This is a genomic window from Neisseria sp. HMSC061B04 (genome assembly GCF_001836705.1).
In the GTDB taxonomy this organism is placed as follows: Bacteria; Pseudomonadota; Gammaproteobacteria; order Burkholderiales; family Neisseriaceae; genus Neisseria.
The window spans coordinates 1-46054 of record NZ_KV830184.1; the positions used below are offsets into that span (position 1 = coordinate 1).

Sequence of the window (46054 nt, forward strand, 5' to 3'; positions counted from 1 at the left end):
CCTAGCATAACTGCTAATCTACGTCAGCCCCTTAATAATTGGCCGCCGATGGATTTGTTTTGTTTTAGGCCGTCTGAAGCGATGTGTTTCAGACGGCCTGTGTTTTTGTTTGCTGCTTCTGCTGAAGCATTTGTCCTAATGGCATTATAATGTGGGCAATTGTTTTTTAGATTGTCTGCTATGTTTTATCTTTATCAGTCCGACCGTTTGGAAGCGCTTGCCGAAATGTGCGCGCATATTCATCAGGCCTTGCCTTTGGATGCGGTATTGGCGCAGGAAGAAGTGGTGGTGCAGAGCCAGGGGATGCGGCGGTATCTGAATGTGTTTTTTGCGCGCAAACTCGGCGTGGCGGCGAATTTGAAGTTCAGCCTGCCGGCCGGTTTGGCGTGGCAGCTGATGCGTAAATTGGTTCCCGATGTGCCGCCGCTCAGCCCGTTTTCGCCTGAGGTCATGCGTTGGCGTTTGCTGGATTTGTTCCGCAGCGAAGCGTTTCAGACGGCCCCGGAATACGAAAACGTGCGCCTGAAGCTGGCAAGTTATTTACAAAGCTCGGCATCGGCGGATTATCAGCTTGCCGGACAAATGGCGGATATTTTCGACCAATATTTGGTGTACCGGCCGGATTGGATTGATGCGTGGCAGGCAGGGAAGCTGCTGGGCTTGGGCGATGATGAGGATTGGCAGGCGCGGCTGTGGCGTTATTTGGACGATGGCAGCCAATCGGCGCCGCACCGCGTGGCCTTGTGGGAAAAGTTGTTGGCGCAGTTGGATAAATCGGTCTTGCCGCAAAGGTTGTTTGTATTCGGCATTTCGACAATGGCGCCGATGTATCTGCAACTGCTGCACCAAATTTCCAAGCATTGCGATGTGTTTGTGTTTGCGCTCAACCCGAGCAGCCAATATTGGGGCGAGGTCATCGACGAGGCGCAGATTTTGAAAAGGGGCGATGAGGCGGATTTGTCGCAGGCAGGGCATCCGCTGTTGGCTTCTTTGGGCAAGCAGGGATGCGATTTCTTTGATTTTCTGTCGGAAGTGGAAACCGAGCAGGATATTCAGGTTTATGAAGAGGGAAAAGACGATACCTTGTTGCATTGCCTGCAAAACGATATCCAAAACTTAATCATGCCGTCTGAACGCTTATATCAACAGGAAGAAAGTGAGGCGGGCGCGCAGCAGGCTTGGGTTCAAGTCCACGATGCGGACGGCAATCCGGTGTGTGTCGAGCCGGACAAGCTGTTGAACGACGGTTCGGTCAAAATCGTTGCGGCCCACAGTCCTTTGCGCGAATTGCAGATTTTGAAAGAAGAGCTGTCGCTGGTGTTGCAAAATAATCCCGACTGGCAGCCGCACGATATTGCCGTTTTGACGCCGAACATCGAGCCCTACAGCCCGTTTATCGAAGCCGTTTTTGGACAGGAGCAGGCGGGCAGCCAGGCTTTGCCGTATTCGATTTCGGATGTAAAACTCAGCCGCCGCCAGCCCTTGCTGTATGCTTTGGCGCAAACGTTGGACTTGCTGGAAAGCCGGTTTGAAGTGGACAAGGTTTTACCTTTGCTGGAAAGCCGGTTGGTGTTGCAACGCTTCGGTTTGAGCGAGGAAGATGTGCCGTTGCTGCATGAGGCTGTTGCCGGATTGAATGTGCATTGGGGTTTGGACCAAACCATGCGCGAGGGTAAAGACAACCTCTTTACTTGGCAGCAGGCGGTAGAGCGTTTGGCCTTGGGCTGGATGCTGCCCGAAGGCGGCCACGGCATGTGGCAGGGCGTGAGCGCGTGGCATAGCAACGTCAACCAGTTGGACGTGTTCAGCGGTTTTGCCGAATTTATCCGTACTTTGGCCGATATGGCGGCGCAATGGCAAGAGCCTGCCGATGTGGAAGGCTGGGTGCAGCGTTGTCGCGATGTGCTGGAGAAACTGTTTGCTCCGGATACGGACGACCAATACGCCAAGCAGCAGTTTGAGCAGTCTTTGGCGAAATGGCAGGAAGAGGCGCAGTTGGCCGAATTTGACGGATTGTTGCCGTGTAAAACCGTTATCCGCCATATCTGTCGTTTTTTGGACAGTGAAAGCCAAGCCGGATTTTTGAGCGGCGGTATCACTTTCTGTAGTATGGTGCCGATGCGCAGCCTGCCGTTTAAAATGGTTTGCCTGCTGGGTTTGAATGACGGCGATTTTCCGCGCAATACCAAAGCGGCGGTGTTCGACCTGATTGCCAAACATCCGAAAAAAGGCGACCGCGCCCGCCGCGACGACGACCGGTATCTCTTCCTCGAAGCATTAATCAGCGCACGCGAAATGCTGTATTTATCTTATATCGGCCGCGATATACGCAATGATGCCGAATTTGCGCCGTCTTCGTTAATCAGCGAGCTGCTGGATACCATTGCCGCCATGACGGGGAAAAGCGGGCGCGAGTTGTCAGAGAAATGGGTGAAACATCATCCTTTGCAGGCTTTTTCGCGCCGTTATTTCCAAGAGGACGCGCTTTCAGACGGCCTCTTCAGTACGCGCCAAGATTACGCCGATGCGTTGAACCAACCGCAAGCGGAAGCGCAGCCGTTTTTCCTTGAGGCCTTAAGTCAGGAAGAACCGGGCAAAACCATTCACCAGGGCGAGCTTGTCAGTTTTTGGCGCAACCCTGTCAAAGTTTGGCTGAAGAAAAATTTAAGCTGGGATCAGCCGTATCTGGACGGCGCATGGGAGTCTGCCGAACCGTTTGAGCCGCAACATGAAGGCCGGATTGCCGATGCCTATTTGGATGCGCGGCGCAAAGGGGAAGATTTTGAAGATACGGCCATTCGGCTGAATGCAGAAAGCCTGATGCCGGTAGGCGAATTGGGCGGTTTATGGCAGAAGCAGTATCAAATATCTGCGAAAAACGTAGATGCCGAGCTGATACGCAGCGACAAAAGGCCGTCTGAACCTTATGAAGAATCCTTTGACGACTTGGTGTTACAAGGCACCATCGGCAATCTTTACGAATGCGGCCGCATTGTGTTCCTAAATCAAAAAGACAATGCGCCCAACCGCATTGCCCGTTTATTGGAGCATTTGATTTTTTGCGCCGTCGCCCCTCAATCCGTTGAAAATCGACAAACCCATATTGTTAGCTTGGGGCAGACCGAAACCTATGCCGCCATCGGGCAAGAGGCCGCGAGGGCACTTTTGAAAGAATGGTTGGTATATTTCCGAATCGGACAAAATACCCCCTTACCGTTTTTTGCCAAAACCAGTCTTGCCGCTGCGGAGGAGTACAACAAGAAAGAGGATTGGGATGCTGCCTTGAGAAAAGCCCATGATGTTTTTAACGGCAATAAAATGAGCAAAGGGCAGAAAGAATATACCGAAGTGAAGCTGGTGTTTGGCCATTCGGAAGAATCGCCTCTTGATGAACCGCTATTTGAAAACCTCGTCGTCAATCTGCTTGTGCCGCTTTTGACCGGCGTGGCAGGGAAAACCGATACAACAGAACAGGAGTAAAGCATGGCCACTTATGCAGAATATTTGGATTTTGATACTGAAGAAGACAAATTGAAACAGCAGCAACTCTATCAGGCAACCGAGCTGTCGGCGCAAACGGTAGCGGCGGTTAAAAAGATCAGCCGTCCGCAAAACTGGCTGCTTGCCGCTGCACCATATTGCCCTGATTGCCGCGTGTTTGTGCCGTTTATTCAAAAAATGGCGGAGTTGAACCCCAATATCCGCGTCAACTATATTGCCCGCCGTGATTTTGACGACAGCAGTCGTTTCGATAATCCGCGCCAACAGGAAATCGTCCGTACCAACCAAAAAATCCCTGCGCTGTTTTTAATGGGTCATGAAGAGGCAGGGTCTGTGTTTAGCGAGTTTCCACAAGTGGTGTTGAATCAAATTGCGGCAGATGAAACCCGTCGCACGGAATTGCGCGACGCGTACCGTGCCGGCGAGTTTAATGCCGATATTGAGGCTCAGGTTGTAGCGGCCTTGGCATGGGCAGAGCAGCGTTGTTGAGTAGATATTGTTGGTGTGTAAGACTATATTTTGAGCCACTTTGATAAAGGGGACAATTTCTAGTGTAATTTAGTTCTTACCTAGATTTTCTCATTATGTATTTACGTTCTGGAACTTCAATGGTTTGAACAATTTCAAATCCCTCTTTTTGGTAGAGGTCTCTAGCTATTTGATTTGACTCAAAAACCGTTAGGGAAATACTTTCTATTTCTTCATTTTCAAACATTTCTTGAAGAAAGTATTGAAAAGCTTTTCTACCTAATCCTTTTCCCTGCTTCTGTGGAGCTATGAGAAATCTTCCAATATGAAGATTTTTATCTTCTAGTTTGATTTTCTGGATGATGCCTACAAACTCTTCTCCAACAAAAATGGAAAAAATCCCTTCCATCTTTTGCAAGGATTGGGCAATCAAGGGATAAGAAATCTTTGGCCCCATCCATTGCTTCTGAAAACTTTCTCCCAAAGCATTAGACCACTGACAAATGAGTTGGGCATTTTCTAACTGAAGTCCTTTTTCAAAGTGAATTTTTATATTTGCTCCTAAAACTTCTCTTATATCCAACTATTATACTCTTTCTCATATTTTTTCCGAATAATTAAGTATGATTCAACTTTATTTTTTTCTTGTTGGAACGATTCTTGCTTCCTTTCTTTGCTTTGTAATAAAAAGGCCGTCTGAAAAGATTTCAGACGGCCTTTTTTTAATGCTTAACGCTTGATTAAATTTCGATTTTATTCGGCGTAAAGGTTTGCCATTTGTTGCAGGCCGGGCAGTGCCAGAAGAAGACTTGGGATTTGAAGTGGCAGTTGCGGCAGCGGTACATGACACTTTTTTGCAGCTGGCGGCCGATAATGGAACGAATCATATCGGTATCGGCTTTCCACTCCGGATTCATACTGCTGAGTTTCAAACCAAGCAGGCGGTACACGCCGTTGAGGTCGGGTTTTTGGCGGACGAGTTCGACAGCGATTTGCGCCGCTTCGGTTTCGCCTTTGAGCAGCAGAGCCTTTTCGTAGATGACGTTGATCAGGTCAAGATCGGGAAAGGTTTGCATATAGCCGATGAGGCGGTTGAGGCCTTCTTCCTGCTTGCCTTGCGCGGCATAGGCTTCATAGAGTTTCTCGCCCACCATGCTCAAATAGGCATGGTTTTGCTGCTCGATGGCGGAATACGCTTCTACTGCGGCAGGGAAATTGCCCTGACGGTATTCGATATCGCCAAGGATGATGTTGGCGCGCGTACATTTTTTGTTGGCTTCGAGTGCTTTACCGATGTTGTAGCGGGCGGCGTCGAAGTTGGATTTGAACAGCGCGGCTTGGGCAATTTCACAATAGAACTGGGCAATTTCAAACTGATAGGTCTGTTCGTCATGGCTCAAGAGCTGTGCCATCTCGATGGCTTTTTCCCAGTCGCGGTCTTGTTGGTAGATGCTCAAAAGGTGTTGGCGGGCTTCGCGTGCCATATCGCCTTCCTGCAAACCGAGGAAGATTTGTTCGGCGCGGTCCACCAAGCCTGCACTTTGGTAGTTTTGCGCCAATTCAAAAAGCACGCGCGCGCGTTTTTCGTTGACGGTGTCGGGCGAATCGAGCAGGGCGCGGTGCATATTGATGGCTTTGTCGTTTTCGCCGCGTTGGCGGTAGAGCTTGCCTAAGGTCAGATTCAAGTCGTATGACTGCGGCTGCTGGTCGATGACTTCTGCCAATTCGCGCGCGGCGCGGCCGCTGTTGCGGTCAACGAGGGCATCAAGGCTTTTGTAAAACCCTGCCGGTATGCTTTTGGCCTGTTTCAGGACGGTCTTCATATCGACGCGCGCGGCAAACCAGCCCATAGCGAAGAAAACGGGGAGGAGGACGATGGGCAGTAAGATGACCCACAATTCGTTGTCCATGGTATTCCTTTATTGATTGGTGGCGTTACGCTTTGGGAGCGGTTTCGGAAGCCGTTGCCGGTGTTTCGGTTTTGACCGGGGTCAGGTCTTTTTCGGAAAGGTGGGCGTATTTTTTCACTTCGGCGCGCAGACGGTTGTTTTCGCTGCGCAGGGACAACAGACGGCCGAAGAGGGCAAACATACCGAACACGATGCCGATAATAAATGCACCGAAAAGCACGACAATCAGCGGCAGATTGATGTTTTGGCCGGGCAGGTAGAAGAAGGATACAGTGTGGGTATTGGTGATGGCCAGCAGGAGGAAAACAAGAAGAATCAGGATTTTGATGATGGTAGAGATGAGTTTCATGGGTTGCTCCGGGTGGGCCGCGGTTGGTGCAGGCCGTCTGAAAAATGGTATTAGTTTAAACGATTTGCCGGATTTCGGATAGGACGGCATGTTTCAGACGGCATGGGAAAGGTATCTTTAATGTTGACGGGTACTTGTCAAACCCATATTGAAAGGCGTATTGTTCAGTCTTTAGTTATTATCTTACAAATCAGAATAAGAAAGGCAATCATCATGAGCAGACCAGTTCCAGCCGTATTCGGCAGCGTTTTTCACGCTGAAATGCCCGTTATCGCTTATCGTGAAGGTAAATGGCAACCGGTAGAATGGCAATCTTCCAAAGACCTGACACTCGCCCCCGGCGCACATGCTTTGCATTACGGCAGCGAATGTTTTGAAGGTTTGAAGGCATTCCGTCAGGCAAACGGCAAAATCGTGATGTTCCGCCCGACCGCCAACATCGCGCGTATGCAGCAAAGCGCAGATATTCTGCACCTGCCGCGTCCTGAAACGGAAGCTTATTTGAATGCTTTGATCGAATTGGTCAAACGCTCCGCCGAGGAAATCCCTGACGCGCCTGCCGCTTTGTACCTGCGTCCGACTTTGATCGGTACCGACCCTGTGATCGGTAAAGCCGGTTCTCCTTCCGAAACAGCCTTGCTGTACATTTTGGCTTCTCCTGTTGGCGACTATTTCAAAGCCGGTTCGCCCGTTAAAATCTTGGTGGAAACCGAACATATCCGTTGCGCGCCACATATGGGTCGTGTGAAATGCGGCGGCAACTACGCTTCCGCCATGCCTTGGGTGTTGAAAGCCAAAGCTGAATATGGCGCAAACCAAGTGTTGTTCTGCCCGAATGGCGACGTTCAGGAAACCGGCGCGTCTAACTTTATCCTGATTAATGGCGATGAAATCATTACCAAACCGTTGACCGACGAATTCCTGCACGGCGTTACCCGTGATTCCGTGCTGACTGTTGCCAAAGATTTGGGCTACACCGTTACCGAACGCAACTTTACCGTTGATGAGCTAAAAGCAGCTGTGGAAAATGGCGCAGAGGCGATTCTGACCGGTACGGCTGCGGTCATTTCTCCGGTAACTTCTTTCGTGATTGACGGCAAAGAAATCGAAGTGAAGAGCCAAGAGCGCGGTTATGCAATCCGTAAGGCAATTACGGACATTCAATACGGTTTGACAGAAGACAAACACGGCTGGTTGGTCGAAGTTTGTTAAGTAGAACGCAGTTAATATAAAAGGCCGTCTGAAATATTTTTTCAGACGGCTTTTTTATTGGTTTTTTGATGGGGAAAACGATAATAAAATGCTAAATTTTTTAAACAAACGGTAGTATTTTTAGATAATCGGTATATAATGCGCAGGCATGTTGTAAAAATACATATTGAAAATATCGAATTTTATTGATTTTTAGAAGAAGTTAAAAACAGTTGTAGATATTTATTCTGTATATTTTGTAAATTTAGTTAAATAGGGAATGCTAAAAACATATCGTGTTAAAATTTCCCTCCTTTTGGGCTTCGCGGGATTCACTCTGTCAAGCCAAAAAGGAAAACGATGCAAGATAAAACCATTTTTATTTTGCTATAAAAATCAAAAATAACTTAACTTTGGATGAACTAATCAATTAAAAAGGGACTCTGATACATTTCCGTCAAAAATAACCGGACACATGGTACGCGGACAGATTGCCTATATAAAGTCATCCAAGGGTTCTGTCTGACACCATGACCGTTTCCAATCAGAAAACCGGCAGAAGGGGAAACGCTGCCGAGTTTCTCAAAGCGGCCAACTTCAGTTTGGCCTTTATACAGGCAATTGCTGTTACGACAGAATCCGTCTTACCTCTTTAATCAATCGGCTTTTTTGTTGCACGCTTGTGCGGTGGGAAAGGCGATATTCGATACAAGGAAATACGCTGATTATGTCACATAAACTTGCTCCTCTTGGCCGTACCCACATTCGTCACGGCTCATCCACACCTGAAGCAAATTCCAAATCATCTTCTCCTCTAAAAGAATGGATACACACCCACAATTGGGAGGATATACCGTCGGTTTCTCCTGAGCTTAAGCAATTAAGCGGTAAAAATACGGTAACGAGAGAAGTAGTGCATGTGGCGGAGGCAGCAAAATTTGACAGTTCTTCATCATCTTCAGACAGCCTTGTGATCAAAATGCATGTTGCACGGGCCAGCGTTGCTTCTGTAAGCAGCGTTTCCAGTAAACATACCATTGTGCCTAAAGTGGCGAGCAAACACGTTGTTTCAAAAGAACCGGTTAATCAATCGATGGAAAAAGTCCTGGCTGAAAGGCAAAAAGTTTACGAAGAAGCCAAAGCAAAAAAAATAGCCGAGGCTGCCGCCGCTAAAGCAAAGGCTGTCGAGCGCGCAAAAGAAGCGCATAAAGCGGCAGTCGAAAAAGCGGCTGCAGAGCGTAAAGCCAAACTCGAAGCCGCACGCAAAGAAAAAGAGGCGGAAGACAGAGTTGCCGAAGAAAAAGAAACCGTTGAGATTGTCCATAAAAAGAATCTGAAGGATTCAGACGGCCATGACAAAATAGCGGGCGTTTCTTCCGGTAAAAAAGCAATCAATAGCCACGACGGCCACCTCAGTTCGGGTAAAGCAAACAAAATTGACGACCATGCCGAAGGCAGGGAAGGTCTATCCGGAAAATACCGCGTGTATGAATCCAAAGAGTATGGCAATTACGTTCGTGTGAATGATTTTGGTGCCGATGCGCAGGGTAAAAAAGACAGCCTTCAGGCATTTAAAGCAGCTTTAGAGGCGGCGCACAAAGAAAAAGCCATGGTCTTCTTGGATGGTACTTACTATATTTCCAATCAGATTGTGATGGATAAAACCGTCTCCGGCGCGCGTGGTTTGTTTGGTTCGGGCATGGGCAAAACCAAAGTAACGTTTGATAAGGCGCAAACAGGCGAATTCAATCCGGACACCAACCATGACGATATCCGAGAATTTGCCGGTATCTTGATCGATGGGCAAAACAATAAAACCATTGCCGATTTGTCAGTTCAATATACCAACCCTGATTTTTACCGCAAAGGCTTAAGCTATTTTGGCAAGGTAAACGGTATTTTGGTGAACGATGCGGACAATACTTTAATCAGCAAAGTAGAGGTTTCCGGTGCCAACCGCGCTGGTGTGATGTTTACCTCGACCGCTTCTTTGGAAACGGAAAAAGGCCATAAGCTGACCTTTAAAGAGCGCGTGCAAAGCGGCGAAATTGATGAAACATACGAAGCGCTGCCTTTGGGTGAAAACAACCGTATTGTCGATTCGTATCTGCACCACAACCGCGTTGCCGGTGCGTTGATCGGTTTCCAACAAAACTTTATCGGCGAGGGCAACCGTTTGGATTGGAACGGCCACGAAGCGGATGGCGGGACCGGCTACGGTATGGCCGTGGCTGCCGGTAGCTACAATTACGGCATCACATACCGTAAAAACACGACCGACCACAACTACCGCAAGGGTTTGGATGTGCATGATGGTACAGGCATTGTCATTGAAGACAATGTGTTAACGGGTGACCGGCTATATGGTATTGTTGCCTACAACCGCCAGTTTTCTATGGATAAAGTCAAAATCACCGGCAATACCATTATCCAAGACCCGAGCTTCCGTTTGAATGTTGATGATGACTTGGGTAAGTACTACCACATGTATTCAGGGATTCAGGTACAAACCAATACCCAATACAGAGATTTGCACTCGGCTGATAAAGGTTATTTCGATATTAGCGATAATGTCATTAAAAATCTGACGGTTTATCAAAACAATATTCAGACCTACGCGATTGAGTTCCGTAACCATGAAAGCAAAATGGATTACACACTCAATATGGCAAACAACAAGATCAGCGGCGAATCCACCAAATATCTGATTGCCGTCATCAACGATACCTACGACCGTGTTTTATCTAAAAACGGCATGGGCAGCGGTACCATTACCATCAGCGGCAATGATGCCGATATTGGCAAGATTATGAAAGGCGCAGTACCGGTTTATGTGGAAGAACACCATGGCAATGTCGCTATGCATGGTGCGGTAACGATTCACAACAACAAAATTTCCGTGCGTGAAGAATCTGCCGGCTATGTCGAATTTGCTTATTTAAAGAGCAATGCCAAAGAGTACAACATCACCAATAACACATTGAAACTTGGCGGTGATTTGAATGATGCTTTGATAGACGTACACAGTACCAACCCTAAGGGTAAGGCATCTTTAAATGTGGCCAACAACAAAATCCTGACGGACATTAAAGGCAAGTTGTATGATTCATGGCTGCGCTTTGAGAATGACATCAACACGTATTCTGAAGGCAATAGCCATAACGGCGCGGCACTGAAAAAGGTGAATACGACCGGCAGTAAAGTGGCATTGAGCGATATTTTGTCAGAAGCCAACCATATTGTCGAAACGACTAAAGAGACTGTGTATCACCATACTCAGAACGTGTATACATCAGGAGTGGAAGAACATCATGCAACGACAGGGATTTTGTAAGCTGTTGAAGTCGTAATCTTTATGTTTTAAATATCGATAAATAAAAAAAGGCCGTCTGAAAATTTTCAGACGGCCTTTTCATCTAACTCACATTATTTAGCCAGTTCGGCACGCAATTTGTGGGTTACGTTCATCATTACTTGGAGTTGTTCCAGAGTTTCTTTCCAGCCACGGGTTTTCAGGCCGCAGTCCGGGTTCACCCACAGGCGTTCAACCGGTACAACCTCGATGGCTTTGCGCAACAGGTGCTCAACTTCAGCTTCAGTCGGTACGCGTGGGCTGTGGATGTCGTAAACGCCCGGGCCGATGTCGTTCGGGTATTTGAATTCGCCGAACGCGGTCAAGAGTTCCATGTCGGAACGTGAAGTTTCGATAGTGATCACGTCAGCATCCATAGCAGCGATGGCAGGCAAGATGTCGTTGAACTCGGAGTAACACATATGAGTGTGGATTTGGGTGCTGTCTTCGCAACCGGTAGAGGACAGGCGGAAAGATTCGCCGGCCCAGTTCAGGTAAGCATCCCAATCGGCACGTTTCAAAGGCAGACCTTCGCGGATGGCAGGTTCGTCAATTTGGATGACTTTGATGCCGGCTTTTTCCAGATCCAATACTTCGTCGTTCAGAGCCAGTGCGATTTGTTTGCACACGGTAGAACGTGGAATATCGTTGCGGACGAAAGACCATTGCAGAATGGTTACAGGACCGGTCAACATACCTTTCATCGGGCGTTTGGTCAGGCTTTGTGCGTAAGTAGACCAAGCGACAGTCATGGCTTCAGGACGGCTTACGTCACCGAAGATGATAGGTGGTTTAACGCAGCGTGAGCCGTAGCTTTGTACCCAGCCGTATTGAGTGAATGCAAAACCGCTCAACAATTCGCCGAAGTATTCGACCATGTCGTTACGCTCGGCTTCGCCGTGTACCAGTACGTCCAAGTCCAGTTTTTCTTGCTCTTCAACTACCAAGGCGATTTCTTTTTTCATTGCGGCTTCGTAATCGGCGGCAGACAGTTCGCCTTTTTTGAAGGCTGCGCGTGCTTGGCGGATTTCGGTAGTTTGTGGGAAAGAACCGATGTTGGTAGTCGGCAGCAGAGGCAGGTTCAACCATGCTTGTTGCGCTTTGATACGGTCGGCAAATGGAGATTTGCGTTGGTCTGCGTTGGCAGGCAAATCGGCCAGGCGTTTGGCAACGTCTGCGCGATGGATTTCACTGCTGTTGGCACGGGAGTCGGCGGCAGCTTGGCTGGCAGCCAGTTCTTCGGCAACAGAATCACGACCTTCGTTCAATGCGGCTTTCAGAACGCGCAATTCTTGGGTTTTTTGCAGGGTGAAGGCCAACCAAGAGTACAGGTCAGGTTTGTTGGCTTTCAGTTTTTCTTCAACTGACAAGTCAAATGGAGTGTGCAGCAGAGAGCAAGAGCTGGAGATCCACAAACGGTCGCCCAGTTTGGCTTGCAGAGGCTCAACAGTTTCCAAAACTTTGTTCAGGTTGGCGCGCCAAATATTGCGGCCGTCGATAACGCCGGCAGACAGAACTTTGTCGTAGTCGGCAAATGCGTCCAGTTGCTCAGGCGCGCGTACCAAGTCGATGTGCAGGCCGTCAACAGGCAGGGATTTCAGCAAGGCAGCGTGTTCGGCAACGGAACCGAAGTAAGTGCTCAACAAGATTTTGGCGTTTACTTTGCTCAAAGTGGCGTAAACGTCTTTGTAGGCTTCTACCCATTCTTTAGGCAGGTCGACAGCCAAAGCAGGCTCATCGATTTGAATCCATTCGGCACCGGCTTCAACCAAAGCGTTCAGGATTTCAACGTAAACAGGCAACAGTTTAGGCAACAGGCTCAGACGGTCGAATTCGACAGCGCCTTTTTCTTTACCTACCCACAGGAAAGTCAATGGGCCGACGATGGTCGGTTTGGCTTTCAGGCCCAAAGCTTGGGCTTCTTGCAGTTGTTGAACGTAGTGTTTGGCGTTGGCTTTGAATTCGGTATCGGCGTGGAATTCAGGCACCAAGTAGTGGTAGTTGGTGTCGAACCATTTGGTCATTTCGATAGCGAATTGGTCTTTGTTACCGCGGGCCAGTTGGAAGAATTGTTCCAAAGACAGGTTTTGGCTGTCGAAGCCGAAGCGGGCAGGGATGGCACCGGTGGCAACTTGCAGGTCGAGGATGTGGTCGTAGAAAGTGAAATCGCCTACAGCAACGTAATCAGCGTTGGCAGCAGCTTGGTGTTTCCAGTTTTTCTCGCGCAAGTCTTTAGCAACAGCCAGCAATTCTTGCTCGCTGATTTCTTTGCGCCAGTATTTTTCTTGTGCGAATTTCAATTCGCGGAAGGCACCGACGCGCGGGAAGCCTGAAAAATGCAATGTTGTCATGTTAACTCTCCTAGTTGGAATTTTGAATCAGGCCGGTATGGCCTGAATGTTCGATATTGTAAATCAGAATGGGGAGGCCGTCTGTTTTATTAACGCGGACGCACGCCCAAAATATGGCAGATGGCGTAAGTCAGTTCGCTGCGGTTGAGGGTGTAGAAGTGGAAGTCTTTGACACCTTCGCGCGAGAGGACTTTGACCATGTCGATGGCGATGCTGGCGGCAACAAGGTTGCGCGTGCCTTGGTCGTCATCCAAACCTTCGTACATTTTAGACAGCCAGCTTGGGATTTTGACGTTGGTCACTTGGGCCATTTTGGTCAATTGTTTGAAATTGGTTACGGGCAGGATGCCGGGAACGATTTCAACGTCGATGCCCATCATCACGCAACGGTCACGAAAGCGCAGATAGCTTTCCACGTCGAAGAAGAATTGGGTAATAACGTTGTTTGCACCCGCATCGATTTTGCGTTTCAGATTGATTAAGTCGGCTTGTGCGGATTTGGCTTCCGGGTGAACCTCTGGATAGGCCGCTACGGAAATGTCAAAGTCTGCAACAGAGCGCAACAGTTTGACCAAATCTTCGGCATAGAAAGGTTTTTTCTCATAGCCGGGCGGCTCGTCGCCACGCAGGGCGACAATGCGGCGGATACCGCTGTCCCAATAATCTTTGGCGATTTGGCGCAACTCGTCAGGGCTGGCGTCGATACCGGTCAGGTGGGGGGCTGCGTCAAGGCCGGTTTCTTGTTTGATGCGTTTGACGATACTGTGTGTGCGGTCGCGTTCGCCGGAGTTTGCACCGTAGGTTACGGAAACGAATTTCGGATGCAAGGTTTGCAGGCGATGGATGGAATCCCACAGCATGGTTTCCATTTGTTCGTTTTTCGGCGGGAAAAATTCGAACGAAACATTGATGTCGCCTTTCAAATCAGAAAGGCTGTTGTTTAAAGCGGCGATTTCTCGAGCGTGATTCATGGTTATGCACCTTCTGCATATCTTTTATTTGTTGTCAGACTGCATAATAAATTTGAGGTTGGTATGAGTCAATTTCGAAATTTTCCGAAATTGTATGAATAGATTTAATAAAGACCTCAGGCCGTCTGAAAAACAGCCTGAGGTCTTGTTTGATGAAAAGGGAAAAGGTTATTCCGCTTCATCTATCCAGGCTTGTTGCACGGCTTCGAGAATGCGCTCGCCACAACGCGCCGGATCATCGTCAAATTCAGGCAGAGCCATAATCAAATCACGCAGTTGGGTAAAACGCACGGTTTTCGGGTCGATGCTGTCGCCGTGTAAATCGTAGAGTTCTTCGGCGATGCGTTGGGTATCTGTCCATTTCATGATGTGTTCCTTTATTAGGTTTCGACTATTGCCAATTATTTTAATCAAGAAGAAGTCGGACTGCCAGATTGTTTTACGGAAGATGGGCAGATAAATGATGGCGCTATTTTTTAACAAAATAGCATAGTTGCGTTAAAATACGGCAAGACACTTAAAAATTCACGGCATATTCCCTTTGAATCTGCCGTTTTATACTTTTTATTCCGTTTTGAATGATTTGGTTTCCATGTAAAATTTACATTTCGCTATGCAACCAAATTTTTTGGAACGGCTCTTAAGACAATCCATCGCTTAAAAATAAAAGGAAAAAAGATGAATAACGCACTCAACGCCAAGCTGTCCAAACTGATTTACGCGCTCGCTTCCGATGATCCGGAGTATCTGTCCAAAGCAGGTGCATTCGACCGTTTGCTGTTGTTAGTTCGCGAATTTTATCTGATGCTGGACGAAACAGAAGGTTTGAAACAGCTGGTGTTCCGTCTGTATTACGGCAAACACTATGGCTTGATTAAACTGGATGCTGCTTCACCCAATGACGATGCAGGCGCATTGAGGTTGAAACGTTGGATGGTTTATTCGCGCATCGCCGAGCGTATCGAAAATTGCGGCAAGCATTTGTCGGTCGTGCTTGAAGATGCGGTGTTGGAAAATGGCGCGGACAAATCGCATTATATAGATGAAGCCAATGCCATTATCGAGCGTTTCGGTTTGGTAAGGGATGAGGCTACACTTTCGGCGATTGAGGCAGAGGAAGCTTTGAAGGCTGAGGCTGAACTGCCGACAGTCAACAAATCTAAAAACGCGGCTCCCCGTTATAACGGCAATATGCATCAAATCAGAATGCAAGAGAAAATTGAAAATTACTCCGCTACGCAGAAAGTGGCCTCCATGCAAATTTCGCGTATGCGTTTTATTTTTCCTCATATCAAATAGTTTGCCGCATAAGCAACAGGCCGTCTGAAAACCATAAATTTGTGGTTTCAGAGGCCTTTTTCATTAAACCTTGTTTTAATGGTCTTCACGAGCGTGGTTGATCGTATATTTAGGGATTTCTATGACCAAGTCTTTGTCGGCAACGACTTGTCTGCGGCACTTGACGATATAGTGGTGGAACACGAAGAAGCGAAACAGCGTTATACAGATGCCGCAAACGAAATCATCAAACGCTTCGGCTTGGCGGGCTATGTACCTGAACCGCCGAAATCTATGGTAACAGCGCAAAACGAGCCTGCACCGAAATCCGAGCCTAAGAGCATCATAACCCGTCACGACAGCAGCCTCAGTATGTTGAACGCTAAGGGCAGAGTGGAAAGCTATCCCGTCGCACAAACCACTGCTTCGATGAAAGTTTCCTGCTTAAGGTTTATCGTCCCCCGTTCCAAATAATGGTTTGATAACGATTTGACGGAAGGTCGTCTGAAAACGGTCGGTAAGGCAGTTTTCAGACGACCTTTTGTTTGCTTTTAAAGACAGTGTTATTCTCGATCCAAGGGAATGGCATGGTCAGATAACTTTGTACCCTTAAGTCCAAACTTTTTCAGAATAAAGGAAGATGGGTATTGATATGTGGTTATGTCTTCAAGGGTGGCGGGGTACTTATACACCATAATTTTCTTTTCACAGGATTTTGTAATACAAGCTTCCTCTGAATTATTGATATCTCCCGAGCGTTCAAAAATGTTTTCAGATTCCGAATAGGCATAAAAATTATTGCTTACAAAGACCTCTTTACCATTTTGAATCTTGGTTTCGGTAATGCCCAAGGATTTCAAATTGCTACCCTGATAGTATAAAAACAAACTCAAATGACTCTTGCCTTGGATCGATTTACAAGAGGTGGAGTAATCTCCATTTTCAACTATAAGCACAAAACGTTTTATTGGGGTTGTCCTAATACGGTAGCGGACAGGGCGCTTGATTCTATCAATCATGGCATTCAGTTGCTTATTGCGGTATTTGGTGTCGCCAATAATGTTTTCCATTGCCTTATCTACTTCTGCTTGGTTGTATTGATAGCAAGTTATCTCCTGCCATTCAGCATGATCGGCATAGGCTGTGTGTAGGAAGAATAGGAGTGAAAGCAAGGTTAAACATTTCAACAATGAATTCCAAACTATTTGCTTTTGAAAGGTCGTCTGAAAATTGCTTGATCCGTTTCAGACGATCTTTTTGCATCAATGATCTTCGCGCGCGTGGTTGATGGTGTATTTGGGGATTTCAACCACCAAGTCTTCGTCGGCAACAACTGCCTGACAGCTTAAGCGTGAATCGGCTTCCAAGCCCCATGCCTGGTCAAGCAGGTCTTCTTCCAGTTCGCTCGGTTCTTCCAAGCTGTCAAAACCTTTGCGGATGATGACGTGACAGGTTGTGCAGGCGCAGGATTTTTCGCATGCGTGATCAACTTCGATGTCATGGTCGAGCAGCACGTCAAGGACGGTTTGGCCTTCCGGTGCGTCTTCGATAACCGCGCCTTCGGGGCATAATGTCGCGTGTGGGAGTACGGTAATTTTTGGCATTTTTATTGTCTCGGTTGTTTAAGAGTGGTTGTGGTTAAAGTGGTTTCAGACGGCCTTGGGTATTCAATATTCAGGCCGTCTGAAAAATGGGTTTATAACATGATGCCTTTACTTTTTAAATTTTCCAGACATTCGTCCAAGTAAGCATCATTATGTTCGGCATAAATCGGCGAAGTAGCTGTTTCAGCCGCGTGCGAATGGTATGGGGAAACGGCTTTGCCGCGATATAGCGGGTCTTTCCATAAGGCATCGGGTTTGTAACCGCGCTTTTCCATCTCTTCCATAATCAACGCGTGATACAGGTAGAGTTTGTAGGGTGAATGGGTAAAAACGTAATTAACCGTCGCATGCGGCCTGCCCCAGCCCGCCCCGCGTAAAGCAGCGCATTCGCGGTGTTGCCCCAAAAGCTGGGCACGGGGGAGTAGGGGGATAAGGGTTTGGTGCCAGAGTCGCATAGAAGTAATCAGGTTGTTTGGGATATTAGATTTTCAGACGGCCTCTTTATCCAAGGCCGTCTGAAACCATTTGCCGTCAAATATTATCAACGCTTTGCCCTGTCAACGCGCGTTGGATGTTGCGGTTCATGCGTTTGGCGGCGAAGTTGTCGGTGCTGTGGCTGAGTTTGGCGACGGCGGCGCGGATGTCTTCGGCTTTACCGTCTTTCAGATAGCTTTGCAAAGCGACGATGTCTTGTTGAATCTGTTGCAATTCTTCGGCTTCCAATAAATCGCTGTCCAACTCAAGGGCGGCATTGACGGCGTCGGTCAGGCTTTCGGCTTCGACGACGGCTTCGGCGCGTGCGCGTGCGGCCATGTCTTCGGCGGCGTTGCTCATGCTGTCTTTGAGCATTTGGGTGATGGTGTCGTCGTCCAAGCCGTAGGAAGGTTTGACTTCGATTTGCGCCTGTACGCCGGTGCTTTGTTCTTGTGCGGAAACGGACAGCAAGCCGTCGGCGTCAACTTGGAAGGTCACGCGTATACGCGCTGCGCCTGCTGTCATGGGCGGAATACCGCGCAGGGTAAATTTGGCCAGGCTGCGGCAGTCGGAAACGAGTTCGCGCTCGCCTTGTACGACGTGTATCGTCATGGCAGTCTGACCGTCTTTGAAAGTAGTGAAGTCCTGCGCGCGCGCGGTAGGAATGGTGGAATTGCGCGGGATGATTTTCTCGGCAAGACCGCCGTAGGTTTCCAAACCGAGCGACAAGGGGGTAACGTCCAGCAGCAGCCATTCGCCGTCGGTTTTGTTGCCGGCAAGGACGTTTGCCTGTATGGCGGCACCGAGTGCAACCACTTCGTCTGGGTTGAGGTTGTTCAACGGAGTTTGTCCAAAGAAGGTGGCGACCGCTTGTTGAACGTGCAGCATACGGGTCGAACCGCCGACCATAATCACGCCTTTAATGTCGGCTTTGGTCACGCCTGCGTCTTTCAGTGCTTGTTTGACCGGCTCTATGGTTTTTTGCACCAGATTTTGGGTCAGATTGTGAAACTCTTGGCGGGTAATGACGGTATGAACTTTATGGCCGTCTGAAAGTGTAGTTTCGATGACGGCTTCGGTTTGAGTGGTCAGTTTTTCTTTGGCGGTACGGACAAGGGAAAGCAGAAGCTGGCTGTCTTGTTCGTTGAGTTTGGAAAGGTCGTTTTGTTCCAGCAGGTGGCAGAACAAGCGATGGTCGAAGTCGTCGCCGCCCAATGCGCTGTTGCCGCCGGTGGCTTTGACTTCAAACAGGCCTTTAGTCAGTTGCAATACGGATACGTCGAATGTGCCGCCGCCCAAGTCATAAACGACAAACGTGCCTTCCGAGGCGTTGTCCAGTCCGTAGGCGATTGCGGCGGCGGTCGGTTCGTTAAGGAGGCGCAAGACATTCAAACCTGCCAAACGCGCGGCATCTTTGGTAGCTTGACGTTGGGCATCGTCGAAATAAGCGGGTACGGTAATGACGGCGCCGACCAAATCGCCGCCCAATGTTTCTTCTGCACGCGATTTGAGGGCTTTGAGGATTTCTGCCGATACTTCGATAGGCGTTTTCGCACCTTGACGGGTGTTTAATTCGACCACGCGCTCATTGGGTGTAAATTGATAGGGCAGGTATTGCGCGTCTTGTGTGAGGTCGGTAAGGGTGCGGCCGATCAGGCGTTTGGCGGAGCTGACGGTATTTAGCGGATCGGTTTTTTGTGCAGAAAGGGCGTTTTTGCCGACTTCGACTCCGCCATCCAAATAGCGGACAACGGAAGGCAGGGTGGTACGGCCGTCTGAATCGGGTAGGCAGACTGCACTGCCGCTGCGTACGGTGGCCACCAAGCTGTTGGTTGTGCCTAAATCAATGCCTACGGCGAGGCGGTGTTGATGGGGGGCGGCGGACATGCCGGGTTCGGAAATCTGCAAAAGAGCCATGATTGTGTGCCTTCTGATGCTGTATTTATTAGGATGGGGCAGATTTTAGCAGATTTTTGGCAGATAGTTGAGTGGTTTGCTAGGAAATAACCCTAAGGCTTAATGTTGTTTTTTAATTGAAAAGAAAGTGGATTTTGAATCCGGACTTGTATTTTTTAAGAAATGCGGATAAAATTCAGCCTCTTTGCCTTGCCTTTTACTTCGCATGGTGAAAGGCTGTTTTTAATCATCCATAAGGAGATAACATGCGTCATTACGAGATCGTGTTTATCGTTCATCCTGATCAAAGCGAGCAAGTGCCTGCTATGGTTGAGCGTTACAAAACCATGATTACTGAAGCCAACGGTAAAATCCACCGTTTGGAAGACTGGGGCCGCCGTCAATTGGCTTACCCAATCAACAAAATCCACAAAGCACACTATGTTTTGATGAATATCGAAACTACTCCTGAAGTGGTTGAAGAGTTGGAAACTGCTTTCCGCTTCAATGATGCCGTACTGCGTCACCTGACCATCAAAACAAAACACGCTGTAACTGAAGCTTCCCCAATGCTGGGCGGCGAAAAAGCAAAAAACTTGCTGAACGGTGCGGCTGAAGAAGTTGCAGCAGCCGAATAAGATTGAATAATCTGATTAAGCTTACCGCCCGTATCTTACAGGTTCAGCCTTTGAGATATACGCCGGCAGGAATTCCTGTTTTAGATGTTGTGTTGCAACATGAATCTTGGCAGGAAGAAAACGGACAGAAATGTCTGGTCAAATTTGAAATTCCCGCGCGGATTTTAGGTAAGCAGGCTGAGGAATGGCAGTATCGGCAAGATGCCGTCATCGAGTCGGAAGGTTTTTTGGCACAACGCAGCCAACGCTTCCCCAAGCCGGTACTACGCATACAGAACATTAAAGAATATAATAAAGGTTAAACGACAATGGCTCGTCAATCATTCAAACGTAGAAAATTCTGCCGCTTTACGGCTGAAAAAATCCAAGAAGTTGATTACAAACAAGTTGATTTGTTGAAAGACTTCATCTCTGAAAACGGCAAAATCATCCCTGCCCGCATTACTGGTACTAAAGCACACTACCAACGTCAGTTGGCTACTGCTGTGAAACGTGCCCGTTTCCTGGCTCTGTTGCCTTACACCGATCAACACAAATAATTTTGGAGTTTAAATCATGCAAATTATTCTGTTAGAAAAAATCGGCGGTCTGGGTAACTTGGGTGATATCGTTACCGTTAAAAACGGTTACGCACGCAACTTCCTGATCCCTGCCGGTAAAGCAAAACGTGCAACCGAAGCCAACATGAAAGAATTCGAAGCACGCCGCGCTGAATTGGAAGCCAAACAAGCTGAGATCTTGGCTGATGCTAAAGCCCGTCAAGAAAAACTGGAAGGCCAAACCATTACTGTTGCTCAAAAAGCCGGTGTTGATGGTCGTCTGTTCGGTTCTGTTACCAATGCTGACATCGCTGAAGCGATTGTTGCTGCCGGTATCCAAGCTGCTAAAGCAAACGTACGTCTGCCTAACGGCCCTTTGAAAGCTGTTGGCGAATACGAAGTTGAAGTGGCTCTGCACACCGACGCTGTTGCTAAAATTACCGTTGCTGTTGTTGCAGCCGCTGAGTAATTAATTCATTCAAGGCCGTCTGAAAATCAAGGGTTTCCTTGAATTTCAGACGGCCTTGTTTATCTGCTTGAGCTGAAGTAAGTAAATATCGATTTGTCTATATTTTTTAAGTCTGTCTAGAAATATAGCGGAAGAGATAATGTATTGGCCGAATATTCATTCGTGTTCGGGTTTGTCGTATTATTTAGTAAAGAGATTATTTATGAATAAAATCAAAATCTTTGGGATAGGTCTGACTGCTTTGGCTTTAGCTTCATGCGGCACTCCGCAAAAGCCTGCTGTTGATACGGCAAAACCTGTCGAGCCTGTTTCCTCTGCAAAACGCCCTGTATTTGATGCAGCGGCTGAATCTGTTGCCAGCAGCGGTTTTAATGAAAACGTCAATGTTCAGCAGTTTATCCAATATGAAGTGAAAAACCGCCGTTTCAGTGCAGAAGAATTGCGTAACTTCTTCAATGGCGTGGTGTATAAAGGCAATATTATTACCATTATGTACCGCCCAAGCACTTCGCGTCCTTGGTATGAATTCCGCACAGGTAACTCCGGTGCAGTCAAATTTAACGGCGGCAGACAATTCTATGCGGCAAACCGTGCCGTAATTGATGATGTGGCACGCAAATACGGCGTACCTGCCGAATTGATTGTGGCGATTCTCGGTATTGAAACCAATTATGGCAAAAATACGGGCAGCTTCCGCGTTGCCGATGCTTTGAGTACATTGGCCTTTGATTATCCACGCCGTGCCGAATTTTTCCAAAACGAATTGAGCGAACTTTTGCTAATGGCAAAAGAAGAAAAAGAAAATATTTTTGATTTCAAAGGCAGCTATGCCGGCGCGATGGGCATGCCGCAATTTATGCCTTCCAGCTACCGTAAATGGGCGGTGGACTATGATGGTGACGGGCATCGCGATATTTGGAATAACGTCGGCGATGTGGCGGCTTCTGTCGCCAATTATATGAAACAGCATGGCTGGCAGACCGGCGGTAAGATGGTGGTGCCGGTCAGTCTGACGATTACGCCGCACTTGCAGGCGATTATCGATGAGAAAACTGCTTTGACACGCACTGTCGCAGATTTCAAAGCCTTGGGTGTCGTGCCTCAAGCTGCTGTTGCCGATAATGAAAAGGCTGTATTGTATGCATTGGAAACCAGCCCGGGCGTATTTGAATACTATTTGGGCCTGAATAACTTCTACACCGTATGGCAATACAACCACAGCCGTATGTATGTAACAGCGGTGCGCGATATTGCGAATGCAATCAATAACAATGGCTTGTAAGCCATAAGAAAACCACCCTTCGGGGTGGTTTTTAAATATCGAGAATTTGTAAAGGGGGTTAAGCCATCAGTCTGATTTTCATGGCGTAACGTTTTTTACTGTGCCCTGAAACAAATTGTCCGCCTCGGGCAGGAGATAAAAATGCATTGCCTTCTGCGGTTGGCTCTGCACAAGTATATTGGCCGTTTCGATCGCTCCAGAGTGCGTACACAGGCAGATTGTGGGTACGGATATCCAGTTTCAAGCCGTCAAATGCAACGTGTGCATCTTGGTCGGAGGAAACAAATTCGGTATGGGAGATATAGTCAGCATCGTATGGCGCGCCGTTAAAATCAAATTGTGTGCCGGCGGCGGTAAAGTAGGGGTGGAATCCTGGAGACGTGCGGACAGGCGATTCGCCGTAATTGCAGACGGTCAGGATGGCGATGGCTTCATTTTCATTAGGTAGGCTGTAATCGAGCAACCATTCGACGTGTTCATAGCCTTTTTCTGTGCTGATTAATTTCAAGCCGATATCCGATTCATTTTGATGGCGGATTTCCCAGTCTGAGGTTCTACCGAAACCATGTTGGGCCAGATGATTTTTGCTGTCAGGTCCGAATTGGGGTAGGCAGACGTGCATGCCGCCGCGTAATTTTGTGTCATCGCCGACTTGAACGCTGGTTTTCGGAAATAAGACTTCCCGTCCTTTTAAAATCAGGGAATCAATATATCCGCCCATTGTATTGACTTGCATTGTGGCTGATTGGTTGCGTAGTATGATTTCGGACATGATGTTTTAAACTTCAAATTACTTATCATTTATGTAGCATTCTAACATTGCAATAACATGCTGTCGCCGTAGCCTTGATAGAAAATCCTTAATAAAAATCAAAAAAATGCTAGAATATATGCCATTTTCTGAGGTCGTCTGAAGAGCAGATCATTCTTTTCAGACGGCCTTCCGATTTATTTCCCGTAGAGAAACAACATGGCTTATCAAGTTCTTGCACGAAAATGGCGTCCGAAAACCTTTGCCGATTTGGTCGGTCAGGAACACGTCGTCAAAGCCCTGCGCAACGCGCTGGACGAAGGCCGTCTGCACCATGCCTATCTGCTGACAGGAACGCGCGGTGTGGGTAAGACCACGATTGCCAGGATTTTGGCCAAGAGCTTAAACTGCGAAAATGCCGTGCATGGCGAGCCGTGCGGTCAGTGTGAGAGCTGTACGCAAATCGACAGTGGCCGTTATGTGGATTTATTGGAAATCGACGCGGCATCGAATACCGGTATCGACAATATCCGCGAAGTGTTGGAAAACGCGCAATACGCGCCGACTGCGGGTAAATACAAAGTCTATATCATCGACGAAGTGCATATGCTTTCCAAAAGCGCGTTCAATGCCATGCTGAAGACTTTGGAAGAGCCGCCCGAACACGTTAAATTCATTTTGGCGACCACCGATCCGCACAAAGTCCCCATTACCGTATTGAGCCGCTGTTTGCAGTTTGTTTTGCGCAACATGACGACTCAACAGGTTGCCGAGCATTTGGCACATGTTTTGGATCGTGAAAACGTTCCTTATCAGCCGCAGGCCTTGCAGCTTTTAGGGCGTGCTGCCTCCGGCTCGATGCGCGATGCGTTGAGCCTTTTGGATCAGGCGATTGCCATGGGTTCGGGTAAAGTGGCCGAACAAGATGTCCGCCAAATGATCGGAGCGGTCGATAAACAATACTTGTTTGAATTGCTTGAAGGAATCATTAATCAAAACGGTGAGGCCTTGCTGGAAAAGGCTCAGGAAATGTCCGCCAGAGCGATTGGTTTTGACAGCGCATTGGCAGAGTTGGCCATGCTGTTGCAACGTTTGGCTTTGATTCAAACCATTCCTTCCGCCTTGGCAAATGACGACCCTGAACGTGAAACCTTGCTTCGTTTAAGTCAGGCCTTGAGTGGCGAGCAGATTCAGCTTTATTATCAATGTGCTATTCATGGCAAACAGGATTTGCCGCTGGCTCCGGACGAGTATGCCGGTTTTGTCATGACGCTTTTGCGCATGCTTGCATTTGCGCCATTGGCCGCTTCGGGTTGCGATACGCAAAGTCAGATTGAACACACGGATTTGCATTCCGATCATCAGAAAGCTGAGGCCGAAAAAAAGCCTTTTCAGCTGCCGAAATCTGAGCCGATAGCAGCACCGGCGGTTGAGAAAGAGGCTGTTCCGAGCAAACAGGATACCGTTGAAAGGCCGTCTGAAGAAACCGTTCAGCCTGTTCGGCAACAACAGGCGGATGTACCGCCTTGGGAAGACATACCGAGCCAAGTATCGGCTGAACCGCCTCAAATTCAAGCGGCGCAGATACAAGAAGCAGCGGAGCCATTGCCTGTTGCACAAGTTCAGACGGCCCCTGAGCCGGAAGAATATCCGCACATGGATGAGGAAATTCCGCCTCCGTATTTTGATGAAGCATATGTATATGAAGATTCGCATCGTGCTGATGTGATGGAAGTACCGCAGCCGGTTGTGTCTGCTGAATCTGAAGAAGAGGAGGGAGATGAAGAAGAGCTTCAGTTCGCTCCTTTGCCTGAGTTTAAAACAGAGAATTGGCACAGCATTATCGAACGCTTCGCCCGTAAATTAGGCGCGGCGCAGATGTTGGCGCAAAATGCGGCATGGACGAGTTATGATGCGGAAGCAGGTTTAATCATGCTGTCGTTGACGGATGAGGCCAAAGCCACGGCCAATAAAGAGCGCTTGGATAAAATCTGCCAGACGTTGAGCGAGGCCTATCATCTTGGCAATTTAAGGCTGCAAACCGAGCCTTGGCAGGATGATAAAGGCTGGGAAACGCCGGTGATGCGCCGTAAACGTATTCAAGAAGAAGGGCGGCAGCAGGCGCAAGATTTGCTGGAAGCGGATACAACGGCGCAGAAAATCTTGCAAACCTTTGAAGCACAATGGCTGCCGGATTCTTTAGAGTTGGCAGGACATTCTTAACATACTGATATACAAGGCCGTCTGAAAGGCAATAGCGTTTTCAGACAGCATGAGTAAAACCCATTTATTCAAACCCATAGGAGTAAAATATGTTTGGAAAAGCCGGATTAGGCGGCCTGATGAAACAGGCCCAACAAATGCAGGAAAACATGAAAAAGGCACAAGCCAAGCTGGCTGAAACCGAAGTTGAAGGTGAAGCAGGCAATGGTTTGGTGAAAGTCGTGATGACCTGTTCCCACGTTGTCCGCAAACTTGAAATCAGCCCTGATTTGATTCAAGAGGCTGCTGACGATAAAGAAATGCTGGAAGATTTGGTATTGGCCGCCATCAATGCCGCTTCTGAAAAAGCCGAAGAAACCACCAATAAAACCATGGGCGCATTCACCCAAGGCCTGCCTGCAGGCATGGGAGATTTCTTCCGTTGATTTAAAATCAATAAAAGGCCGTCTGAAGCCAGATTTGGGTTTCAGACGGCCTTTTTTATTATGAGGATTCAGGGCTTTCTTTGGGAAAGAACAATCGTTCTTTATTGATATAAAAAAGCCTGAACAGAAGTTCAGGCTTTTTAAATTTGGCTCCCCGACCTGGGCTCGAACCAGGGACCTGCGGATTAACAGTCCGTCGCTCTACCGACTGAGCTATCGGGGAATGGGGCGTATTATAATGGCTGGAAAAAATGTGTCAATCCATATTTTCAAGAAAATGGTACAAAATATTTCAAATGTTTGAATGTTAAAAATATTTTGTAATCAAGTTTCACAGGCTTCCAGCCGTTTCAGACGGCCTTTAGTATTTGGCGTTAACCAATTTGCCGTTTTGGAACACTTGCTGCTGCATCACGGTGCCGTTGTAGGCGTAAGTGGTCAGCGAGCCGTTGCTTGGCGTAGCGCGGAACTGCATCAGCTGGTTGCGGCTGAGGACGTAGGGGTCCGTGCGTTTTTGGCTGTTGTCGCTGTAAAAGTCTTGGACGACGTATTCGTTGTTGCGTTTGCTGATCAGTTGGCGATGGAAGCCGCCTTTGACTGCGCTGTTGCTGGGTGTGCCGTGTGCATCAAAATAGGTCACGATTTGTTCTTCTGAGATACGGATGCCGTCTGAATCCGTGCCTTTGGTGGTTTTGGTTTTGTCCAAGCCTACAGGGATGTTGATGGATGTGCCCAAGCCGACATGGCGGCCGATGCCGGTGCCGACGCCTAAGCCGATGGAAACGCCGGGCGTGCCGACTGTACATGCACTGAGTGAAGCGGCCAAAAGGGCAGGTAAGAGAACTTTTTTCATAATGTGTATCCTTGTAATAAGAAATGTTTGTAATGTTGGAAGTATAGTATTTTTGCGGGGTGGCTGGTGTTAGTATTGGTAAAAGGGCGCAAGGCCGTCTGAAAAACAAGATAGAAACGGATATATCATTCTGGTGTAGAATGTGCCGGAATAATGATTTAATAAGAATGTGAATGAATAATGAAAACTTTAAAATTTACGAAGATGCACGGCTTGGGCAATGATTTTATGGTGGTCAATGCCATCGAACAGGACTTTGATCCGTTGGCTGCGCCGCTGGCCCAATGGGCAGACCGCTATCGCGGCGTGGGGTTCGATCAGTTTTTGGTAGTGGAGAAGCCTTCTTCTGATGCGGTCGATTTTCGGTATCGTATTTTCAATGCGGATGGTCGGGAAGTAGAGCAATGTGGCAATGGTGCGCGTTGTTTTGCGCGTTTTGTCGCGGATAAGGGTTTGACGGATAAAACGGAAATTTTGGTTGAAACGGCCAAAGGGATTATTGTGCCGAAGCTGTTGGATAATGGTTTGGTTACCGTCAATATGGGTAAGCCGCGTTTCATGCCGTCTGAAATTCCGTTTGTGCCTGCGCATGGTGAAACGGAAGATGCGCTGACACATATTGTCTTGGTCGGTTTGGAATCTGTGCCGGTAAGCTGCGTGAATATGGGTAATCCTCATGCGGTGATTTTGGTTGATGATGTTGAGGCTGCGCCGGTGGAGCATTGGGGCGGTGCCATTGAATCGCACGAGCAGTTTCCTGAACGGGTCAATGTCGGTTTTATGCAGATTGAAGATGAGTTGTCCGTCCGGTTGCGTGTGTTTGAGCGCGGGGTGGGGGAAACTCAGGCTTGCGGCACTGGAGCGTGTGCGGCCGTGGTGGCCGGCGTGCGCAATGGCCTGCTGAAAGCGGGTGCGCCTGTGCGTGTTACTCTGCCTGGAGGCGAACTGTTTATCAGTTGGGAAGAAGGGGGTGATGTGCAAATGACCGGCCCTGCTGAAACCGTTTTTGAAGGCGAGTTGCAGTATTCATGATGGTTTCTTTGGATTTTTGGTTTGCCATTGCGTATGCTGCGGTATCGTTGGCATTTATTTTTCGCGCGCAGCGGTTTCAATGGCTTTGGGCTGCGGTGTTGTTGTGGCTGGGGATTTCGGCACTGGGCGCGCGCTTGTTGCCTGGAATGTGGGGCTTTACGCATACAGGCCCTTTGTTCATCCCTCATTTTTATCTGACAATCGCCAGTATTTTCTTCTTTATTGATGACTGCAGTAAAACGGAAGACAGAAAGTTTTGGTCGGCAGGCGAATATGCCGGTTTGACCTTATTTGCCGTTTCCAATGTCGTCATGACTTTGGCTTTTGTTTTCTTGGCTGTCGCGGTTTATTTCATCTTGCCGCTGGCAGGCTCGGTTTTTGCATGGGCGGCCTTGCTGAAAATTTATGCTTTGAAACCCATTTATTGGTTTGCATTGCAGGGCGTCCTGATGCTGGTGTTTTATCTGCACAGAGTGGTTGTTTGCAAGCAGTCTGCCTCTCTTTTCAGTATGCGGCAGATGTGGGCAGGCTGGACGGTTGCCGTCGTGATGCAGGCTGTGGTTGCCGTTGCATTGATTTTTGAGCGCAGTGGATATTGACCGCGCTTGAATCAAAAGTTATAAAGAAAGAAATTTTCGATATTGGTTTTTCAGACGGCCTGAGTTTAATATGCAGGCTGTATTACATCTAAATCAGGAGCAGGAAATGAAAATTGCAAATAATATTACCGAGCTGATCGGCAACACACCTCTGGTGAAACTGAACCGCCTGACCGAAGGTTTAAAAGCGCAAATCGCCGTTAAACTTGAATTCTTTAATCCGGGCAGCAGCGTGAAAGACCGTATTGCCGAATCTATGATTGAAGCGGCCGAGCAAGCCGGTAAAATCAATAAAGATACCGTTATCGTCGAGGCAACTAGTGGCAATACCGGCATCGGTTTGGCCATGGTGTGCGCGGCCCGGGGGTATAAATTGGCCATCACCATGCCTGAAAGCATGAGTAAAGAACGCAAAATGCTGCTGCGTGCGTTTGGTGCAGAATTGATTTTGACCCCAGCTGCCGAAGGCATGGCAGGCGCTATCGCCAAAGCCCAATCTTTAGTGGACGAACATCCGGGCACTTATTTCATGCCGCGCCAATTTGATAACGAGGCCAATCCTGAAGTTCACCGTAAAACCACTGCCGAAGAAATTTGGCGCGATACAGACGGTAAAGTGGATATTTTTGTGGCCGGTGTGGGTACGGGCGGTACGATTACCGGCGTGGGCGAAGTGTTGAAAAAATACAAACCCGAAGTTCAAATCGTGGCTGTCGAGCCTGAAGCTTCTCCAGTATTGAGCGGTGGTGAGAAAGGCCCGCATCCGATTCAAGGTTTGGGCGCAGGCTTTATCCCCAGCGTTTTGAATACGACTGTTTACGACAGCATTGTCAAAGTGCCTAACGATGCAGCATTTGAAACTGCGCGCGCTATGGCCGAAAAAGAAGGCATTTTGGTGGGTATTTCTTCAGGTGCCGCAGTATGGAGCGCATTGCAACTGGCCAAAAAAACTGAAAACGAAGGCAAGCTGATCGTTGTCTTGTTGCCATCATATGGCGAACGCTATCTTTCTACGCCGCTTTTTGCCGATTTGGCATAAATATAGGATTGTGGTTAAAAGGCCGTTTTCAGACGGCCTTTTTTGCGTATGGGCTTGAGATATCGTATGAAATCTGTTGTAATTCAGTTAATGAGCTTTGAATACCGTTATTCAAAAGTTGGTTTCTTCAACGAATCATGCTTATAATGCGCATTATGAAAAAATACATTCTTCCTATCCTTGCTGTGGCGGCACTTGCCGGTTGTGAATCGATTTATGTTCCGACTTTGAAAGAAGTGCCAGTTCGACCAACCAACGTCAAAAAGCCTAAGGCTGATTCACAAGTTTCAGCCAGCGGTTATCATTTGGCTCCTTCGCATTGGGCAGATGTTTCCAAGATTCATGATGAAGCACGTCGCTTGAGTACCCAAGTGAGCCAAGGCAACCTGACCAAAGTTCAGGCCGCCCAATATTTGAATCGCTTCCGTATCCAACAAGTGGGACGCAACTCCGTTGATGACAGTATGTATGAAGTCTATCTGCGTTCCGCCGTTGACAGCCAACGTGGTGAGATTACTACCGAGCAATCCAAACAGTACATCCAAGGTGCTTTGCGCGGTTGGCAACAACGCTGGAAAAACATGGATACCAAGCCAAGCAATCCTGCGTTTACCAACTTCTTGATGGAAGTTATGGGTATGCAGCCTTTGAAATAAAAAATTCTCAATTGAGAAGGCCGTCTGAATATTCAGACGGCCTTGTTCTTATATTTATATATGTGTAGTCGAACTTCATCCAATTAAGAACCAAACAGCTTGTCAGCCGCTTGACGGGCTTTTTCTTGAATATCTTCGGTCAGATAGTTTTTCATCTGAGAATAAACCAACGCAATGACAGCAATGTCATCACTAAAGCCAAATGGAATCAGAAGGTCGGGAATGCTGTCGATAGGGCTGAGGAAGTAAGCCAGTGCGCCGACAATAATCATTTTTGCCCGTTTGGGTGTATGTTCGGATTCCCAGAGATAATAAAGCGCATAAAGCTGGCGGACGACAGGTTTGCCCAAGCGGCCGGCAAAGCGTCCGAGTTTTTTCATGAAGCCGGATGTGTCTAAATTTCGACGGCGGAAGGAGGGGATGTAGTCTTCCGGATCGGGTGTGTTTTGATGAGGGGAGTGGGCCATGATTGAGCTTCCTTTTAAGGTATGGAAACATGGTTGGTGTTGTGCTGTATTTTAGTCCATCTAGAGATGGATGAAATGTCTTTGAATGTATAACTATGTAAGAGTAGTGATGATAATGCAATGGTAATAAGTTAAGAATAGCTTATGCCTTTGTAAAGATTAGGTATCAAGAGTGAGAATTTATCTCACAATAGATACAATTCTCAAACAATAATGATGTTATCGTAAGTGCTTTTATGGGGAGATGGCTTAATTGCAGGAAAGTAACAAAAAAGGCTAGCCACGCAAAAAAAAAATCTAAGAATGATTGTTTGATTTTATTAGTCTTTTGGTAAAAATCATTAGAGCATTCATAAATTGCACTGTTCAAAATGAGATAAAACAGGTAAATTATGGTTTATGTAGCTTATTGTAGTGCTGAGCTATAGGTTTTGAGCTGATAATAAATCTAGAGGAACTGACCATGTCCGCCAAATCACGCCCGGTATTTTTGGAAATTCCGAATATCCGATTGCCCATACCGGGGATTGTATCTATTCTTCACCGTATCAGCGGCGTCGGCTTGTTTGTGATGCTGCCTGTTCTCTTGTATTTCTTCTCTGGAACGCTGGATCGCGAAGCGTCGTTTGAAGCATATCGTTCTGCTATTTCCAATCCGTTTGTGAAGCTGATCCTTATCGGTCTGTTGTGGGCATATCTGCACCACTTTTTAGCCGGTATCCGCTTTCTGTTTTTGGATGTGCATAAAGGCTTGGAATTAAATACTGCCCGTGCTACTGCTAAAGTTGTATTTGCTTCTGCTTTGATTCTGACCGTCGTTTTGGGAGCTTTGTTATGGTAGAACGTAAATTGACAGGTGCGCATTACGGTTTGCGCGATTGGGCAATGCAACGTGCAACTGCGGTCATCATGCTGGTGTATACCGTGGTTCTTTTGGTTGTTTTGTTTACTTTGCCTAAAGAATATTCGGCATGGCAGGCATTTTTTGGTCAGACTTGGGTGAAAGTATTTACTCAAGTGAGCTTCTTGGCCGTATTCCTGCATGCATGGGTAGGTATCCGTGATTTGTGGATGGACTACATTAAGCCTTTCGGCGTGCGTTTGTTTTTACAAGTTGCCACCATCGTTTGGTTGGTAGGCTGCTTGGTGTATTCAGTTAAAGTAATTTGGGGGTAAATATGAGTTTTCCTGTTCGCAAGTTTGATGCCGTGATTGTTGGCGGTGGTGGTGCAGGTTTACGCGCAGCCCTACAATTGTCTAAATCCGGCCTGAATTGTGCTGTTTTGTCTAAAGTGTTCCCAACCCGTTCTCATACCGTGGCGGCTCAGGGCGGTATTTCTGCTTCATTGGGTAATGTGCAGGAAGACCGTTGGGATTGGCACATGTACGATACCGTGAAAGGTTCCGACTGGCTGGGCGACCAAGATGCGATTGAGTTTATGTGTCGCGCCGCGCCTGAGGCAGTGATTGAATTGGAACACATGGGTATGCCTTTTGACCGCGTAGAAAGCGGTAAAATTTACCAACGTCCTTTCGGTGGTCATACTGCCGAACACGGTAAACGTGCGGTAGAACGTGCATGTGCGGTTGCCGACCGTACCGGTCATGCGATGTTGCATACTTTGTACCAACAAAACGTCCGTGCCAATACACAATTCTTTGTGGAATGGACAGCGCAAGATTTGATTCGTGATGAAAATGGCGACGTAGTCGGTGTAACTGCCATGGAAATGGAAACCGGCGAAGTTTATATTTTCCACGCTAAAGCTGTGATGTTTGCTACCGGTGGTGGCGGCCGTATTTATGCGTCTTCAACCAATGCTTATATGAATACCGGTGATGGTTTGGGTATTTGTGCACGTGCAGGTATTCCGTTGGAAGACATGGAATTCTGGCAATTCCACCCGACTGGTGTAGCCGGTGCCGGTGTATTGATTACCGAGGGTGTGCGCGGTGAGGGCGGTATTCTGTTGAATGCTGATGGCGAACGCTTTATGGAACGTTACGCACCAACCGTAAAAGACTTGGCTTCCCGTGACGTGGTTTCCCGTGCGATGGCGATGGAAATCTACGAAGGCCGCGGTTGCGGTAAAAACAAAGACCACGTATTGCTGAAAATCGACCATATCGGTGCAGAAAAAATTATGGAAAAACTGCCGGGCATCCGCGAGATTTCCATTCAGTTTGCCGGTATCGACCCAATTAAAGACCCGATTCCTGTCGTGCCGACTACCCACTACATGATGGGCGGTATTCCGACCAACTACCATGGCGAAGTTGTTGTTCCGCAAGGTGAAGATTACGAAGTACCTGTAAAAGGTCTGTATGCGGCAGGTGAGTGCGCTTGTGCTTCCGTACATGGTGCGAACCGCTTGGGTACTAACTCCCTGTTGGACTTGGTGGTATTCGGTAAAGCTGCCGGCGACAGTATGATTAAATTCATCAAAGAGCAAAGCGACTGGAAACCTCTGCCTGCTAATGCCGGTGAATTGACCCGCCAACGTATCGAGCGTTTGGATAATCAAACCGGTGGTGAAAACGTTGATGCATTGCGTCGCGAACTGCAACGCTCCGTACAACTGCACGCCGGTGTGTTCCGTACTGATGAGATTCTGAGCAAAGGCGTTCGAGAAATCATGGCGATTGCCGAGCGCGTGAAACGTACTGAAATTAAAGACAAGAGCAAAGTGTGGAATACTGCGCGTATCGAAGCTTTGGAATTGGATAATCTGATTGAAGTAGCGAAAGCGACTTTGGTGTCTGCCGAAGCGCGTAAAGAATCGCGTGGTGCACACGCTTCAGACGACCATCCTGAGCGCGATGACGAAAACTGGATGAAACATACCCTGTATTATTCAGATACCAATACTTTGTCTTACAAACCGGTACATACCAAGCCTTTGAGCGTGGAATACATCAAACCGGCCAAACGCGTTTATTGATGAGTTTTCAGACGGCCTTTATCTTGGAGGCCGTCTGAAACCTAACCATACCCACATTGAACTGCCTGAATCCATAATACAAAATCATTGGGCAGTTTATGAGAAAAGGAACACTTCTCATGGAAAAAATGAGTTTTGAAATTTACCGTTACAACCCGGACGTTGATGCCAAGCCTTATATGCAACGTTACGAGTTGGAATTGGAACCAACCGACGTTAAACTTTTGGACGCTTTGGTGCGCCTGAAAGCACAAGACGATACATTGTCTTTCCGCCGTTCTTGCCGCGAAGGTATTTGCGGTTCTGACGGTATGAACATCAACGGCAAAAACGGCTTGGCATGTTTGACCGATTTGCGCAGCCTGAAACAGCCGGTCAAAATCCGTCCTCTGCCGGGCCTGCCTGTTATCCGCGACCTGATTGTGGACATGACCCAATTCTTCAAACAATACCATTCCATCAAACCTTATGTTGTCAACGACAATCCGATTGATGCAGACAAAGAGCGTTTGCAAACTCAGGAAGAGCGTAAAGAGTTGGACGGTTTGTACGAATGTATTTTGTGTGCCTGCTGCTCGACTGCCTGCCCGTCATTCTGGTGGAATCCTGATAAATTCGTCGGTCCGTCCGGTTTGCTGAATGCTTACCGCTTCATTGCGGACAGCCGCGATACCATTACTAATGAGCGTTTGGATAATTTGAACGACCCATACCGTTTGTTCCGCTGCCACACCATTATGAACTGCGTAGACGTATGTCCTAAACACTTGAATCCGACCCGAGCCATCGGTAAGATTAAAGAGATTATGTTGAAACGAGCCGTTTAAGAAATGATGGTTTTTGACGATATTGCCAAACGGAAAATCCGTTTTCAAACCCGCCGGGGATTATTGGAATTAGATTTAATCTTCGGCAGGTTCATGGAAAAAGAATTCGAGCACCTGAGTGATCAGGAATTGTCCGAATTTTCCGAAATCCTCGAATTTCAAGACCAAGAATTGCTTGCCTTGATTAACGGACATTCGGCGACGGACAAGAAGCACCTGATTCCCATGCTTGAAAAAATCAGACAGGCATGATGTGTTATAGAGCTTGTTTGCGATACCGATCCGAACAAGCTCTTTCCATACGGAGGCCGTCTGAAAAAAAGACCGTGCCGTTTAGACGGCAACGAAAGCCCCAACCTACAAAGGAGTTTAAGAATGTCTAAATCAGTCAAGCTCACCACCCCAAATCAAGAGGCTTTGGAGCTGCCAGTATTGGAAGCAAGTATCGGCCATGATGTGGTTGACATCCGTGCGTTGACAAAAAATACAGGTCTGTTTTCATTTGACCCGGGATTCGTGTCCACTGCAAGTTGCGAATCCAAAATTACTTATATTGACGGCGATAAAGGTCTGTTGTATTACCGTGGTTATCCTATCGAGCAGCTGGCCGAAAAATCCGATTACTTGGAAGTTTGCTACCTGTTGATCTACGGCGAGCTGCCTACGCCCGAACAGAAAAAAGAATTTGATGCCACAGTCAGCCACCATACTATGGTGCATGAACAGTTGACTTGGTTCTTCCGCGGTTTCCGCCGTGATGCGCATCCGATGGCGATGATGGTGGGTGTGGTTGGCGCGCTGTCTGCGTTCTATCAAGACAGCTTGGATATTACCAATCCTGAACACCGCAAAATCGCGATTTATCGCTTAATCTCCAAAATTCCGACCATTGCGGCAATGTGTTACCGTTATTCCAACGGTCTGCCGTTCAATTATCCTAAAAATAACCTTTCCTATGCTGAAAACTTCTTGCACATGATGTTTGCCACACCGTGTGAAGAATACAAACCTAATCCAGTATTGGCCCGCGCGCTCGACCGCATCTTTATTTTGCATGCCGATCACGAGCAAAATGCGTCAACTTCAACCGTACGTTTGGCCGGTTCTTCCGGCGCGAACCCGTTTGCCTGCATCGCAGCCGGTATCGCTTGCCTGTGGGGTGCTTCACACGGCGGTGCAAACGAAGCTGTGTTGAAGATGCTGGACGAAATCGGTGATGTGTCTAATGTTGCCGCATACATGGAAGGTGTGAAACAACGCAAATACCGTCTGATGGGCTTCGGTCACCGCGTATACCGCAATATGGACCCGCGCGCCAGCATCATGCGCGAAACCTGCTATGAAGTCTTGAAAGAGTTGGGCTTGGAAGACAGTCCGAAATTCAAGCTGGCGATGGAATTGGAACAAATTGCACTGAAAGACCCATTCTTTGTCGAACGCAAACTGTATCCAAACGTCGATTTCTACTCCGGCATCGTCTTGTCCGCGTTAGGTATTCCGACCGAAATGTTTACCGTTATCTTTGCGTTGTCCCGCAGTGTAGGCTGGATTTCACATTGGCATGAAATGATTAGCGATCCGACACTGAAAATCGGCCGCCCACGTCAACTGTATACCGGTGCGGAACGTCGTGATTATGTTCCGGTAGATAAGCGCTAACAGACAATATATTAATATATTGTTGAAAAGTCGTTTGAAAAAATCGAATTGTTGTTTTCAATGAGGTTGACCCGTAATTAATTAAGTTGATAACAGGTAATTTGATTTAAAATAGGGTAGAATAAAGTGTCATTTCAGACGGCCTGAATTCCGTTCGGAGAACACGGGATTCTACCCTTTGTTTATATTTTAAAGAAAAGAGCTCACGCCATGATGGACGAAAAACTCAATTTCTCTTATCTGTTTGGTTCTAATGCGCCATACATCGAGGAGTTGTATGAAAAGTTTCTGGAAAACCCGGAATCTGTCGATGAAAAATGGAAACAGTATTTTACAGATTTGAGTAAACAGCCGGGCGCAGTCGCTGTCGATGTTGCCCACACACCGATTCGTGAATCATTTGCCACTTTGGCTAAAAAGAAAATTGCATCTGCTGTTGCAGGCGGTGTGGATGAGGCAATGATGAAAAAGCAAGTCAGCGTTTTGCGACTGATTTCTGCCTATCGTATTCAAGGCGTGGGTGCGGCTCAACTTGATCCGCTCAAACGTATTCCTCCTCAAAACATCGAAGCACTCGACCCTAAATTCCACGGTCTGTCTGATGCCGACATGGCGCTTCAATTCAATATGGGCGAGGGCGACTTTTCCGGTCAAGGTAAATTGCCCCTTTCCCAAATCATCAGCAATTTAAAACAAACCTACTGCGGCCACATCGCATTGGAATATATCTATATTCCCAATACTGAAGAGCGTCGTTGGGTGCGCAATTATTTTGAAAGCGTATTGTCCACACCGCATTACAATGCCGATCAAAAACGCCGCATTTTGAAAGAAATGACTGCCGCCGAAACTTTGGAACGTTATCTGCATACCAAATATGTCGGTCAAAAACGTTTCGGTGTCGAAGGTGGTGAAAGCGCGATTGCCGGTTTGAACTACCTGATTCAAAACGCCGGTAAAGACGGCGTGGAAGAAGTCATCATCGGTATGGCACACCGTGGCCGTCTGAATGTTTTGGTTAACATCTTGGGCAAAAAACCGGCTGATCTGTTTGCCGAATTTGAAGGCCGTGCCGAAATCAAATTGCCTAGCGGCGACGTGAAATACCACATGGGCTTCAGCTCCGACATCGCTACTCCGCATGGCCCGATGCACGTTTCTTTGGCATTCAACCCGTCACACTTGGAAATTGTTAACCCGGTAGTGGAAGGTTCTGCGCGCGCCAAACAAAAACGTTTGGGCGAAAACGGCCGCGATAAAGTCTTGCCGGTATTGATTCACGGTGACTCCGCATTTATCGGTTTGGGTGTTAACCAAGCGACATTCAACCTGTCTAAAACACGCGGTTATACCACCGGCGGTACTGTTCACATCGTGATCAACAACCAAATCGGCTTTACCACTTCCGATACCCGCGATACCCGTTCAACCGTACACTGTACCGATATCGCAAAAATGGTTTCCGCTCCGGTTATCCATGTGAACGGCGATGATCCTGAACGCGTTTGCTTTGCCATCCAAGCCGCTTTGGATTACCGCAAAAAATTCCATAAAGACATCGTGGTCGACGTTGTCTGCTACCGTAAATGGGGCCACAACGAGGGCGATGATCCGACCTTGACCCAACCGATGATGTACAAAAAAGTATCGCAACACCCAGGTACGCGTGCTTTGTACACCGAGCAACTGATTGCCGAAGGCGTGGTCACCCAAGCTGAGGCTGATGGTTACATCCAAGCCTACCGTGATGCTTTGGACAAAGGCGAACATGTTGAACAAACAACGCTGAGCAACTTCCAACGCACACAAATCGACTGGAGCAAATACCAAGGCAAAGATTGGCGCGAAAAAATCGAAACCGGTTTGCCTGCCGCCGACATCGAGCGTCTTACCGAGAAATTCACCGCCGTACCGGAAGGCTTTGCCCTGCATCCGACTGCAAAACGTGTGATCGAAGCGCGTAAAGCCATGGCATCCGGCAAACAGCCTATCGACTGGGGCATGGCCGAAACCCTCGCATACGCAAGCCTGCTGACCAAAGGTCATGGCGTGCGTATCTCCGGTGAGGACTCCGGCCGCGGTACATTCTCACACCGTCATGCCGTTCTGCACGATCAAAAACGCGAAAAATGGGACGACGGTACTTATGTTCCTCTGCGCAACATGGGCGAAGGCTTGGGCGAGTTCCTGGTTATCGACTCTATCTTGAACGAAGAAGCCGTGATGGCGTTCGAGTACGGCTTTGCCTGCTCCGCTCCTGACAAGCTGACCATTTGGGAAGCGCAATTCGGTGACTTCGCCAACGGCGCACAAGTAACTATCGACCAATTCCTCTCTTCAGGCGAAACCAAATGGGGTCGTTTGTGCGGTCTGACTACCATTCTGCCGCACGGCTACGACGGTCAAGGCCCCGAGCACTCTTCTGCACGCGTAGAACGTTGGTTGCAACTGTGTTCTGAGAACAATATGCAAGTCATCATGCCGTCTGAAGCGTCGCAAATGTTCCACCTCTTGCAACGCCAAGTTTTGGGTTCATACCGCAAACCGCTGGTGATTTTCATGTCCAAACGCCTGTTGCGCTTCAAAGGTGCAATGAGCCCGCTGGAAAACTTCACCGAAGGTTCGACTTTCCGTCCGGTTATCGGCGATACTGCCGAACGCGCAAGCAACGACAGCGTGAAACGCGTAGTATTGTGTGCCGGTCAGGTTTACTATGACTTGGAAGCTGGCCGTGCCGAGCGTAAACTGGAAGATGATGTTGCTATTGTCCGCGTTGAGCAGCTGTATCCGTTCCCATACGAAGAGGTTAAAGCTGAACTGGCGAAATATCCGAACGCAAAATCTGTGGTTTGGGCGCAAGAAGAGCCGAAAAACCAAGGCGCGTTCTACCAAATCCGCCACCGTATCGAAGGTGTTATCAGCGAAGAGCAAAAACTGTCTTATGCCGGTCGTCCAAGCAGCGCATCGCCTGCAGTGGGCTACTCAAGCAAACACATTGCTCAATTGAAACAATTGGTTGAAGACGCTTTGGCGTTGTAAGCCTGGTGGCATTCCGTTTGAAATTGTTCAGGCGGAATGCCCATATGCAGAATTAAAAACACACAACAGGCCGTCTGAAAGGGCCATTGGAGACACAAAATGATTATTGATGTAAAAGTACCTATGCTGTCTGAAAGCGTATCTGAAGGCACGCTCTTGGAATGGAAGAAAAAAGTTGGCGAAGCAGTTGCCCGTGACGAAATCCTGATCGATATCGAAACTGACAAAGTGGTTTTGGAAGTACCTTCTCCACAAGCCGGCGTATTGGTTGAAATCGTAGCGCAAGACGGTGAAACCGTTGTTGCCGACCAAGTTTTGGCACGTATCGATACAGCTGCCTCTGCCGCCGCTGAAGCACCTGCCGCCGCGCCTGCCGAAGCTGCCCCAGCCGCTGCTCCAGCTGCCGCACAAAACAACGCCGCTATGCCTGCCGCTGCCAAACTGGCTGCCGAGACCGGTGTCGACGTGAACGCATTGCAAGGCTCCGGCCGTGACGGTCGCGTCTTGAAAGAAGACGTACAAAATGCCGCTGCCAAACCTGCCGCAGCCGCTGCTCCTGCCGTTGCACTTCCTGCCGGCGCACGTCCTGAAGAACGCGTACCAATGAGCCGCTTGCGTGCCCGTGTTGCAGAACGCCTCTTGGCTTCTCAACAAGAAAACGCCATTCTGACTACATTCAACGAAGTCAACATGAAACCAATCATGGACTTGCGTGCGAAGTACAAAGAAAAATTCGAGAAAGAACACGGCGTAAAACTGGGCTTCATGTCCTTCTTCGTTAAAGCCGCGGTTGCCGCCCTGAAAAAATATCCGGTTGTGAATGCTTCTGTTGACGGCAAAGACATCGTGTACCACGGCTACTTCGACATCGGTATCGCGATTGGCAGCCCACGCGGTTTGGTTGTGCCTATCTTGCGCGATGCCGACCAAATGAGCATTGCCGACATCGAACAAGCAATTGTTGATTACGCGAAAAAAGCCAAAGACGGCAAAATTGCTATCGAAGATCTGACCGGTGGTACATTCAGTATTACCAACGGCGGTACTTTCGGTTCTATGATGTCTACCCCGATCATCAACCCGCCTCAATCTGCGATTTTGGGTATGCACGCCACTAAAGAGCGCGCTGTGGTTGAAAACGGCCAAGTTGTTGTCCGTCCAATGATGTATCTGGCTCTGTCTTACGACCACCGTATCATTGACGGCCGCGAAGCTGTATTGACTTTGGTAGCCATTAAAGACGCGTTGGAAGACCCTGCACGCCTGTTGTTGGATCTGTAATCGTTTCAGACGGCCTTTTATTTATTAATGAAAAGGCCGTCTGAATTTTTATTTAGATGTAGCGTAATGTAGTATCGTGCTACAATAGGCTCAACGAACGATTGAGGCCGTCTGAAACATTTGATTCGAATGAATCGGCAGATATGGACTTTCAGACGGCCTTTTCTTAAAACCATCAAAACGCAGTCATTCAAAATAAAAAAGAAACAAAAAAGTATCGTTTTTATTTTGAGATACTGCCAAAAGCAAAGGATGACATGATGTCTCAATATGATGTAGTAGTGATTGGTGCAGGCCCGGGCGGATACGTTGCCGCCATCCGTGCCGCGCAACTGGGTTTCAAAACCGCGTGCGTCGATGCAGGCGTCAACAAAGCTGGCGATGCCCCTGCCTTAGGCGGTACTTGCTTGAACGTAGGCTGTATTCCTTCCAAAGCCCTGTTGCAATCCAGCGAACATTTCCACGCAGCGCAACACGAGTTTGCCGAACACGGTATCACTGTCGGCGACGTAAAATTCGACGCGGCCAAAATGATTGAGCGCAAAGATGCCATCGTGACCAAACTGACCGGTGGCGTGAAATTCCTGTTCCAAAAAAACAAAGTAACCAGCCTGTTTGGTACTGCTTCCTTTGCCGGTAAAAACGGCGATGCTTACCAAATCGAAGTCGATAACAAAGGCGAGAAAACCGTTATCGAAGCCAAACACGTCATCGTAGCGACCGGTTCCGTACCGCGTCCGCTGCCGCAAGTCGCCATCGACAATGTAAACGTATTGGACAACGAAGGCGCATTAAACCTGACCGAAGTGCCTGCCAAACTCGGCGTGATCGGTTCCGGCGTGATTGGTTTGGAAATGGGTTCCGTATGGAACCGCGTGGGTGCGGAAGTTACTATTCTTGAAGCCGCGCCGACCTTCCTGGCTGCCGCAGACCAACAAATCGCCAAAGAAGCCTTCAAATACTTTACCAAAGAGCAAGGTTTGAACATCGAACTGGGCGTGAAAATCGGCGACATCAAATCTGAAGGCAAAGGCGTGTCCGTTGCCTATCAAACTGCCGCAGGCGAAGCTAAAACCGAAGTCTTCGACAAACTCATCGTCGCTATCGGCCGTATTCCAAACACTAAAGGTCTGAACGCCGAAGCCGTCGGCTTGGAAAAAGACGAACGCGGCTTTATCAAAGTGGACGGCGAATGCCGTACCAACCTGCCTAACGTATGGGCAATCGGCGACGTGGTTCGCGGCCCGATGTTGGCACACAAAGCCAGCGACGAAGGCGTAGCCGTTGCAGAGCGCATTGCCGGTCAAAAACCGCATATCGACTTCAACAACGTACCGTTCGTGATTTACACCGACCCTGAAATCGCTTGGGTGGGTAAAACCGAAGAGCAACTCAAAGCCGAAGGTGTGGAGTACAAAAAAGGTACTTCAGGTTTCGGTGCAAACGGTCGCGCATTGGCCATGGGCAAAGCCAAAGGCACGGTTAAAGTATTGGCAGATGCCAAAACCGACCGCATCTTGGGCGTACACATGATTGGCCCGGTTGTCAGCGAATTGGTTACCGAAGGCGTGACTGCGCTCGAATTCTTCGCCAGCAGCGAAGACATCGCCCGCATCATCCATGCCCACCCAACCTTGTCCGAAGTGGTTCACGAAGCTGCCTTGGCGGCCGACAAACGCGCTTTGCACGGTTGATAGACATTAAGGCCGTCTGAAATTTTTCAGACGGCCTTAAGGCCTTCGACAAATTGAATGTTTCGATAGCTTCGTTTTCTGATTTATAATTCCGTCAGACAAACACACAGCATTTACATTCATTATGAACAAAGAAATAGTCGGTATTTTCTTTATACCGGCGGGCATCATCAGCATGTGTATGGCCGCATTGTGGCAGATGTATGTGATGATGACCGAAACTTATACGCTCAACCGTTTCAAAGATAAAGAATTGGTTTGGCGCGTGGCATTGTTGTTTATCAGTTTCAGCCTTGCCGTTTATCTGCTCTGCCCGAATTCGCGTAAAAAAGGCATTGTCTTTTTTATTCTCGGGGGAGGCGGCGCAACCATGTATCTGCTGGCGCGGATGTGGTTGCCCTTCAGTAAATAGTAGGGCCGTCTGAAAATATGGGATTGGCCGCAGGGCGATTCCTAAAACCCACTCACCTTAAGGAGAAATCCATGAATTTACACGAGTATCAGGCTAAAGAACTGCTGGCTAGCTACGGTTTGCCCGTACAAGGCGGTATTTTGGCACACAACGGCGAAGAAGCCGCTGCAGCTTACGACAAATTGGGCGGCAAATTCGCTGTTGTCAAAGCACAAGTACACGCCGGCGGCCGCGGTAAAGCGGGCGGCGTAAAAGTCGTTAAAAGCCGCGAAGAAGCTAAAGAAGTGGCTGAAAGCCTGATTGGCACCAACTTGGTAACTTATCAAACCGATGCCAACGGCCAACCTGTCAACAGCGTTTTGGTTTGCGAAGACATGTATCCGGTTCAAACCGAGCTGTACTTGGGCGCAGTGGTTGACCGTTCTACCCGCCGCGTTACATTCATGGCTTCTACCGAAGGCGGCGTGGAAATCGAAAAAGTTGCTGCCGAAACTCCAGAAAAAATCTTCAAAGTAACCGTTGATCCGCTGGTCGGCCTGCAACCTTGCCAAGCTCGCGAAGTTGCCTTCCAACTGGGCTTGAAAGACAAACAAATCAACGAGTTCGTCAAACTGATGACCGGCGCGTACAAAGCGTTTGTCGAAAACGACTTCGCCCTGTTTGAAGTAAATCCATTGGCAGTCCGTGAAAACGGCGACTTGGCCTGTGTGGACGGCAAAATCGGTATCGACAGCAACGCGCTCTACCGCCTGCCGAAAATTGCCGCTTTGCGCGACAAATCTCAAGAAAACGAACGTGAGCTGAAAGCTTCCGAATTCGACCTGAACTATGTTGCCCTGGAAGGCAACATCGGCTGTATGGTTAACGGTGCCGGTTTGGCGATGGCCACTATGGACATCATCAAACTCAAAGGCGGCCAACCTGCCAACTTCTTGGACGTTGGCGGCGGCGCAACCAAAGACCGCGTGGTTGAAGCGTTCAAACTGATTCTGGAAGACAAATCCGTTAAAGGCGTATTGATCAACATCTTCGGCGGTATCGTACGTTGCGACATGATTGCGGAAGCCATCGTGGCAGCCGTTAAAGAAATCAACGTCAACGTTCCTGTCGTTGTTCGTTTGGAAGGTAACAACGCCGAACTCGGCGCGAAAATCCTGAACGAATCAGGTCTGAAACTGACTTCTGCAGACGGCCTGAATGACGCAGCCGAAAAAATTGTTGCAGCCGTAAACGCCTAAGGAGAAAAGAATGAGCGTATTGATTAATAAAGACACCAAAGTATTGGTTCAAGGTTTCACCGGTAAAAACGGTACTTTCCACTCCGAACAAGCTCTGGCTTACGGCACTAAAGTTGTCGGCGGCGTTACCCCGGGTAAAGGCGGTCAAACCCACCTGGACCTGCCTGTGTTCAACACCATGAAAGAAGCCGTTAAAGAAACCGGCGCGGACGCATCTGTAATTTACGTTCCCGCTCCGTTTGTATTGGATTCTATCGTTGAAGCCGTTGATTCCGGCGTAGGCTTGGTCGTTGTGATTACCGAAGGCGTGCCTACTTTGGACATGCTCAAAGCCAAACGCTATCTGGAAACCAACGGCAACGGTACCCGCTTGGTCGGCCCTAACTGCCCGGGCGTGATTACTCCGGGCGAGTGCAAAATCGGTATTATGCCGGGCCACATCCACCAACCTGGCCGCATCGGTATCATTTCCCGTTCCGGTACATTGACTTACGAAGCCGTGGCACAAACTACCAAACTGGGCTTGGGTCAATCAACCTGTATCGGTATCGGCGGCGACCCGATTCCTGGTATGAACCAAATCGACGCACTGAAACTCTTCCAAGAAGACCCAGATACCGACGCCATCATCATGATCGGTGAAATCGGTGGTGCTGCGGAAGAAGAAGCAGCCGAATACATCCAATCCAACGTAACCAAACCTGTTGTAGGTTACATTGCTGGTGTTACCGCTCCTAAAGGCAAACGTATGGGCCACGCAGGTGCGATTATCTCCGGTGGTAAAGGTACTGCCGAAGAAAAATTCGCCGCTTTCGAAAAAGCCGGCATCGCCTACACCCGCAGCCCTGCCGAATTGGGCACTACCATGCTGGAAGTGTTGAAAGCAAAAGGTTTGGCATAAGACTTAAGTCTTTAAGCTGAATTGCAGAGGCCGTCTGAAGTTTTCAGACGGCCTTTAATTTGAGGGATAAATGGCAATAAGAATTGCTGCAAATTAAACCAATATTGGTAAGGACAATGCCGAAAGGGCATAAGGATAGAATCCCCTAATTGTTAAACTGTTTTAATTCGTCAGTTTTTGAACAATTTTCCCAGTTGTGTTGTCCATTCTGTATTGGTTAATTGTACCGTTGACAATATATTCGGCGGCTTGTTCAATGACATCCAATCTGACATCAAACCATTCGTTGGGAATGTAACTTTTCCCGTTTTTTCCCATCAGGCGGATATTCAGTTTTTGTGCAGCAAAGAAGGCATGCAATAAACGCTCGAACGTATGCGGATTGATATTGCGGCATTCAAAAGACAATACAGGGACAACTTTGCTTTCCAAGAAAGCAGTATCGTTTTCCGAATTAGCGATTCTGGTTTCTACCGTATCCGTAGTGAAGCCTATTTTATAGAGATTTTTATAGGCGGCAAGCTGCGGTTTGGGTTGAAGCAGTTTGACGATGTAAAGGTGTCCTGTTACCAAATCCGGTTGATTATCGGCAGTCAAAATATCCGGCAGGGCTTCGGTATCGGACAGCATGACTTTTTTACCGTTTTCATCTTTATAGACAGCGCGAGCGAGCGAACGGGTCAAGATGTTAGATTCCGTCCCGTTTTCATAAATAACGCGTAACCGTCTGTTTCCCCTTGTACTTTTCCTGTCTTCCGTCTCTGCAAAATCAGCGACGTAACACAAAGCCCCGTGCAATAGGAACACATCGCCCGGCTGAAGGAAGGTTTCAGTTTTGAGGCGTTCAAAATGGGCTTTACCGTGTTTGAGCATATGGTGGATTTGTTTGAACCAAGCTTCAAACCGCCAAAAGTCCGCACAGGGTTGCCGTACCGCATTGTCTTCGTCCGTATAGGGAGCACCATTTATCGTCCGCTGCTGGATGTGTTCTATCCTGAAAATATCCGTATTGCCCACGTCGAGCAGGTTCAAATCGTCATTGTTGAAGATGTCTTCCAGCGTAACCACATTTTCAGCTTTGCAGCATTCCGTTTTTTCAGACGGCCTCAGCAGATTGAGCGTATCGTATTGTCGGAGGGTTTCACTATGCTGTTTGTTGTTCAGCAAGGCTTGCCATTTCCTGTCTAAAATTTTCTCAGCCAAATTACCGTCTTTATTCGGTAAACGTCCATGCCGTCTGAAAAACGCTTCGACTTCGCCGAATGTTTGTAAAACCATTGCATCGGCATCGGCTTTGGCTGCAATCGGTTTGACATCGGCAAGCAGGCCTAAATCGTCATGATTGAAAATATCGTCCAAACTGTTGATTTTAGAATCAACGCGCATACCTTTTAGCAACATATTCAGCCCCTTGCCATGTGTTCCGCTTTTTTGTTGCGGATATAGATTAAGGCCTCGCCCATGCGTTTTTCCAAGGGGTCGTCTGAATCCTTGTCAGGCATCCGATTGTTGGTGCGGACAAATTCATTGATACGCGGCCACAGCATAGCGGCCTCATCTTCCGTCATTTGGATGCGGTCTGCCTGCACATAATCCTGAATCGCTTTCAAGAGCGGCGCGTCCACATTTTTGGACAAGACTTCATATGCGTCCCTGAAAGGATTGACTTCGCGGATTAAATCCACATTCAACCTATCTACATTGATAAATTTTGGGGCTGACGTAGATTAGCAGTTATGCTAG

General features: G+C 48.1%; 44 protein-coding genes and 1 tRNA gene. 29 read left to right on the plus strand and 16 right to left on the minus strand.

From position 1 onward, the window contains the following. Positions 1-180 precede the first annotated feature (180 nt). Both recC and HMPREF2661_RS04110 read left to right on the plus strand, forming a co-directional pair. Positions 181-3480, plus strand: a complete 3300-nt coding sequence (recC, locus tag HMPREF2661_RS04105; RefSeq protein ID WP_070822448.1) for an exodeoxyribonuclease V subunit gamma — start codon at positions 181-183, stop codon at positions 3478-3480. A gap of 3 nt (positions 3481-3483) precedes the next feature. Beyond that, positions 3484-3990, plus strand: a complete 507-nt coding sequence (locus tag HMPREF2661_RS04110; protein ID WP_070822449.1) for a thioredoxin family protein — start codon at positions 3484-3486, stop codon at positions 3988-3990. Between the two features lie 76 nt (positions 3991-4066). Here the strand turns inward: HMPREF2661_RS04110 and HMPREF2661_RS04115 are convergent, their stop codons facing one another. From HMPREF2661_RS04115 to HMPREF2661_RS04125, 3 genes are all read right to left on the minus strand, one after another. Continuing rightward, complete coding sequence (locus tag HMPREF2661_RS04115; RefSeq protein ID WP_234398660.1) at positions 4067-4552, minus strand: GNAT family N-acetyltransferase; 486 nt, start codon at positions 4550-4552, stop codon at positions 4067-4069. Between the two features lie 157 nt (positions 4553-4709). After that, positions 4710-5879, minus strand: a complete 1170-nt coding sequence (gene lapB / locus HMPREF2661_RS04120) for a lipopolysaccharide assembly protein LapB (protein WP_003684462.1) — start codon at positions 5877-5879, stop codon at positions 4710-4712. 25 nt (positions 5880-5904) lie between these two features. Further along, positions 5905-6228 carry a LapA family protein gene (locus tag HMPREF2661_RS04125; protein ID WP_070822451.1) on the minus strand — a complete coding sequence of 108 codons (324 nt, stop codon included), beginning with the start codon at positions 6226-6228 and terminating at the stop codon, positions 5905-5907. Positions 6229-6441: 213 nt separating this feature from the next. Between HMPREF2661_RS04125 and ilvE the strand changes: the two genes are divergently transcribed. Beyond that, on the plus strand, positions 6442-7440 hold the full coding sequence (ilvE, locus tag HMPREF2661_RS04130) for a branched-chain-amino-acid transaminase (RefSeq protein ID WP_049323817.1): 999 nt from the start codon (positions 6442-6444) through the stop codon (positions 7438-7440). Positions 7441-8512: 1072 nt separating this feature from the next. Next, entirely contained in the window at positions 8513-10753 is a 2241-nt protein-coding gene (locus HMPREF2661_RS04135) for a right-handed parallel beta-helix repeat-containing protein (protein WP_070822465.1), read from the plus strand. Positions 10754-10845: 92 nt separating this feature from the next. Here HMPREF2661_RS04135 and metE read toward each other — a convergent pair whose 3' ends face one another. From metE to iscX, 3 genes are all read right to left on the minus strand, one after another. Further along, positions 10846-13122 (minus strand): 5-methyltetrahydropteroyltriglutamate--homocysteine S-methyltransferase, encoded by a 2277-nt coding sequence (gene metE, locus HMPREF2661_RS04140; RefSeq protein WP_003745555.1) that lies wholly within the window; start codon positions 13120-13122, stop codon positions 10846-10848. Between the two features lie 89 nt (positions 13123-13211). Beyond that, positions 13212-14093, minus strand: a complete 882-nt coding sequence (metF, locus tag HMPREF2661_RS04145; RefSeq protein ID WP_003745556.1) for a methylenetetrahydrofolate reductase — start codon at positions 14091-14093, stop codon at positions 13212-13214. 168 nt (positions 14094-14261) lie between these two features. Beyond that, on the minus strand, positions 14262-14459 hold the full coding sequence (gene iscX / locus HMPREF2661_RS04150; protein WP_003682097.1) for a Fe-S cluster assembly protein IscX: 198 nt from the start codon (positions 14457-14459) through the stop codon (positions 14262-14264). 312 nt (positions 14460-14771) lie between these two features. On the opposite strand from iscX, the gene HMPREF2661_RS04155 reads away from it, so the two are divergent. Both HMPREF2661_RS04155 and HMPREF2661_RS04160 read left to right on the plus strand, forming a co-directional pair. Further along, positions 14772-15392 carry a hypothetical protein gene (locus HMPREF2661_RS04155; protein WP_049323819.1) on the plus strand — a complete coding sequence of 207 codons (621 nt, stop codon included), beginning with the start codon at positions 14772-14774 and terminating at the stop codon, positions 15390-15392. A gap of 93 nt (positions 15393-15485) precedes the next feature. Then, positions 15486-15845: a hypothetical protein gene (locus tag HMPREF2661_RS04160; RefSeq protein WP_234398661.1), complete on the plus strand. Its 360-nt coding sequence runs from the start codon at positions 15486-15488 to the stop codon at positions 15843-15845. An 89-nt stretch (positions 15846-15934) separates the two neighbouring features. Here the strand turns inward: HMPREF2661_RS04160 and HMPREF2661_RS04165 are convergent, their stop codons facing one another. The 4 genes from HMPREF2661_RS04165 to hscA form a co-directional block, all read right to left on the minus strand. Next, entirely contained in the window at positions 15935-16558 is a 624-nt protein-coding gene (locus HMPREF2661_RS04165) for a hypothetical protein (RefSeq protein ID WP_141759989.1), read from the minus strand. 75 nt (positions 16559-16633) lie between these two features. Then, positions 16634-16975: an ISC system 2Fe-2S type ferredoxin gene (gene fdx, locus HMPREF2661_RS04170; protein WP_003745561.1), complete on the minus strand. Its 342-nt coding sequence runs from the start codon at positions 16973-16975 to the stop codon at positions 16634-16636. Positions 16976-17067: 92 nt separating this feature from the next. Beyond that, on the minus strand, positions 17068-17430 hold the full coding sequence (locus HMPREF2661_RS04175) for a TIGR02328 family protein (protein ID WP_049323823.1): 363 nt from the start codon (positions 17428-17430) through the stop codon (positions 17068-17070). Positions 17431-17506: 76 nt separating this feature from the next. Continuing rightward, the gene (gene hscA / locus HMPREF2661_RS04180; protein ID WP_049323824.1) at positions 17507-19366 is read right to left on the minus strand and encodes a Fe-S protein assembly chaperone HscA; all 1860 of its coding nucleotides are present in this window, start codon (positions 19364-19366) and stop codon (positions 17507-17509) included. 245 nt (positions 19367-19611) lie between these two features. Between hscA and rpsF the strand changes: the two genes are divergently transcribed. The 5 genes from rpsF to mltB all read left to right on the plus strand — a co-directional run bounded on the left by rpsF (position 19612) and on the right by mltB (position 22273). Continuing rightward, a complete protein-coding gene (gene rpsF / locus HMPREF2661_RS04185; RefSeq protein ID WP_004519252.1) occupies positions 19612-19983 on the plus strand; it encodes a 30S ribosomal protein S6 in 372 nt (123 codons plus the stop codon). Further along, positions 19980-20285 carry a primosomal replication protein N gene (priB, locus tag HMPREF2661_RS04190; protein WP_199900476.1) on the plus strand — a complete coding sequence of 102 codons (306 nt, stop codon included), beginning with the start codon at positions 19980-19982 and terminating at the stop codon, positions 20283-20285. The genes rpsF and priB overlap by 4 nt, the downstream gene beginning before the upstream one ends. A 6-nt stretch (positions 20286-20291) precedes the next feature. Further along, positions 20292-20522, plus strand: coding sequence for a 30S ribosomal protein S18 (gene rpsR, locus HMPREF2661_RS04195; RefSeq protein ID WP_003678863.1), 231 nt, complete (start codon positions 20292-20294; stop codon positions 20520-20522). A gap of 16 nt (positions 20523-20538) precedes the next feature. Then, complete coding sequence (gene rplI, locus HMPREF2661_RS04200) at positions 20539-20991, plus strand: 50S ribosomal protein L9 (protein ID WP_003678862.1); 453 nt, start codon at positions 20539-20541, stop codon at positions 20989-20991. A 202-nt stretch (positions 20992-21193) separates the two neighbouring features. Beyond that, complete coding sequence (mltB, locus tag HMPREF2661_RS04205; RefSeq protein WP_049349683.1) at positions 21194-22273, plus strand: lytic murein transglycosylase B; 1080 nt, start codon at positions 21194-21196, stop codon at positions 22271-22273. Positions 22274-22331: 58 nt separating this feature from the next. On the opposite strand, the gene HMPREF2661_RS04210 is transcribed toward mltB, so the two are convergent. Beyond that, positions 22332-23045, minus strand: a complete 714-nt coding sequence (locus HMPREF2661_RS04210) for an aldose epimerase family protein (RefSeq protein WP_049323827.1) — start codon at positions 23043-23045, stop codon at positions 22332-22334. 198 nt (positions 23046-23243) lie between these two features. Between HMPREF2661_RS04210 and dnaX the strand changes: the two genes are divergently transcribed. Together dnaX and HMPREF2661_RS04220 are read left to right on the plus strand one after the other, a co-directional pair. Continuing rightward, positions 23244-25247 (plus strand): DNA polymerase III subunit gamma/tau, encoded by a 2004-nt coding sequence (dnaX, locus tag HMPREF2661_RS04215; protein ID WP_049323828.1) that lies wholly within the window; start codon positions 23244-23246, stop codon positions 25245-25247. 89 nt (positions 25248-25336) lie between these two features. Continuing rightward, positions 25337-25672 carry a YbaB/EbfC family nucleoid-associated protein gene (locus HMPREF2661_RS04220; protein WP_003678854.1) on the plus strand — a complete coding sequence of 112 codons (336 nt, stop codon included), beginning with the start codon at positions 25337-25339 and terminating at the stop codon, positions 25670-25672. Between the two features lie 147 nt (positions 25673-25819). On the opposite strand, the gene HMPREF2661_RS04225 is transcribed toward HMPREF2661_RS04220, so the two are convergent. Beyond that, positions 25820-25895: transfer RNA gene (locus HMPREF2661_RS04225), tRNA-Asn, on the minus strand. Positions 25896-26033: 138 nt separating this feature from the next. Then, positions 26034-26525: a hypothetical protein gene (locus tag HMPREF2661_RS04230; RefSeq protein ID WP_049323829.1), complete on the minus strand. Its 492-nt coding sequence runs from the start codon at positions 26523-26525 to the stop codon at positions 26034-26036. A gap of 180 nt (positions 26526-26705) precedes the next feature. Between HMPREF2661_RS04230 and dapF the strand changes: the two genes are divergently transcribed. The 4 genes from dapF to HMPREF2661_RS04250 all read left to right on the plus strand — a co-directional run bounded on the left by dapF (position 26706) and on the right by HMPREF2661_RS04250 (position 29851). Then, entirely contained in the window at positions 26706-27557 is an 852-nt protein-coding gene (dapF, locus tag HMPREF2661_RS04235) for a diaminopimelate epimerase (RefSeq protein ID WP_049323830.1), read from the plus strand. Continuing rightward, the gene (locus HMPREF2661_RS04240) at positions 27554-28156 is read left to right on the plus strand and encodes a hypothetical protein (RefSeq protein WP_049323831.1); all 603 of its coding nucleotides are present in this window, start codon (positions 27554-27556) and stop codon (positions 28154-28156) included. The genes dapF and HMPREF2661_RS04240 overlap by 4 nt, the downstream gene beginning before the upstream one ends. A gap of 106 nt (positions 28157-28262) precedes the next feature. Beyond that, entirely contained in the window at positions 28263-29195 is a 933-nt protein-coding gene (gene cysK, locus HMPREF2661_RS04245) for a cysteine synthase A (protein WP_107832096.1), read from the plus strand. A gap of 146 nt (positions 29196-29341) precedes the next feature. Continuing rightward, entirely contained in the window at positions 29342-29851 is a 510-nt protein-coding gene (locus tag HMPREF2661_RS04250; RefSeq protein WP_003745587.1) for a membrane lipoprotein lipid attachment site-containing protein, read from the plus strand. A gap of 83 nt (positions 29852-29934) precedes the next feature. Here HMPREF2661_RS04250 and HMPREF2661_RS04255 read toward each other — a convergent pair whose 3' ends face one another. After that, positions 29935-30318, minus strand: a complete 384-nt coding sequence (locus HMPREF2661_RS04255; protein ID WP_049323833.1) for a YkvA family protein — start codon at positions 30316-30318, stop codon at positions 29935-29937. Positions 30319-30781: 463 nt separating this feature from the next. On the opposite strand from HMPREF2661_RS04255, the gene sdhC reads away from it, so the two are divergent. From sdhC to sucD, 12 genes are all read left to right on the plus strand, one after another. Next, positions 30782-31159, plus strand: a complete 378-nt coding sequence (gene sdhC, locus HMPREF2661_RS04260; RefSeq protein ID WP_003678839.1) for a succinate dehydrogenase, cytochrome b556 subunit — start codon at positions 30782-30784, stop codon at positions 31157-31159. Then, positions 31153-31494, plus strand: coding sequence for a succinate dehydrogenase, hydrophobic membrane anchor protein (sdhD, locus tag HMPREF2661_RS04265; RefSeq protein WP_049323834.1), 342 nt, complete (start codon positions 31153-31155; stop codon positions 31492-31494). Before sdhC ends, sdhD begins: the two co-directional genes overlap by 7 nt. Positions 31495-31496: 2 nt before the next feature. Continuing rightward, a complete protein-coding gene (sdhA, locus tag HMPREF2661_RS04270; protein ID WP_049323835.1) occupies positions 31497-33260 on the plus strand; it encodes a succinate dehydrogenase flavoprotein subunit in 1764 nt (587 codons plus the stop codon). A gap of 119 nt (positions 33261-33379) precedes the next feature. Further along, the gene (locus HMPREF2661_RS04275; RefSeq protein ID WP_003678833.1) at positions 33380-34087 is read left to right on the plus strand and encodes a succinate dehydrogenase iron-sulfur subunit; all 708 of its coding nucleotides are present in this window, start codon (positions 33380-33382) and stop codon (positions 34085-34087) included. 3 nt (positions 34088-34090) lie between these two features. Next, positions 34091-34339 carry an FAD assembly factor SdhE gene (locus HMPREF2661_RS04280; RefSeq protein WP_003678830.1) on the plus strand — a complete coding sequence of 83 codons (249 nt, stop codon included), beginning with the start codon at positions 34091-34093 and terminating at the stop codon, positions 34337-34339. Positions 34340-34462: 123 nt separating this feature from the next. Beyond that, positions 34463-35746: a citrate synthase gene (gene gltA / locus HMPREF2661_RS04285; RefSeq protein ID WP_049360134.1), complete on the plus strand. Its 1284-nt coding sequence runs from the start codon at positions 34463-34465 to the stop codon at positions 35744-35746. A gap of 210 nt (positions 35747-35956) precedes the next feature. Beyond that, complete coding sequence (locus HMPREF2661_RS04290) at positions 35957-38785, plus strand: 2-oxoglutarate dehydrogenase E1 component (RefSeq protein WP_070822455.1); 2829 nt, start codon at positions 35957-35959, stop codon at positions 38783-38785. 99 nt (positions 38786-38884) lie between these two features. Then, on the plus strand, positions 38885-40066 hold the full coding sequence (gene odhB / locus HMPREF2661_RS04295) for a 2-oxoglutarate dehydrogenase complex dihydrolipoyllysine-residue succinyltransferase (RefSeq protein ID WP_070822457.1): 1182 nt from the start codon (positions 38885-38887) through the stop codon (positions 40064-40066). Positions 40067-40326: 260 nt separating this feature from the next. Continuing rightward, entirely contained in the window at positions 40327-41760 is a 1434-nt protein-coding gene (gene lpdA / locus HMPREF2661_RS04300; protein WP_070822459.1) for a dihydrolipoyl dehydrogenase, read from the plus strand. Between the two features lie 124 nt (positions 41761-41884). Next, on the plus strand, positions 41885-42172 hold the full coding sequence (locus HMPREF2661_RS04305; RefSeq protein WP_002242554.1) for a hypothetical protein: 288 nt from the start codon (positions 41885-41887) through the stop codon (positions 42170-42172). Positions 42173-42189: 17 nt separating this feature from the next. Further along, positions 42190-43410 (plus strand): ADP-forming succinate--CoA ligase subunit beta, encoded by a 1221-nt coding sequence (gene sucC, locus HMPREF2661_RS04310; RefSeq protein WP_307818390.1) that lies wholly within the window; start codon positions 42190-42192, stop codon positions 43408-43410. Positions 43411-43420: 10 nt separating this feature from the next. Further along, complete coding sequence (sucD, locus tag HMPREF2661_RS04315; protein WP_070822461.1) at positions 43421-44311, plus strand: succinate--CoA ligase subunit alpha; 891 nt, start codon at positions 43421-43423, stop codon at positions 44309-44311. Between the two features lie 162 nt (positions 44312-44473). On the opposite strand, the gene HMPREF2661_RS04320 is transcribed toward sucD, so the two are convergent. Together HMPREF2661_RS04320 and HMPREF2661_RS04325 are read right to left on the minus strand one after the other, a co-directional pair. Then, positions 44474-45712, minus strand: coding sequence for a GIY-YIG nuclease family protein (locus tag HMPREF2661_RS04320; protein ID WP_084824305.1), 1239 nt, complete (start codon positions 45710-45712; stop codon positions 44474-44476). Between the two features lie 2 nt (positions 45713-45714). Then, positions 45715-45996: a hypothetical protein gene (locus HMPREF2661_RS04325; RefSeq protein ID WP_070822463.1), complete on the minus strand. Its 282-nt coding sequence runs from the start codon at positions 45994-45996 to the stop codon at positions 45715-45717. Between the last annotated feature and the right edge of the window lie 58 nt (positions 45997-46054).

Coding starts and splice junctions, on each gene's coding strand:
- recC (WP_070822448.1), top strand. CDS start 181: ATGTTTTATCTTTATCAGTCCGACCGTTTGGAAGCGCTTGCCGAAATG.
- HMPREF2661_RS04110 (WP_070822449.1), top strand. CDS start 3,484: ATGGCCACTTATGCAGAATATTTGGATTTTGATACTGAAGAAGACAAA.
- lapB (WP_003684462.1), bottom strand. CDS start 5,879: ATGGACAACGAATTGTGGGTCATCTTACTGCCCATCGTCCTCCTCCCC.
- HMPREF2661_RS04125 (WP_070822451.1), bottom strand. CDS start 6,228: ATGAAACTCATCTCTACCATCATCAAAATCCTGATTCTTCTTGTTTTC.
- ilvE (WP_049323817.1), top strand. CDS start 6,442: ATGAGCAGACCAGTTCCAGCCGTATTCGGCAGCGTTTTTCACGCTGAA.
- HMPREF2661_RS04135 (WP_070822465.1), top strand. CDS start 8,513: ATGGAAAAAGTCCTGGCTGAAAGGCAAAAAGTTTACGAAGAAGCCAAA.
- metE (WP_003745555.1), bottom strand. CDS start 13,122: ATGACAACATTGCATTTTTCAGGCTTCCCGCGCGTCGGTGCCTTCCGC.
- metF (WP_003745556.1), bottom strand. CDS start 14,093: ATGAATCACGCTCGAGAAATCGCCGCTTTAAACAACAGCCTTTCTGAT.
- iscX (WP_003682097.1), bottom strand. CDS start 14,459: ATGAAATGGACAGATACCCAACGCATCGCCGAAGAACTCTACGATTTA.
- HMPREF2661_RS04155 (WP_049323819.1), top strand. CDS start 14,772: ATGAATAACGCACTCAACGCCAAGCTGTCCAAACTGATTTACGCGCTC.
- fdx (WP_003745561.1), bottom strand. CDS start 16,975: ATGCCAAAAATTACCGTACTCCCACACGCGACATTATGCCCCGAAGGC.
- HMPREF2661_RS04175 (WP_049323823.1), bottom strand. CDS start 17,430: ATGCGACTCTGGCACCAAACCCTTATCCCCCTACTCCCCCGTGCCCAG.
- hscA (WP_049323824.1), bottom strand. CDS start 19,366: ATGGCTCTTTTGCAGATTTCCGAACCCGGCATGTCCGCCGCCCCCCAT.
- rpsF (WP_004519252.1), top strand. CDS start 19,612: ATGCGTCATTACGAGATCGTGTTTATCGTTCATCCTGATCAAAGCGAG.
- rpsR (WP_003678863.1), top strand. CDS start 20,292: ATGGCTCGTCAATCATTCAAACGTAGAAAATTCTGCCGCTTTACGGCT.
- rplI (WP_003678862.1), top strand. CDS start 20,539: ATGCAAATTATTCTGTTAGAAAAAATCGGCGGTCTGGGTAACTTGGGT.
- mltB (WP_049349683.1), top strand. CDS start 21,194: ATGAATAAAATCAAAATCTTTGGGATAGGTCTGACTGCTTTGGCTTTA.
- HMPREF2661_RS04210 (WP_049323827.1), bottom strand. CDS start 23,045: ATGTCCGAAATCATACTACGCAACCAATCAGCCACAATGCAAGTCAAT.
- dnaX (WP_049323828.1), top strand. CDS start 23,244: ATGGCTTATCAAGTTCTTGCACGAAAATGGCGTCCGAAAACCTTTGCC.
- HMPREF2661_RS04220 (WP_003678854.1), top strand. CDS start 25,337: ATGTTTGGAAAAGCCGGATTAGGCGGCCTGATGAAACAGGCCCAACAA.
- HMPREF2661_RS04230 (WP_049323829.1), bottom strand. CDS start 26,525: ATGAAAAAAGTTCTCTTACCTGCCCTTTTGGCCGCTTCACTCAGTGCA.
- dapF (WP_049323830.1), top strand. CDS start 26,706: ATGAAAACTTTAAAATTTACGAAGATGCACGGCTTGGGCAATGATTTT.
- HMPREF2661_RS04240 (WP_049323831.1), top strand. CDS start 27,554: ATGATGGTTTCTTTGGATTTTTGGTTTGCCATTGCGTATGCTGCGGTA.
- cysK (WP_107832096.1), top strand. CDS start 28,263: ATGAAAATTGCAAATAATATTACCGAGCTGATCGGCAACACACCTCTG.
- HMPREF2661_RS04250 (WP_003745587.1), top strand. CDS start 29,342: ATGCGCATTATGAAAAAATACATTCTTCCTATCCTTGCTGTGGCGGCA.
- HMPREF2661_RS04255 (WP_049323833.1), bottom strand. CDS start 30,318: ATGGCCCACTCCCCTCATCAAAACACACCCGATCCGGAAGACTACATC.
- sdhC (WP_003678839.1), top strand. CDS start 30,782: ATGTCCGCCAAATCACGCCCGGTATTTTTGGAAATTCCGAATATCCGA.
- sdhD (WP_049323834.1), top strand. CDS start 31,153: ATGGTAGAACGTAAATTGACAGGTGCGCATTACGGTTTGCGCGATTGG.
- sdhA (WP_049323835.1), top strand. CDS start 31,497: ATGAGTTTTCCTGTTCGCAAGTTTGATGCCGTGATTGTTGGCGGTGGT.
- HMPREF2661_RS04275 (WP_003678833.1), top strand. CDS start 33,380: ATGGAAAAAATGAGTTTTGAAATTTACCGTTACAACCCGGACGTTGAT.
- HMPREF2661_RS04280 (WP_003678830.1), top strand. CDS start 34,091: ATGATGGTTTTTGACGATATTGCCAAACGGAAAATCCGTTTTCAAACC.
- gltA (WP_049360134.1), top strand. CDS start 34,463: ATGTCTAAATCAGTCAAGCTCACCACCCCAAATCAAGAGGCTTTGGAG.
- HMPREF2661_RS04290 (WP_070822455.1), top strand. CDS start 35,957: ATGATGGACGAAAAACTCAATTTCTCTTATCTGTTTGGTTCTAATGCG.
- odhB (WP_070822457.1), top strand. CDS start 38,885: ATGATTATTGATGTAAAAGTACCTATGCTGTCTGAAAGCGTATCTGAA.
- lpdA (WP_070822459.1), top strand. CDS start 40,327: ATGTCTCAATATGATGTAGTAGTGATTGGTGCAGGCCCGGGCGGATAC.
- HMPREF2661_RS04305 (WP_002242554.1), top strand. CDS start 41,885: ATGAACAAAGAAATAGTCGGTATTTTCTTTATACCGGCGGGCATCATC.
- sucC (WP_307818390.1), top strand. CDS start 42,190: ATGGGATTGGCCGCAGGGCGATTCCTAAAACCCACTCACCTTAAGGAG.
- sucD (WP_070822461.1), top strand. CDS start 43,421: ATGAGCGTATTGATTAATAAAGACACCAAAGTATTGGTTCAAGGTTTC.
- HMPREF2661_RS04320 (WP_084824305.1), bottom strand. CDS start 45,712: ATGTTGCTAAAAGGTATGCGCGTTGATTCTAAAATCAACAGTTTGGAC.